Source organism: Pelomonas dachongensis, assembly GCF_043555865.1.
Classification (GTDB): domain Bacteria; phylum Pseudomonadota; class Gammaproteobacteria; order Burkholderiales; family Burkholderiaceae_C; genus Pelomonas; species Pelomonas dachongensis.
Map to the genome: position 1 here is coordinate 1 of NZ_JBIGHY010000020.1, position 40,755 is coordinate 40,755.

Genomic DNA, 40,755 nt, shown 5'->3' on the forward strand with positions numbered 1-40,755 from the left:
ATCCCATGATGGTCTCCCATCGAGTTGAGGGTCCATCAGCATGCGCCGTTGCGACGCCGACCGTGCAGGCTCCCGCTCCCACGAAGGTCAGCTTTCTGGCGCCTTGATGCTCGTACGCTCTCGGCCAGGAGCCGTCATCCATGAACGGCGGCTATGCGGCAACCAGCATGGCCGCTTGACAGAGCCTCCGATGCCAGGCCTCTGGCCGGGAATTTGCACCGTTGCGCGAGGGCCGAGCGGCGGGCATCTCATGTTGACATCGACCAGTCCGAGTCACACACGACCGCGCTGAGCCTTACAGTCGAAATGCGAGCGGCACTTGTGGGGACGGTGAACGACCGGAAGCAGTCCGTGCCGTGACGTGGGCTACAACGCAACGCGAAAGTGGACTTCTGGCACAAATACGATGAGCTGTTGCAGAGGCGGTAGGCCTAAACGCCTGAACACACCAAACTCTCTGAGGAGAGAACTACTGACTATGCGACTTCGCCCATTACTTTGCGCTCGTCTTGCGGGAATTGCGGGCTCCTTGCTCCTGAGTTGCAGCGCGGCAAGGGCCGGAGGAAATCCCACTTTCGAAATCGGTGGGTTAATCCAAATTGTGCTGGTGCTTGCTGTGGCGATAGTGCTGGGTGCAGCATATGCCGTAATGAGATGGAAGGGTGTCCTGGCTGCGATCGTCATCGGTGGCGCAGCGGTGAGCATATTGGCGTACTCGGTCAACTCGAGGATGGCTTTGCGCGAAGGGGTCAAGCAGTCATGCGTAGCAGAGTTCAAAACGCTTCCAGCGTTTATCGAGACTGCAAGTGTTGTCGACCAAACCGCAGGACTCGGATATCCAGAACTCATCCAACTGCTATCGGAACGTTCACTGGACTTCGTCGAAGTCAAGATCGCCGAGGAACCAGTTAAGGCGAAAGCAGTTTTGTATGCGCAAAGCGGTTGGGTCAAGGCTGACTGGGCTAAAAAGCCCTATCTAAGGTTGACCCTTGGCAAAGCCTCTGCTGCCTCATGCCGCCCTGAACTTAAGCCAAGCAGCGGCTGGCCGGCACCGTTGAAACCCGACACATGTCTTCTCGCCGTAGAAGTGGACACTCCCTCAGCCCAAGTCCGCATTGAACAGTTAGCTGCCAAGCGCACCTGGCCTCGATCCCTGGGTTGGCGACAGGTCGTCGATGTGAACAGCGGCAGGGTTTTGGCACGACTGACTTCTGACGAGGAGCAGGGGATCGCCTGGCGAGGTTCTGCAGCACGCTTAAGACGCTTAAACGATGTGCCCAAAACTATCGACTGCCACGCACCACATCTTCAACTTGCTGACTTGTTGTACGGCCCCCGAAACGCTAAGCCGACTACACGGGCGGGTGGCGGTATCGAATCGGGAATAGCGACGGAGCCCTTCCGGTCGTTCGAGTCAATGTCGGGTTCGGGTTCTGAACTCTAGCGAGGTGCTGCTGAACTGCAGAGTCACGCATTGAAGGCGACCGACTGTGACCTCCCCCATTGCCAGGACCGCTGGCCCGTGGTGGAGCAGCGCGGGGCGGACGGCCGGCGCAGTCTGCCGCCTGGCGCGAGCCCAGTTTTCTGGGGCGCCACAACGGGCGCCGTGACGACACCGAAGGCCACGGATCGGGGCGGGGCGTCACACCGCCGTCGCCTTACCCCGAACGTTGAACGGCTGCTTTCCGGAGGCTCGGTACGCCCGTGCGAACTTCCGCTCTGGGTCGAGAGCGCCATTCCGACGCTTCGAGCAGCAGACATTCCTGCGCGAGTTGATGGCGACAGCCGGGACAGCCAGGCTGGACGACCGCAGCACTCTCGACACCGGTCGTTCAAGCCGTCAAACGGCCAGATGCGCTGGCGACCGCTTCATGCCGGACATCGTCAACTCGGCGGCTGACCCCCGGTGACGGCAACCGCTGCGGAATTGATCTTCACCCCTTGTCGCGGACTTCGGCTTTGGGCACATTGCTGCCTCACGACGGAACCAAACCGAGCGGCAGCAGCCAGCCTAAAACGGTCGTTGACGCATGTTTCGCATCAGAAGCGCTTCCTCCTTGCCCTGGCATTCGCCCAGCCTGCCGCGCCGGGGAACCGTCCTCGTTCCACCTTCAATGAGACAGACTCGGGAAAGTTCAATGTTCAGTGAGACGGCGGTTCAAGTTGCAATGAGGTGCTCGCGGCTAAGGCCCTGATCCGCTTGGCGGGTCGGTTTCCGGATGAGCGAGGACCGACAATCGAGTAGTTTGGTCAACCGCGAAGCAACCAACAGCTCAATACAGGTCCCGCGCCGCCAACCGCACCTCGTGCAACAGTTGCCGAGCGCCTGGGGACATCAGATGGCCCTCCCGCGTGATGATCCCGAACGCATCCATGTGACAAGGCAGCTCGATCGGCAAGATCGCCAGGACATTCAGCGAAGCGTAGTAACGCGCCACTTCGACAGGCATCACGTGCAGTGAGTCCGTCTGGTGCAGCAACGCCGTGATCAGCAGCAGTGCCGTCGTATCCACACAATTGGACGGCGGCTCCAGCGCCGCACGCCGGAACATCAGCTCCCACCGGTGCCGCAGCACGCTCCCCGGCGGCGGCAGGATCCATGGCTGGTCGGCCAGGTCCGCCAGCTTCAGGTTGTCAGCCCTCAGCAACGGGTGCCCCACGCGCGCCACCGCACAGGCGGGCTCCACGGTCAGCTCCTCGTAGTGCAGGCCGGCGGCGGCATCCTCTTCCAGGATGCGGCCGATCATGAAGTCCAGCGTGCCGCGCTTGAGCATGTCAAGCAGCACCTTGCTGCTTTCCATCTGCACGCCGATGCGCAACTTGGGCGCCTGCAGCTTGATGCGCGAGATGGCGCGCGGCAGCAGGCCCATGGCGGGGGTCATGATGACGCCCACCTCCACCTGGCCCGACAGGCCGTGCTTCAGCGCGACGATGTCGTCGTGAGCGGCGGACAGGCTGGTCAGCGCCATGCGCGCGTGGCGGATCATGGTCTCGCCGTACAGCGTCGGCTCCATGCCGCGCGGGTGCCGCTCGAACAGCTTCACGTCCAGCATGTCCTCCAGGTCCTTCAGCTGCTTGGAGGCGGCCGGCTGGGTCATGCACAACACATCGGCGGCACGGTGGATGTTGCGCTCGTCATCCAGCGCGATCAGCAGCAGCAGCTGGCGCGTCTTCAGCCGCGCGCGCAGGAACCAGTTCGGGTTGGGGCTGGCGTCGGTCAGCGCGCCGTTGTCGTCATCGTCGTCTTCACGGGCCATGTTGTTCTTCTTGATCAGGCGAGGTTCACGCGGCCATCGGCGGCCAGCACGGTGTCGATGTCGTCGCCGGTCTCTTCCAGCTGCACCAGCGTGGCCTGGCGGGCGCCCAGCGCGTCGCGGGCCTGCAGCGCGGTCAGGATGGCCTTGTGGCGCGGCAGCGAAAGCTCGTGCGTGTTGGGAAGCTGGCTGCTCAGGATGATGGATTCGCGCAGCGCCAGCGACAGCATGTTGCCGATGTAGGCCAGCAGGTCGTTGCCGGTCGCCTCGGCGATGCGGCGGTGGAAGGCCAGGTCGGGCTCCAGCAGCTCGGCCGTGGTCGTGGCGGCGGCCATGCCCTCGTAGGCGGTGGCAATGCCCACCAGCTGCTCATCGGTCGCAGCGCGCGCAGCCAGCGCCGCCGCGGCGGGTTCGAAGATGCGGCGGACTTCCAGCAGCGTGCCCACGAAATCGCGCTGCGGCTGGGCCTGGATGAGCCAGTACAGCACGTCGGGGTCCAGCATGTGCCACTCGTTGCGCGGCCGCACGCTCGCGCCGGCGCGCTGGCGCGACACCACCAGGCCCTTGGCGACGAGCACCCGCACCGCCTCGCGCAGCACCGGGCGGCTGATCTCGTAGCGCTCCAGCAGCTGCGCCTCGGGCGGCAGCTTGTCGCCGGGTTTCAGCTCCCCGCCGACGATGGCCAGGCCCAGGTCGCGCACGATGCGTGCGTGCTGGCTCTTGCCTTCGGGCTCGGCGGAGTAGGTGGAGTGGTCGGCGCGCGTTCTCATCGGCGGCAGGCTACCAAATACCTTGAGTCGGCTCGCATCGAGCTCCATCAGCGAAAGCGCGCAACGAAGCCGCCACGGCGCGCCAGCGTCAGCTTCGGCGCCGTGGCGGACAGCTTGCCTTCGCTGAACTCGCGCTCGCCGCTGCCGTCGGTGATGAGCTGGCCTTCCTTCGTGCCCAGCCAGCCCAGGTCCAGCGTGATCTCGCGCGGCGCGTCGTCGGCGTTCATGCCGGCGACGAACCACTGCTGGCCGGCGCGGCGTGCCAGCACGACGAACTTGCCCGGCTCGCCGTCGAGGAAGCGCACCTCGTCCCACGCGCGGGGCAGCTCGCGCAGGAAGCCCTTCACGTAGGCCGGCACCGTGGCCATGCCGTCGGGCGTTTCGGCGTAGTGCTGGATGCCGGACAGGAACAGCACGCTTTGCGCCAGCTCGAAGCCATTGCGCGTTACGCGCTTGATCTTGGGAATGTCGCCGAACACCACGGGCGTGAAGTCCATGGGGTCGAACAGGTTGCGCGTGAACGGGATCATGGCCGCCTGGTGGGCGACCTTGTCCTGGTCGCCCTGCGTGAAGGTCGCGAACTCGAAGCCCTTCACAGCCTCCACCGTCATCAGGTTCGGGTAAGTGCGGCTCCAGCCGCGCGGCAGCGTGGCGCCGTGGAAGTTCATCAGCAGGCCGGCCGCGGCGGATTCCTTCAGCAGGTCCACGTAGTAAGCCATCATCGACGCGCCGTCGCCGCCGAAGAAGTCCACCTTCAGCCCCTTCACGCCAATGGCCTTCATGCGGGCGAACTCCTTGGCGCGGTCGGCCGGGCTCAGCAGCGCGCTCTTCGGGCTCATGTCGGTGTCGTTCCAGGCGCCCGAGGAGTTGTACCAGGCCAGGATGCCGACGTTCTTGGTCTTCGCGTAGTCGGCCAGCTCCTTCATCTTGGCGTCGCCGATCTTCTTGTCCCAGTAGGCGTCCACCAGCGTGTAGTTCCAGTGCATGTCGGCGGCGTAGTCGACAAAGCGCTTCTGCACGTCGAAGACGGTCGCGTCGTCCTTCAGGATGGCCCAGCTCCAAGACGCGTGGCCGGGCTTGAGCTTGGCCTTGTCGAAGGCCACGGCGGGCGCGGCGAGGTCGGTGCCCAGCGTGGACTCCATGACCGTCTTCAGCGGGCCGATGGCGAGCACGCGCCAGGGCGTCGTCAGCGGACCGTTCACGTCGGCGAGCAGATGGCCGCCGGTGAAGACCTCGCTGGGTTCGGGCAGGCCGATGCGGTAGGTGCCGCCGGTCGAGTCGCTGGCCAGCCGCGACGCGTGGAAGCGGCCGTCCATGCCAGCCTCGGTCAAGGCGACCCAGCTGGCCCCTGCTCGGAACAGTGCGGGGAAGACCCATCCAGCCTGCGAGGGTGCCTTCGTGCCGACCGGGACGTCGGCTTGGTAGTGCTCTTCATACGACGGGTTGGTGCGTGCATAGCCCGTTTTGGCGATGGACATGGGTTGCAGCCAGGCGCGCGCCTCGGGTGCGAAGGCGAAGCTGGTCAGCTCATCCTTGAACTGCTTGCGACCCGTGCCGTCCACCGTGTAGCGCAGCGCCAGGCCGTCGTTGGACGCGCGCAGCGTGACGGCCATCTTCTGGCCGGCCGCATTGGCAACGGTGAACGTCTGTTCATTGGCGCGGTAGTCGACGCGGCTCTTCTTGCCGGCGGCCAGCGTGTACTGCTCGCGGTGGGCCTTGACGGGTGATGTCGCCACGAGCTTCAGCCCATTGGCGAAGTCGCCCTGTTCCAGCACGAGGCCCAGACGCGAGGACAGCAGCACCGGCTGGCCGGCGCGCTGCACGGTGTAGACCAGTTGCTGCTGGTCATTGACCGACACGTCGACCTGAATCTGGCCGTCGGGGCTGCCCAGCGCTTGGGCCAGGGCGGGCAGGGCGAGCAGAAGCGAAGCGATGAGGCGCATGGTTGTCTCAGGTGGAGTAGGGACCGTCGGCCACGGGTGTGCCGAAGTCGGGGAAGCCGTCGCCGCGCCAGCCGAAGGCCTGCACGCGCGCGTGGCGGTTGGGGTCGTTCAACGGGTCGCCGACGATGTCGCGGTAGTTGCGGGCGTGATAGACCAGCAGGTCGGTCTTGCCGTCGGGCGTCGTCGTGAAGCTGTTGTGGCCGGGGCCGAACTGGCTCACCGACTCATCGGTCATGAACACCGGCGTGGGCGACTTGTGCCAGCTCTTAGGGTCGAGCAGGTCGGCGTTCTCGTCGGCCCACAGCAAGCCCATGCAGTAGTTCGCGTCGGTGGCCGCCGCGGAGTAGGCGATGAAGACCTTGCCGTTGCGCTTGAGCAGGGCGGGGCCTTCGTTGACGCAAAAGCCAATGCGCTCCCAGGCCAGGTCCGGGCGGGTGATGACGACCGGCTCGGTCTTCAGCGTCCACGGGTTGGCCAGTTCGGCGATGTAGAGGTTGCTTTCCGTTGGCGGGCTCTTCTGCGCCCAGCAGAGGAAGCGTTTGCCGTTGTGTTCGAAGGGGGTCGCGTCCAGCGAGAAGCCTTCCTCAGGCGTGGCGATCTGGCCGCGCTCGATCCAGTTGTCGGTCAGCGGATCGGCACCCTCGCATTCGAGGACGTACATGCGCAGCTTCCAGATGTCGTCGCGCTCAGCAGCGGCGAAGTAGACGAACCAGCGGCCATCGATGCGGTGCAGCTCGGGCGCCCACACATGCCAGCTCATCGGGCCGCTGTCGTGCTTGCGCCAGATCACTGTCGGCGGCGCGATCGCGAGGCCGGCAATGCTGTCGGCGGCGCGGATCTCGATGGCGTCGTAGCTGGGCACCGAGGCGGTGAACCAGTAGCGGCCATCGACCCGGCTCAGGTGCGGGTCGGCGCGTTGCTCGACGATGGGGTTGGTCCAGCTCGTGTTCATGCGCGCTGCGCTTTCGTGACGATGACGTTCCAGGAAGCGGGCTTGAGCGACACGCGCAACTGCTCGCCGTCTATGGCCACGCCGTTCAAGGTTTCAGGTGCGACGCGATCGGGCGCATCGACGGTGTTGGTGGCGTTCAGATCGGCACTGTGCAGCTGTTCGGCCAGCACCAGCTCGCGGTCCAGCCCCAAGCCGCGCAGCGTGATGGAGAGGTCCATCTCGTCGGTCAGGTGGCGGTTGAGCAGGAAGACGGCTGTCTGTCCGGTCGCCGCGTCATGGACGACGCTGGCGCACAGGTACGGCAGCTCGCCATGCCTGGCGTTGGCGTAGCCGGGCGACTTGAGCACGGGCCGCAGCACCGCGCCATGCGCCCACTTCGCGGCCTGCGCGAAGGGATGGAAGATCGTCTGCCGCCACGCCGCGCCGCCGGGCTCGGTCATGATCGGCGCGATGACGTTGCACAGCTGCGCCATGCAGGCCACCTTGAGCCGGTCCGCATGGTTCATGAACATCGTCAGCATGCCGCCGATGAGCAGCGCGTCCTCCGCCGTGTAGACCTCTTCCAGCAGGCGCGGGGCCTCGGGCCAGCCGGCCTGCTTGAGATGCTCGCCATGACGGGCGCGGTACCAGACGTTCCACTCGTCGAAGCTCAGCTTGAGCCGCTTGGGGGAGCGCTTGCGCGTGGCCACCGAATCGGCAATGGCCACCGTGTCCTCGATGTAGCGCGCATTCGTCTCGATCTGCGCGAAGAAGCTTTCGGTGCTGGTGTCGGCCGGGGGCTTCACGAAGTAGCTGTGCAGCGACAGGTAGTCGACGTGTTCGAAGCAATGCTCCAGCACGCGGTCCTCCCACACGCCGTAGGTCGGCATGTCGTAGGCCGAGGAGCCGCAGGCGGCCAGCTCGATGCTCGGGTCCACCCAGCGCATCAGCTTGGCCGTCTCCTTGGCGATGCGGCCGTACTCGTCCGGCGTCTTCTGGCAGATCTGCCAGGGACCGTCCATCTCGTTGCCCAGGCACCAGAACTTGATGCCCAGCGGCTCCTCGGCACCGTGCGAGCGGCGCAGGTCCGACAGCGCCGTGCCACCCGGGTGGTTGCAGTATTCGAGGTAGTGCCGTGCCTCGTCCGGACCGCGGGTGCCGAGGTTGACGCCGAACATGGGTTCGATGCCCACCTTCTTGCACCAGGCCATGAACTCGTGCGTGCCGACCTGGTTGGTCTCGGTGGAGAACCAGGCGAGGTCGAGCCTGCGCGGGCGCTGGTCCTTCGGGCCGACGCCGTCTTCCCAGTTGTAGCCCGACATGAAGTTGCCGCCGGGGTAGCGAACGATGGTGGCGCCCAGTTCCTTCGTCAGCTCGGCCACGTCGCCGCGAAAGCCGTGTTCGTCGGCGGTCGGGTGGCCCGGCTCGTACAGCCCCCAGTAGACGCAGCGGCCGAGGTGCTCGACGAACACGCCGAACAGGCGGCGGTCCAGCGGCGCGATGTCGAAATCGCGGTCGACGGTGAGGGAGGCCTGGAAGGTCATCAGCGGCGTGCCTTTTGAAGTGCCTTGTTGACGCGCTTCTCGACGCTCGCCTGCACCTCGGCCACGGGCTTGCCCGACAGCAGCAGGTTGGCCACGTCCTCGCCGATCAGCAGCTCGATGTTGCGTTGCGTGGGTACGTTGCCGGGCATGGAGGCGCCGGTGGTCGTGATCTCGGCCAGCGACTCCCGCTGCGGCAGCGCGCGGAAGGCGGCGCTCTGCGCCACGGTTTTGCTGACCGGCAGGTGGCCGGTTCGCGACCACTCGGCTGTGCGGTCCCAGACGAACTTCAAGAACTTCACGGCCGCTTCGTGGCCCTTGGCGTCGGTCGTGCCTCCCTTGAACAGCGCCCACGAATGGCCGTCGGCGAAGACGGCGGGCTTGGCATACAGCTGCGCGAACGGCCGCACCGCATAGCCGCCTTTCAAGGGGGAGTCGGCCTTTTGCGATTCGCGCAGGAACTGGTCGATGGTCCAGGTGCCGACGACGACGACCCCGGCCTGCCCATTCAGGAAGGCCTGGTTGGCGGCGGCGTAGTCCAGGTTGGGCCGCACATGGCCTTCCCGGTAAAGCGTCTGCATCAGCGTCAGCGCGTTGACGACCGCCGGGTGCTGCATGTTGATGCGCTTGCCGTCCTCGGAGAACAGCTGGGCGTCCTGCTGCGCAATCAACGACTGGAAGGTGCGGTTGTTGGCCGCCGTCTCGTTGGCCACCGCCCAGGCGAAGAAGGGTTTGCCCGTCCGTTCCTTGAACTGCCGCGCCTGCGCCAGCAGCTCCTCGGGCGAGCGGGGCATCACCGGCTGGCCATCCGCGCCCAGCAGGCCGGCCTGCTTCATCAGCGTGGTGTTGATGTGCCACAGCCAGGCCCAGGTGTCGAAGGGCAGCGCATAGGTCTGGCCGTTGAACGTGGTGCCCTTGCGCGCATGCTCGGTGAAGTCGTCCACCGGCACGCCGATGCGCTTGAAGTCCTCGTCCAGCGGCAGCACCAGCTTGCGGCGCACGTAGTCGCCGAGCGCCGACTCGTGCATGACGGCCACGGTCGGGATGTCCTTGGACACCAGGCGGGCGGTGAGCTGGTCGTAGTACGGCCCCCACTCGCCGATCTGCGTGCGCACGACGATGCCGTCGGTGTTGGTGGCGTTGAACTCGTTGACCAGCGCGGTGACGATGCCGCACTCGCCGACGCCGTCCGAGGTCTTCACGACCTGGCCGAACTGCGACTCGCAGCTGCCGAAGAAGCGCATCAGCGTGATCTCGGTCTTGCCGGGCTCAGGGGTGCGCGCGCCGCAGGCCGCGAGCAGCGCGGCGCAAATGCAGATGAGCAGCCGCCTCATCACTTGCCCGTCCCTGCAACTGCGGTGACGAGATGGCGTTGGAAGAACAGATACAGCATCAGCGCGGGCACGCCGGCGAACACGGCCTGGGCCATCAGGAAGCCCAGCCCTTCCGACTGTGCGAAGTTGGTCTGCGTGGAGGCCAGGCCGCGGGTCAGCGTGTACATGTCGGGCTGCGTCGCGATGACGAGCGGCCACAGATAGTCGTTCCAGCAGGCCAGGAAGGTGAAGATGCCGAGCGTGGCCTGTGCAGGCAGCGTCAGCGGCAGGATGATGGTCAGGAAAGTCTTGAAGCGCGACGCGTTGTCCAGCATCGCGGCCTCCTCCAGTTCAGCCGGGATGGCCTTGAAGTACTGCGTCATCAGGTAAACGCCGAACGGTGCGGCCAGGCCCGGCAACGCCAGGCCGGCCAGCGTGTTCTGCAGGTTCCACTCCGAGAACAGCCGGTGCAGCGGGATGAAGACCGACTGCGCCGGGATGGCCAGGCCGAACAGCACCAGCGCGAACAGCCACTTGCGGCCCGGGAACTCGCAGCGCGCGAAGCCGTAGCCGGCGAGGGACGACAGCACCAGCACGCCCGCCGTCTGTATCAGCGCGACGGCAACGCTGTTGCCCAGCCAGCGGAACACCTGCGAGGTCTGCAGGATGTCGACGTAGTTCTGCAGCGTGTACGGCGGCGACAGGAACACATCGGTGTGCCGCAGCAGGAACTCGTTGGGCTTGAAGGACAGGGCCAGTACCCACAGCAGCGGGGCCATCCAGGCCAGCGCCAGCAGGGTGAGCGCGGCCATCACGAAGCGGTCGAACCAACCGCGTCTGAGCAAGGGGTTCATCGCTTGTCTCCCTTGCGGTCACGCTCCAGCCAGAGCTGCGCGGACACGCCGATGAGCATGATCGCCAACAGGATCTGCGAAGCCGCCGTCGCGAAGCCCAGCGAGAGCTGCATGAAGGCCTGCTCGTAGGTGAACTGCACGATGGAGCGGGTCGTGTTGTTCGGTCCGCCGTTGGTCATCAGCATGATCTGCGGAAAGACCTGGAACTGGCGGATCACCTCGATCAGTGCGACCAGCACGATGGCGCGCTTGAGGCTGGGGAGCGTGATGTGCGTCAGCACGCGCCAGCGCGGCGTGTTGTCGAGCGCGGCGGCCTCGTAGATGTCCGACGGGATCTGCTGCAGCGCCGACAGGAACAGGATCATCGGCAGGCCGATGATCCACCAGACGGTGACGAGGGCGATGGTGGTCAGCGCGAGGTTGTCGCTGGTCAGTAGCGGCATCTCGGGGATGCCCAATCCCGCGAACATCTGCGCGATGAGTCCGCGTTCGGGCATGAGGGCCAACTTCCACACCAGCGTGATCAGCGTGACCGAGAACACCGACGCGCAGAAGAAGGTGGCGCGCAGGAAGGTGGCCAGTTTGCCGGGGCGGTTCAGCGCCAGCGCCAGCATCAGCGACAGGATGACGAAGATGGGTGTGCTGATGCCGACGAAGCGGATGGTGTTCCACACGACTTGATGGAACACCTCGTCGCTGAACAGCTCCTTGTAGTTGGCCAGGCCGACCCAGAAGCTGTCGTCAGACAGCAGGTCGTGGTCGTGGAAGCTGATCCAGATGCCTTTGGCGAGGGGCCACAGGAGCAGCAGGACGTAGAGCGCGACGAAGGGCAGCACGAAGAGGGCGTAGGCCGGGCGCGAGGCGCGCAGCCCCACGGTGGGGGCTCTCATGACATCCCCTCGTCATGCGAGTACGCAAGCAGCTGCCCCGAGGGGATGCGGGCCGGCGTGGCCCGGCGCCCGGTCCGCCTGCTGCGCGAAGACAGCGGGCTCACGCGAGCGACTCCTGCGCATGATGAGCGCGACCGCTCTCATCGAACAGATGCGCGTCCGCCAGATCCACTGTGACATGCACATGCGAGCCCAGCTTCGGCGAGGCCACCCCACCCGGCACGGTCACGATCAGCGGCGTCTCGCCATCGAGCTTCAGGTGCGCCAGCGTGCGTTCACCCAGGAACTCGACCAGCTCGACACGACCGCGCAGCGGGCCGGAGTCGGCCACGCGCAGACTCTCCGGTCGCACACCCAGCACCAGGCCTTGCGATGGCAGGCCGTCAACCGCAACGCGTGTCGTCACTGGCGCACCACCCGCCACCGTCACGACGGCGCGTGAACCATCGTCCGCGGCGCGCTGCACAGGAATGAAGCCCATCCCCGGCGTGCCGATGAAGCTCGCGACGAACTGGGTGGCGGGCCGGCGGTACAGCTCGGCCGGCGTCGCCACCTGCTCGATCGCGCCGCCCTTCATGACGACGATGCGCGTGGCCAGCGTCATCGCCTCGATCTGGTCGTGCGTGACGAACACCATCGTCGCGCCCAGCCGCTGGTGCAGCTGCGCCAGCTCCAGCCGCGTGCGGCCGCGCAAGGCCGCATCCAGATTCGACAACGGTTCGTCGAACAGGAAGATGGCAGGTTCCTTCACCACTGCGCGGCCGATGGCCACGCGCTGGCGCTGCCCACCCGACAGCTGCCCCGGCTTGCGGTCCAGCAGCGTGTCCAGCTCCAGCATGCGGGCGGACTCGGTGATGCGCCTGGCGATCTCGTCCGCCGGGATGCCGATGTTCTTCAACCCGAACGCGAGGTTGTCGCGCACCGTCATGTGCGGGTACAGCGCGTAGTGCTGGAACACCATGGCCAGGTTGCGCAGGCCCGGTGCGGCATGCGTCACGTCGCGGTCGCCGATCAGGATGCGGCCGCCGCTCACTTCCTCCAGCCCCGCGATCATGCGCAGCAGACTCGTTTTGCCGCAGCCCGACGGCCCGAGGAAGACGACGAACTCGCCCGGCTCGACGTGCAGCGACAGGTTCTCTATGACCTGCACCGCGCCGTAGCGCTTGCAGATGTTCTCCAGCTTGAGGCCAGCCACGGTGTTTGTCTCCGGTTCATTCTTCTTGGATGACAGGCCAGCCGTCTTCGGACCAGCTCAGTCGCGCGATGCGCAGGTGCGGCCTGCCGCCGCGTTCGGTGTCGTAGGCGTGGTGGACGATCCAGTCGCCGACTACGTCCTGGTGACCTGGGCCCTTCCAGCGTGTGCCGGTGGCGGCGAGCAGCGGGGTGCCGCCCGCATCCATCAGGTCCCGGCCGTCTCGGTCCAGGTAAGGGCCCGTCACGTTGCGGGCGCGGCCCACGCGGACGTTGTAGGTGCTGTCGGCGCCCTTGCAGCACAGGTCATAGGAGGCGAACAGGTAGACCCAGTCGCCGCGCCGCACGATCGTCGGGGCCTCGATGCCGCCCTTGCGCCGCGCGATGAAGGTGGACTCGCCCACGGGCTTCAGCGTCTTGGCATCCAGTTCCGTCAGCCGCAGGCCGCCCCAGAACGAGCCGTAGCTCATCCACAGCTTGCCGTCGCGGTCGACGAACAGGTCGGGGTCGATGGCGTTGAAGTTGTCCGCCGCCGTGCTGGCCACCACCAGGCCGTCGTCGCGCCAGTCGCTGCTGTCGGGCGTGTCGCTGCTCGCCAGGCCGATGGCCGAGCGGTTCTTGCCGAAGGTGGAGATGGAATACAGCACCCAGGTGCGGCCGGCGTGCTGGAAGACCTTGGGCGCCCAGATGTCCAGCGGCTTCTGCCCTGGCACGGCATCAAGCCACCAGGCGGGCGCCTGCGTGAACACCGGCGCCAGACGCCGCCAGGTCTTGCCCTGGTCGGTGGACGCCAGCCGCTGCAGGCCCTTGCCGGTCGTGAAGACGAACCAGCGGTCGGCCTGGATCAGCAACGTCGGGTCGTGCGCGCCCGTCTCGCCCTGGGGTTCCAGCGCGGCGACGGGGGCGGCCAGGCACAGCGCGAGCAGCGCCGCGAGCGCCGCACGCATCACCTGCCCCAGCGCAGGACCAGGGGATCGAGTCGTTTGGCGGCGTCCAGCAGCCCGGCGCGCACTTCAGGCGACATCTCGGGGAACGGGTGGCGCGGCGCGTCGCTCTTGATGACGCCGCCTTCCTTCATCAGCGCCTTGGCGGTGAGGATGCCGCCCTGGCGGTTCTCGTAGTTGATCAGCGGCAGCCAGCGGCCGTACTCCACCACCGCCGTCTCGCGGTCACCGGCGTGGAAGGCGTCGAAGATCTTGCGGATGCCGTCGGGGAAGGCGCCGCCCGTCATCGCGCCGGTGGCGCCGGCGTCCAGGTCGGCCAGCAGCGTGATGGCTTCCTCGCCGTCCCACGGGCCTTCGATGGCGGCACCGCCGACGCGGATCAGCTCGCGCATCTTGCTGGCGGCCTGGGGCATCTCCAGCTTGAAGTACTTCACGTTGGCGATGTTCGTCGCCATGCGCGCCAGCAGCGGCACCGACAGCGGCGTGCCGGCCACCGGGGCGTCCTGGATCATGATGGGGATGTTGATGCCGTCGGACAGGCGCTGGTAGAAGCTCTCGATCTGGCCTTCGGAGACGCGGAACGTGGCGCCGTGGTACGGCGGCATGACCATGACCATGGCCGCGCCGAGCGATTGCGCGAGCTGGCTGCGCTCGATGCAGATCTGCGTGCTGTAGTGCGTCGTCGTGACGATTACCGGCACGCGGCCGGCGACGTGTTCGAGGATGGCGCGGGTCAGCGTCTCACGCTCGGCGTCTGACAGCACGAACTGCTCGGAGAAGTTCGCCAGGATGCACAGGCCGTTGGAGCCGGCGTCGATCATGAAGTCGACGCAGCGCAGCTGGCCGGGCAGGTCCAGCGAACCGTCGGCGTTGAAGATGGTCGGAACGACCGGGAAGACGCCGCGGTACGGTCGTGCGTGGCGGGTGGCGGAGGCGCTCATGGTGCGGTCCCTTGTCTCTGGGGAAGTTGGATCCAGCGCCGACGTGCCGGCGCACGGCCAGCTGTTGGCGCCGGCATGTCGTCATTAAAGTATGACTATTTATGCAAGTTGATTGGGGTTAACCCGAAAATTAGCAACTTTGCAAACAAAAAAGTATGACTAATAATCGTGGCATCGCCCGGCCGCAGAAGTCGGGAGGCAGCATCCAGGAGACAGTTGCATGAGTGCCTACGCGCGCTATCCCAGCCTGCAGGACCGGGGCGTCCTGATCACCGGCGGGGCCACCGGCATCGGCCAGACGCTGGTCGAGGCCTTCGCTGAACAGGGTGCCCGGGTGGCCTTCATCGACCTGGCTGCTGCCGAAGGCCAGGCGCTGGCCGCCCGCCTGGCCGGCACGTCGCGCCATGCGCCGCAGTTCATGGCGGCGGACCTGAGCAACGTGGAGGCGATGCGCGCAGCGATAGCCACGCTGCGCGAGCGCGCCGGCCCGTTCTCGGCGCTGTTGAACAACGCTGCCAACGACAAGCGCCACGCCGTCGAGGACACGACGCCCGAGTTCTGGGATGCGAGCGTGGCCGTCAACATCAAGCATCAGTTCTTCGCGGCCCAGGCCGTGCTGCCTGACATGAAGGCGCTCGGAGGCGGCAGCATCGTCAACTTCGGCTCCATCAGCTGGATGCTCAAGCAGGGTGGCATGCCGGCGTACACGGCCAGCAAGGCGGCCGTGCAGGGCCTGACGCGCTGCCTGGCGCGCGACTTCGGGCCGCACAAGATCCGCGTCAACACGCTGGTGCCGGGCTGGGTCATGACCGAAAAGCAGCTCAAGCTCTGGGTCACCGAAGAGACCAAGCAGGAGATCGCCAAGGGCCAGTGCATCAACGAGCCCCTGATGCCGCAGCACATCGCGGCGATGGCGCTGTTCCTGGCCGCCGATGATTCGGCGATGTGCACCGCGCAAGACTTTGTTGTTGATGGAGGCTGGGCATGAGCATGCAGCGACGCGACTACGGCCAGCTGCCCGACGGCCGCACGGTCCACGAATACACGCTGAGCAACGGTCTCGGGCTCAAGCTCTCCGCCATCACGCTGGGCGGCATCGTCACCGGCCTGTGGGTGCCCGATGCGCAAGGCACCGCAGGCAACGTCGTGCTGGGCTTCGACAACCTGGACGACTACGTCCACCGCAACCCGTCGTTCGGCATCATCGTGGGCCGCTATGGCAACCGCATTGCCGGCGCGAGCTTCACGCTGGATGGCGAGAACCACACGCTGGCCCGCAACGACGGCCTCAACTGCCTGCACGGCGGCATCGAGGGCTTCGGCCACCGGCTGTGGGCGGCCGAACCCGACACGCCCCGGCCCGGCGAGGCCCAGGCACTGCGTTTCAGCCTGAGCAGCCCGCACGGCGACCAGGGCTTCCCCGGCGAGCTGACCGTCCGTGTGCGCTATTCGATCAGCGCCACCGACAACAGCTGGCGCGTGGACTACGAGGCCACGACCGACCGCGCCACCGTCGTCAACCTCACCCACCACGATTACTTCAACCTCGCCGGCGCAGGCAGCGTGCTGGACCACCACCTCACCCTGCCGGCCTCGCGCTACAGCGAGGTGGATGCGCACCTGATCCCGTTGCGGCACGCCGCTGTCGATGGCACGCCTTTTGACTTCCGCCGGCCCACGCCCATCGCGGCCCGCATCCGCCAGGCCCACCCGCAGCTGCTGCTGGCCAAGGGCTACGACCACAACTGGCTGCTGGACGGCGAGTTGAACGCCGACGGCCTGCGCCCCGCCGCCACGCTGGAGGACCCGAACTCGGGCCGCCGCATGGATGTGCTGACCAGCGAACCGGCCATCCAGTTCTACTCCGGCAACTTCCTCGACGGCAGCCTGGCGGCCAGCCAGGCACCGGGAGGCCGCATCTACCGCCAGGGCGACGGCCTGTGCCTGGAGACCCAGCACAACCCCGACTCGCCACACCACGAAGCCAGCGCGGACTGGCCCTCCACGGTGCTGCGCCCCGGCGAGACGTTGCGCAGCACGACAATCCACCGCTTCTACTGAACGCCGAAGCCGTCGCCATGGACCTGCCCGCCCACCAACTGACGATGACGGTGCTGATGACACCGGACACCGCCAACTTCTCCGGCAACGTCCACGGCGGCAACATCCTCAAGCTGCTGGACCAGGTGGCCTACGCCTGCGCCAGCCGCTATGCGGGCCGCTACGTGGTCACGCTGTCGGTGGACCGCGTCATCTTCCGCCAGCCCATCCACGTCGGCGAGCTGGTGACCTTCCTGGCCAGCGTCAACCACACCGGCACCTCGTCGATGGAGGTCGGCATCAAGGTCGTGGCCGAGAACATCCGCACGCAGGAATCGCGGCACGTCAACAGCTGCTACTTCACGATGGTGGCCGTGGGCGACGACAACAAGCCCGTCCCGGTGCCGCCGCTGCGCCCTTTCACGCCGGAGGAGCGCCAACGCCATGCCAGCGCCATCCGGCGCAAGCAGGCCCGCGCCGCCCTGGAAGCCCTTCCCGAAGCCCGTCCCGATGAGCAAAGCTGAACACCCTTTCACCCTCGCGCTCGCCCAGGCCAACCGCCTCGGCGAAGGCTTGCAATGGCATGCACCGTCGGGCCGCTGGTGGTGGACCGACATCGTCAACTCCTGCATCCATGCCTGGACGCCCGGCGCGAGCGCCACGCTGCAGGTGCGCCTGCCCGAGCGCGTCGGCTGCTTCGTGCACACCCGTTCCGGCCGGCTGCTGCTGGCCATGGCCAAGCGCCTGGCCTGGTTGACGCTGCCCGACCTGCAGGCCACCGGCGTCATCGACGCCCAGCCGCAAGAGATCACGCCGATCGAGGCCCACCTGCCCAGCACCCGTTCCAACGATGGCCGCTGCGACCGCAGCGGCGCCTTCGTGTTCGGGACGCTGGACGAGGCCGAGCCGCGCCGCACCATCGGCGGCTTCTACCAGTACTCGGCGGTGCGCGGCCTGCGCCGCCTGCCGCTGGACGGCGTGGCCATCGCCAACAGCATCTGCTTCAGCCCCAACGGCCGGCGCATGTATTACTGCGACTCGCCCACGCGCCGCATCATGGTGTGCGACTACGACTCGGCCAGCGCCCGCGTCAGCGAGCCGCGGCTGTTCGTGAAGAAGGACGTCGAGGCCGCCGAGCCCGACGGTTCCACCATCGACGCCCAGGGCTGCCTGTGGAACGCCGAATGGGGCAACGGTGCCGTGGCGCGCTACGGCGCCGACGGCCGGCTGCTGGCCCGCTACCGCGTGCCGGTGCGCGACATCACCTGCCCCGCCTTCGGCGGCCACAACGGCGACCAGATCACCGTGACGACCGCCCGCGTGGGCCTGAGCAGCGCCGAGCTGATGGCCATGCCCCAGTCCGGCAGCCTGTTCGGCATGACCGTAGCTGCCGGCCTCTACCTGGCCGAGTCGCTGTTCAACGACGATTGAATTGCTTGTCGTCCCCGGCCCTGCGCGCCCGGGACGACTCGCCGTGTGCCGGCCGCCGTGCCGGACGAGGGCAAGGAATGCGCCGCTGGCTTTTCGAATGTGTGGCTGTGGTCTTGGCCGTGCTGGCGCTGCCCTGGCCGGCGCAGGCCCAGCTCATCGCCGGCCCGCAGCAGGACCGAATCAATCGCCAGGGCCAGACCGCGCAGCCGCTGCGCTACACGCCGGATGGCGAGGACTTCGTCATTCACAACGGCGCCGAGTTCTTCAACCGCCCGCTTTACGGGGGCCGCACGGGGTTTCGGGTTGACGGTGGCGACAAGCCGGAGTTCATCCTCTACCTGCCCGGTCGTGGCGGCAACTTGCGGCTGGCACTGCGAACGCCTGCCGGCAGTCGCTGGCTGCACGAGGCCGAGTCCGTCACGACGCGCTACCGCCCGGGCGAGTTGCACTACGACATCCGTGACGCGCTGCTCGGTGAGGGCCGCCTGGCCGTCGTCGCGCTCGCCACGACGACGACCGAAGGCCTGCTGATCCGCGCGGAAGGCCGCGGCCTGCCGTCCGGTACCGAACTGGTGTGGGCCTATGGCGGCGTCACCGGCCAGCGCGGCCGGCGCGACGGCGACATCGGCACCGAGAACGTGCCCATCAGCCGCTACTTCCAGTTCCAGCCGCAGTTCGCCAACGGCAACCGCTTGGTGATCGGCGATGACGGCTTCGTGCTGGCAGCGCCCGCCGCCGTCATCGCCGGCACCGTGCCCGCTGGTGCGCTACAGCACCTGGCCTCGGCGAGCGACTGGGACTCCCTGCCCGCCCTGATAGCGCCACCCAGCGCAACGCCTGACACCGCCATCGTCGTCGGCCGCGTGCCTCTGCGCAACAGCCAGCCCGCCTGGCTCGCGCTGCAACGCCTGGCCGATGCCGCCCGCTCGCAGGCCAGCGCAGCCGCGCAGACCTACGCGGAGGTGGGCGCCCCCCGCCCCGCCACGCGCGGCACGCCGCTGGCGCCACGCTTTGCATACGCCGGCCTGCCCGCGCTGTTCGCCAACGAGCAGGCCCACTTCAAGGCGCTGCGCCACCAGATCCGTATCACGACGCCCGATGCGTACTTGAATGCCGCCGTCGGCGCGATCAACGTCGTCAGCGATGCGCTGTGGGACGACGACGCCCAAGCCATCCTGCATGGCGCCGTTGCCTGGCGGGTGCCGCTGCTGGGTTGGCGCGGCGCCTATGCGCTCGATGCCCTCGGCTGGCACGACCGCGCGAAGCAGAACATCGAGACCTGGCTGGCGCGGCAGAACACGTCGCCCATTCCCGCGCAGCTGCCGCCGCCCGACGCCGACACGCATTTGGCGCGCAGCGAGAAGGCGCTGCATTCGAATGGCGACCTGTCGAAGTCGCACTACGACATGAACATGGTGTTCTTCGACGCCCTGTTCCGCCACCTGCTGTGGACGGGCGACCTGGACCTGGCCCGCCGCGCCTGGCCGGCCATCCAGCGCCACCTGGCCTGGGAGCAGCGCCTGTTCCGCCGCGACTTTGGCGGCCTGCCGCTGTACGAGGGCTACGCCAACTTCTGGGCCAGTGACGACGTGTTCTACGGCGGCGGCGGCGTCACGCATGCGTCGGCGTACAACTTCTACGCCTTCCGCAGTGCGGCGCGCCTGGCGAAGCGGATCGGCGAAGACGGCGGTGCCTACCAGCGCGAGGCTGACCTCATCGCGCAAGGCATGCGCAAGCACTTGTGGATGCCCGAGCGCGGCGCGTTCGGTGAATACCGCGACAGCCTGGGTCTGAGGCGGCTGCATGAGAGCTACGGCCTTTGGACCTTCTATCACGCCATCGACTCGGAAGTGCCCACGCCGGCCGAGGCTGCACAGATGGCGGACGACCTTCGCCACCACCGCAAGCCCATCCCGGTGCACGGCCTCGGAGTGCCGGCGGATGCACCCTACGCGGTGCTGCCCAGCACCGACTGGATGCCCTATGCCTGGTCAGTCAACAACGTCGTCATGGGCGAGAACCTGCACACCGCGCTGGCGCTGTGGCAGGCCGACCGGCCCCAGGACGCCTACGTGCTGGCCAAGAGCGCGCTGATGGCCAGCATGACCATGGGCATCACGCCGGGCAACGTGGGCTCCATGAACTACCTGGACCACTACCGCCGGGAGTCGCAGCGGGACTTTGCCGACGGCACCGGCGTGACGTCGCGGGCGCTGGTGGAAGGCTTGTTCGGTGTGAAGCCCGATGCGCTGGCGGGTGTGCTGACGGTGAGGCCCGGTTTCCCGGCCAAGTGGTCCATGGCTGAACTGCAGCACCCGGGCTTGGGCCTGACCTTCGAACGGCAAGACCAACGCGAGACCTGGACGCTGACGCAGCCCGGCCAACGCTTCAAGCACCTACATCTGCAGCTGTCCACGCAAGACCGCGAACTGGTGCAGGTCGAGGTCAACGGCATGCGCGGTATGTGGCGTACCGATGCGGGCGGCCGCGTGCAGGTCGAGCTGCCGTTCGGCGCTCGAGCGGTGGTGACTGTGCAATGGCGCGTGATGGCGCGGTCCCTGATGCCTCCGTTGCCGGGCGACCTGGTTCCGGCGGCCCGCAAGCCCGATTGGAGGAGGGCCCTACAGGACGCCAGCTACGAGCCTATCGACCTGCACGCCCACTTCAACGACCGCGTCACCGACCTCTTCAAGCCCGGCAAGTACCTGACGCCGCGTCCGATCGGCGTCTCGCTGGCGTTGCCGTCCCAAGGCGCCGGCGCCTGGGCCGGGCACGTCAATGAACTGCCCGCCCTCGACGACAGCGGCCTGCGCCGCGTGGCGGCCGAGCAGGGCGGCCAGCTCAAGTTGCGCAACGGCCTGCCGTTCTCCACACCCAGCACGCCCGACACCCGCAACATCGTCTTCACGTCCCGCTGGGACAACTACCCGCACGAGATCAGCGTCCCCTTGCAAGGACAGGCTCGTCACGCCTACCTGCTGATGGCCGGCACCACCAACTTCATGCAAAGCCGCATCGACAACGGTGAGGTCATCGTGGAGTACGCCGATGGCAGCCGCGCCCGGCTGGCCCTGCACAATCCCACCACCTGGTGGCCCATCGAGCAGGACTACTTCATCGATGACTACCAGTTCCAGCGCGCCGGCCCCACGCCGCCGCGCGTGGACCTGAAGACCGGCCTGGTGCGCCTGCAGCCCACCGGCCGCGCGGTACCCGGCGGCGCTGCCACCGTGCTGGACCTGCCGCTGGACCCTGCCAAGCCCCTCGCGCGCCTGACGCTGCGCACCTTGAGCAACGACGTGGTGATCGGCCTGATGAGCCTGACGCTCGACCGTGCCGCACCGTAGTGGCGGAAACATGGGGGGAGGGGTGGAAGATACTCGCGCCATATCCCAAGCGGGGCACCTCCATGAGCATCACCTCCGTGTTCACCAACAATCGATCTCAAGCTGTGCGCCTGCCGGCGGATGTCCGCTTGCCCGAGAGCGTCAAGAAAGTGCAGGTGCGGGCGCGCGGTGTCGACCGCATCATTTCGCCGGTGGGCCAGACCTGGGACGAGTTCTTCCTGCGCGGCACCCAGGCGTCGGAAGACTTCATCGCCGAGCGCGCCACGCAGCAACAGGCCGACCGCGAAGCCTTCTGACCCAACAACGTCAGCGAGGTCGAGCGCGTGCCGAGACTCTTGCTGGAGAACTGGGTCGCGGCCTAACCGCGAGCCAACGCGCATGCTGCAAGTGATCGCTAGTCTTGGCTTGGTGCTAGGAGCATCAGCGGCCATCCTGTGGCTTGTAGAGGCCGTGGCAAGACGTGTCGGAGGCAGAGTGACCTGGCTTCTGTCCTTGGTCGCTGTTCCCTTTTTCATCAGCCTCGCCGTCACCGTGCTCAACTGGGAAGAGCTGGCCTGGTGGGAGCGGATGGCCTACCCCTTGTCGGGGCCTGTCGCGGCAGCGGCGTTGCTGTTCGTGGGCTTTGCGGCTATCAATCCGGCAGATGCGGCGCTGCTGCTGAGTACGGCCGTCCGGGCGGGCTGGTGTTTGTTGAGGCCGCGCAGCGGCAGCCGCCCGAGTTGACGGCAGCGGCTGCGTGTCACAAGCGGGCACGCCGTTGCGCGTCGCGCACAGAAGTTTTCAGCGACAGTGCGACATGACTTTCCACCGCCTCCTGCTGCCCGTGTTGCTGGCTCTGGCCCCTGCCCTGCAGGCCCAGCCCCATGCGCCGATCGACCGCGCCGCCGTCGTCGCCCGCCATGCGGTGCGCAACACCGGCCTCAACCCCGAGTCCGCGCTGACCGTCGGCAACGGCGACTTTGCAGTGACCGTGGACGTGACCGGCCTGCAGAGCCTGGAGCGCATCTACTACGACGGTGGCCTGCCGCTGGAGACGCGCAACACCTGGAGCTGGCACAGCTTCCCCAACCCCAAGGGCCTGCGCTTCGAGGACACGCTGGCACCCGTGCCCTTCCACGGTCGGCAGATCCTCTACCCCATCCAGCAGAACACGCCCGCGGGCCGTTACTACCGCGAGAACCCCCAGCCCATGCCGCTGGGCCAGTTCCAGTTCACGCTGTACGGCGAGGTGCTGCGTAGCGAAGACATCGCGGGCGTGAACCAGACGCTGGACCTGTGGACCGGCATCGTCACCAGCAAACTGCTGGTGCGCGGCCAGCCGCTGGAGGTGACCACCGCCGCCCACGGCAGTGCCGCCGTGCTGGCCGTGCAGGCGCGTTCGCCGCTGATCGCCAGCGGCGAACTGCAGGTGCGCGTGCGCTTCCCCTATGCGTACCGCACATCCATTGCCCACAAGCCGCCCTTCATCTGGGAGCAGCCCGAGCGGCACCGCAGCACGCTGACCCAGGTGGCCGCCGGCCACGCCCGCATCGCCCGCGAGGCCGACGGCACGCGCTACGACACCGAGCTGCGCTGGAGCACGCCGGCCGAGCTGGTCAGCGCCTCCACGCCGCAGCTGGCTGCGCCGCACGACTACCGGCTGCGCGCGACCCGCGGTGACACCCTCGCCTTCACGGCCGCGTTTGCTGATGCCGAGCACCCGGCGATTGACGAGACCGTTGACAGCACGCTGGCGTCATCGAAGCAGGCCTGGCGAGACTACTGGACCAAGGGCGGCATGGTGGACCTCAGCGCCGCCACCGACCCGCGCGCCAAGGAGGTCGAGCGCCGCACCATCCAGTCGCTGTACCTGATGCGCGTGAACTACGGCGGCAGCTTCCCGCCTGCCGAGACGGGTCTGCAGCACCTCTCCTGGTTCGGCAAGCACAACTCCGAGGTCTACGTCTTCCACGCCGCGCAGTTCTACCAATGGGGCCATGTGGATCTGCTGGAGAAGGGCCTGGCCTGGTACCTGGGTCAGTTGCCCAAGGGCATCGCGCAGGCGAAGTCGGAGGGCTTCGATGGCGTGCGCTGGCCCAAGATGTCGGGCTTGGACGGCCGCCCCACGCCCGGCGCCATCAACCCCTACATCATCTGGAACCAGCCGAATCCCATCTACCTGGCCGAGTTGGTCTACCGCGCCAAGCCTACGAAGGAGACGCTGCAGCGCTACGGCGAGCTGGTGGCCGAGTCGGCCAAGTTCCTCGCGTCGTTCGCGCACCGCGATCCCGCCACCGGCGTCTACCACCTGGGCCCGCCGCTGAAGAACGTCAGCGAGAGCACGTCCGTCGAGCTGGTGCGCAACCCGACCTTCGAAGTGGCTTTCTGGTACTACGGGCTGCAGGTCGCGCAGCAATGGCGAGAGCGGCAAGGTCTGGCACCCGACGCGAAGTGGGCCGACGTCATCAAGAACCTCGCGCCGCTGCCGCAGCAGGACGGCCGCTACCTGGAGATCGAGGGCATCCGCAACCTGTTCGGCCCGGGCAAGCGCGGTGCGCCGTCGTCCATGCTGCTGGCGCTGGGCTACCTGCCGGCCACGGACAAGATCGACATCGAGACTGCGCGCCGCACCTTCCACGCCGTGCATGAGCAGCGCGGCGTGGACGGCGGCTGGGTCAGCTGGCAGATGGGGCAAGGCGCGCTGACGGCCGCGCGGCTGGGCGAGCCGGATCGCGCCGTGGCCATCCTCGGCAACACGCGTGCTGCGGCCCACTTCATGCCCAGTGGCTACAGCCGCCGCCCGCGCGACCCCGAGGGCGCGGTGGCCTACCTGCCCACCAACGCCGCCTACCTGATGGCCATGGGCCTGATGGCCGGCGGCTGGGACGCGGCGCCCCAGGGAGTTGCCGCGCCGGGCTTCCCCAAGGACGGCGCCTGGAACGTCCGCGCCGAAGGCCTGCTGCCGCTGCCATGAAGCACTTTTTCGCCCTGCTCGCCTTCACGCCCGCGGCCGTGCTCGCTGGCGTCATCGGCCTCAACACGCCCGCGCCCGAGATGAGCGCCGTGCGTATTGCCGAACTGCCTGCCGCACAGCGCCCGGCCTGGCAGGCTTATCTGGACCGCTCCGACCGCCAGATGGCCTTCGACCGCGCCACGCTGGCCCGCGAGCTGAAGCCCGGCGACCCCGTACCGCCGCCGCCCGTGGCCGGCAAGACGAATGCGCCGCTGGACCGCGAGCCCGGCTGGTACGGGTCGGACGAAGCGGCCCGCATCGCCGCCACCATCCTCAGCTTCCAGACCCCCAGCGGTGGCTGGAGCAAGAACCAGAACCGCAGCGGCCCGCCCCGCCTGCCCGGCCAGCGCTACGCGAACAACGCCGAGACCATGACCGTGGGCACCGGCAGCTTCGACGAGCCACGCGACCGCTTCTGGACCTTTGTCGGCACGCTGGACAACGACGCCACGCACACCGAGATCCGCTTCCTGGCTCGCGTCAACAGGCAGCGCCCCCACGACGACTACCGCGCCGCCATCGTCAAGGGTGTTCTCTACCTGCTGACGGCGCAGTACCCCAATGGCGGCTGGCCGCAGAACTACCCGCTGGAGGGCGGCTTCCACGACGGCATCACCTTCAACGACGAGGCCGTCACCGAGGCCGCCGCACTGCTGCAAGACGTTGCCGAAGCCCGGCCCGACTTCGCCTTCGTGCCCGAGCCACTGCGCTACCGGGCCCGCGCGGGCGCGGCGCGTGCCGTGGACCTCATCCTTGCCGCGCAGGTGAAGGTGAACGGCCGCCTGACCGGCTGGCCCCAGCAGATCGACGCGCTCACGCTGGCGCCCATCTCGGCGCGCAACTACGAGCCACGCGGCCTGGCCAGTGCCGAGAGTGCCGGCGTGCTGTTGTTCCTGATGCACCAGCCCCGCCCCACGCCGGCCATGAAGGCGGCCATCCATGCCGGCATCGCCTGGCTGCAGGCCCAGGCGCTGCGCGACCATGCCTTCACGATGACGTCTGAAGGCCGCAAGCTCGTCCCAAAGCCTGGCGCCGGCCCGTTGTGGTCCCGGCTCTACGACGTGTCCACTGGCCGCCCCATCTTCGGCGACTGGGGCAAGACCATCCACGACGACGTCAACGAGATCTCCAAAGGCCGCCGCAACGGCTACACGTGGTGGGGCACCTGGCCGCAGAAGGCGCTGGACGCGTATCCGCGATGGCAGGGGGACCACCGTTGAGCGATAAGTTCCGTCTGGGAGTTGGCCTCCACAGCGCTGGCTCATGGAGCGTCGAGAATCCCGCCTGGCGCGCTCTGCTCATAGAGGCTCATAGACGCTCATACAGGCTCATAGAAATTCGCAGTGATCTGCCGCGCGCGCAGCGCGCCGGGTGACGGTACTAGCTGCCGGCCCCCTCTGCGAGCGTGTAGCTCGTCCAGCGACGCTCCCCCTGTTGCTGAAGCAGCCCGCGGTCCTTGAGCTTCTTGAGCAGCATGGCGGCTTGATCCGTCGTCAGGTGGCACAGCTCCACGACGTCGGCACGGGCAACGCGTCCGCGCTTGCGCGCGAAGCTCAGTACCGTCTGTTCGTGCTGAATGGCCGAAAACCCCGCCTGCCCCGTATAGGCGACCTGGCCGCCCGCTCGGCGATAGACCAGGGCCGACAGCGTGTAGCTGCGTCCGCGTGTGGCGCCGTGTGCTTCAGCCAACCCGGCTTCGGTCAAAGCCTCCAGCGTGCGCTTGGCCTGCGCCGGATCACGCTGAATTAGGCTCGCCAGCTCGTCCACGCTCAAGCGCCGCTGCTCTCGCAGAGCCGCCAGCGCGATCAGGCTGTCGATGGGCAACTCGGCGCCACCGCGCTCTGCCCCGACGACCAGCCGCCGAAAATCCAGGTCAGCCTCGACGGTGGGCAGGCGCAGCACCACGTCCTGTTGGGTGGTACGGCTGTAGTCGGGCGCCGGGCGGCCGAACTTGAGCATGCCACGGTAGATCTTGTCCACGCCGCGGCCTGAACGTTCCACCACGCCGATGCGCTTCATTGCATCGGCGAGTTGAGGGTTGCGCGGATGGCGCTCGATCGTCAGCAGATTACGAAGCGTGACACCTTCAACCAGCCCGCCGGGGTTGCTGACGACGAGCGCGCCATCTTCCAGCCGTACATGTACTGCCCCCAGGCGGTGGTAGTCGCGGTGGATCAGCGCATTGGCCACCGCCTCACGGAAGGCGCCTCCATCGACCAGCGGCACCGCCACGCGGAACAACCCCACCTGCAATTCCTGCTCGGGGTTGTAGGGATTGAAGTTGGTGTCCAGCCAATCCAGCGCTTTCAACAGCGGGAAACGTCTGAACTCGTTGAATCTGACCGCCTCGCGTGCGAGCACCTGGAAGGCGAACTCGTGCGTGGGCACCAGCTCGCGCAGTGCTGTCTCGCGGCCAATCAGTAGCAAGCCCGTCAGCGTGGGCGCGCGCCGGCCTGAGCCATCCGACATGCGTGCAGCAAGACCTAGCGCGCCATCCAGCGCCTCATCGTCCAGCTCCAGCAGCACGCGGTCTCCACCGTACTGCTGCACGCTCTGTCTCAGCCGCTCGCGCTCCAGCGGGTCCAGATCTGCCAGCGTCGCTCCGGCCACGATCTGTGCCGAAGCGTCCATGAGTCCGAAGCTGCTGACCCGGCTGGCACGCTCGTGCGGCAGCATGGCTACACATTCCGGCGTGCCATCGGCCTTCAGCCGGCGACGCAGATAGACGCCGGCGGTGGTGGCCACTTCGCCCTTTGCCATGGGAACCACGATGCGCGCGACCAGAACGCCACCCACCGTAACCGGCGTGACGCTGACTGCCAGAGACGGCGAAGTGCGTGCCGCCACGAGGCCGGTCAGCCCTGCGAGTTGCTGACGTTCGACGTGCAGTCCTGTTGGCTGGCCGTTGTCCTCAACACCTAGCCACAACTCCCCGCCCTGTGCATTGGCGAGGCAGACGACAGCCTCCACCAAGTCCTTGTCGGACAGGCGACTCCTGTCGCTCTTGAACTCGACATTCAACGATTCGCGCGACGGCAGTGGTGATGGAGTCATGCGTCGCCAACCCTACTTGCCGATGCAAAAACTGCTGAAGATGACCCCCAGCAGTTCGTCCGCCGAGAACGCGCCGGTGATCTCGCCCAGGGCATCGTGCGCCAGGCGCAGTTCCTCGGCCAGCAGGTCCAGCGCTGCGTCGCGCTGTTCGGCAATCGCACGAGCCAGCGCCAGGTGTTCCGCCGTGCGCGCCAGCGCCTGTACATGGCGTTCGCGGGCAATGAACAGGCCCTCCGGCACCGCCTGCCAGCCGGCCGTCTTCAGCAGTCGCTGGCGCAGCGCTTCCAACCCGTCTCCTGTCTTCAGGCTCAGCGCGATCTCGCCTTCGGGTGCGGCACCCAGGTCGGCCTTGTTGAAGACCTGCACGATGCGGCTGGATTCGACAGCCGCCAACCGCGCGCGGATGCGCTCGTCCTCGGCCTCGTAGTCGGCCTGGCCCAGGCGACCCAGGTCGTGCAGGAACAGCACGACGTCGGCGTCGGCGATCGCATCCCACGACCGCGACACGCCGATGCGCTCCACCTCGTCGGCCGTGTCGTCGCGCAGCCCGGCCGTGTCGGTGATGTGCAGCGGCACGCCCTCGATCTGGATGGTCTGGCTGACCTTGTCGCGGGTGGTGCCCGGGATGGGCGTGACGATGGCCAGCTCGGCGCCCGCCAGCGCGTTCAGCAGCGAGCTTTTCCCGACGTTGGGCTGGCCCGCGAGCACGACCTTCAACCCGTCGCGCAGCAGCGCACCCTGGCGCGTGCGGGCCTGGACGGCGCTCAGTTGCGCCGTCAGGCGATCCAGCCGCCCGAACGCGTCGGCCTTCTCCAGGAAGTCGATCTCTTCCTCGGGGAAGTCCAGCGTCGCCTCTACCAGCATGCGCAGCTGGATGAGCTGGTCGCGCAACACGCCGACCTCGTGGGACAGCGCACCGCCCAGGGCCCGGCTGGCGCTGCGCGCGGCAGTCTCGGTGCTGGCGTCGATCAGGTCGGCGACGGCCTCGGCCTGCGCCAGGTCCAGCTTGCCGTTCAGGAAGGCGCGCTGCGTGAACTCGCCGGGCTCGGCCAGGCGCACGCGCGCGCCGGCTTGTTCGGTGCGCTCGCCGATGGCCTCGCCCGCCTCGATGACGCGCGCCAGCAGCAGCTGCATGACGACGGCGCCGCCGTGGGCCTGGAGTTCCAGCACATGCTCGCCGGTGTAGGAATGCGGTGCGGGGAAGTACAGCGCCAGGCCTTGGTCGATGGGCGCACCGTCCGCGTCGCGGAAGGGCAGGTAGGTCGCCTCACGCGCTTTCAGCGCGCGGCCGCAGACGGCTTCGATGAGCGGGGCCAGGTCTTGTGGCGACGACACGCGCACGATGCCCACGGCGCCCCGGCCCGGTGCGGTGGCAATGGCGGCGATGGGGTCGGCGTGACGGGCGAGCATGGCGCGATTGTCGATGCGCCAAAAGAAACAGCCGCTCGGCGAGCGGCTGTTCAGGTGTTGGCGCGGGGGAGGCTCGGTTCGGATGCTCTCGTGAGCCCCGTCCGGGCCGGTGTTCTCTGCCCCGCGTCGCCATTGAACTGCAGCACGCGGGCACAAAAAAGCCCCCGGGCGCGGGGGCTGTGCAGATTCACGTGACTCAGTTCACGCCCATCTGCTTGTTGATCATCCACTGCTGCGCGATGGACAGGATGTTGTTCGTCAGCCAGTACAGCACGAGGCCGGCCGGGAAGACGAAGAACATGACGCCGAACGCGACGGGCATGATCCACATCATCTTCTGCTGCATCGGGTCGGCGGCCGGCGGGTTCAGCCAGACCTGGAACAGGCTGGTCGCCATCATCAGCAGCGGCAGGATGAAGTAGGGGTCGCGCACCGACAGGTCCGTGATCCACAGCATCCACGGCGCCTGGCGCATTTCCACGGTGGACAGCAGCACCCAGTACAGCGCCATGAAGATGGGCATCTGCAGGAAGATGGGCAGGCAGCCGCCGATGGGGTTGACCTTCTCCTCGCGGTAGATCTGCATCATGGCCTGCTGCATTTCCTGCGGCTTGTCCTTGAGGCGCTCCTTCATCTCGTTGATGCGGGGCGCCACGGCCTTCATCTTGGCCATGGACTTGTAGGCGCGAGCGTTCAGGCCGTACAGCGCGACCTTCAGCAGCAGCACCAGCGCAACGATGGTCCAGCCCCAGTTGCCGATCAGCTTGTGCAGCTGGTCCAGCAGCCAGAACAGCGGCTCGGCCAGGATGGTCAGCAGGCCGTAGTCCTTCACGCGCTCCAGGCCGGGGGCCAGCGCGGAGAGCTTGTTCTCTTCCTGCGGGCCGGCAAACAGCGTGGCGGTCTGCGTGGTGCTGGCGCCGGGCGCCAATGTGGGCAGCGTGAACACCATGCTGGCGGCATAGGTGTCGCCGCGCAGTCCGGCCTGACCCGGCAGCTTGCGGATGTTGAATTCGCGGTTGCCCGGCTCCGTCACCAGCCAGGCGCTGGCGAAGTAGTGCTGGATCATGGCGACCCAGCCGTCATTGGCATGCTTCTCGATGTCGACCTTGCCCTTGTCGATGTCTTCGAACTTCAGCGTGTGGAACTTGGTCTTGTCGTTGTAGACGGCGGGGCCCGTGAAGCTCGGCGTGAACGCCGCGCCGCCGGTGACGGTGCTGCCGTCGCGTACGAGCTGCAGGTAGACCTGCGGCGTGACGGGCGCGGCACCGACGTTGATGACTTCATGGGCGACGTCCACCGTGTAGGCGCCGCGCTTGAAGGTCAGCGTCTTGACCAGCTTGACGCCGCCGCTTTCAGGTGACTCCAGACGCAGCTTGACCTCGTTCTGGCCGTCCTTCAGCTCACGCTCGCCGGCAACTGCCGTCATCTGCGTGAAGTGCGAGGGCAGGTCCTTGGCGCCGACCAGGCCGGTCTGCGCGCGGTACTGCTGGCCTTCGTTGAACAGCACGACAGGCTGCGGCGTGAACGGCGGCTTCTTCTGCAGGCCCACCATCTGCAGCAGCTGGTCGGTCACCGTCGGGTCATACGACGTCAGGTAGTGAGGCAGCTCGGCGCGGATGATGTCGCCGCCCAGCGTGTCGACGGTGACCGTCAGCACGTCGGTGCGGATGGTGACCTTCTCTGACGCCACGGCCGGCGCTGGCGCGGCGGTCGGCGCCAGGGCGCTGCCGCCGGTGCTGGCGGCCGGCACGCCGTTGGCGCCCGGGCCGCTCGCCGCGCTGACGGCGGGCGTGGGGGCCGAGGGGCTGAACATCGAGCGATGCCCGTTGTGCTTCTGCCAGCCGTCCCAGAGCAGGACGAGGGACATGGTGAACACCACCCACAGCACGGTGCGGCGAATATCAGTCATGAGGAGACTCGGACGAGGAAGACGGCGACGCGCTGGCGCGTGCCATACGGGAGGAGGGAATGAGGCGAGAGAACAGCCGCGGCGCATTGTCAGGCACGGGATCGTGCCCGCCGTCGCACCAGGGCTGGCAGCGCAGGATGCGATGCACGGTCAGGTAGCTGCCGACCAACGCGCCGTGCTTCTCGAGCGCACCCAGCGAGTAGCGTGAGCATGTGGGCTCGAAGCGGCAGGCGTTGCCCAGCCAGGGGCTCAGCATCAGGCGGTAGCCGCGCACGACCGCCATCAGCACGCGCGCGGGCCAGCCGGGCGAGGCGGCGGTCATGGCTTGGCCTCCGGCTTGGGGGCCTGCGGTCGCATGGCGCGCTGCAGCAGCTGGGTCAGTTCGGCGCGCGCAGCCGCACGCAGCGCGTCCGACGCGGCGCTGGGAAATTGCTGACGGTCGAACGGAGAGCGCAAACGCACCACCCACAGCCCCGGCGGCATGCCGGTCGCTTGCGCAAATGCGGCGCGGATCTGGCGCTTCAAGAGCTGGCGCGTCACCGAGCGCTTGGCGTGCCGTTTGGGCACGACCATGCCCACCCAGCAGCCCTCAACCGGCGTTGAGGCCTCAGCGGGTGGGTTCGGGTCCACAGCGTTGTGGGTAGCTTGTGCGCCGCCTGTTGATAACTCGGCCTGGGCTGTGCGCAACTGGGCGCTGACCCAGGCACTGGGCGCCGGAGGGGCTGACAGGTGGTGCAGCGCAAAATGAGCGCTGCGGGCGCGACTCGGGCGGGCGAGCACCCGCTCGAAATCCACCGGGCGCTGGATTCGACCGATCATCTAGAGCCCGGCAGAGAGACGGCGCATGGGTGCGCCGCCAGGTGCGACAAGACCTTAGACGGCCAGGCGCTTGCGGCCCTTGGCGCGGCGTGCGGCGATGACAGCACGGCCACCGCGCGTCTTCATGCGCACGAGGAAGCCGTGGGTGCGGGCGCGGCGGGTCTTGGAGGCTTGGTAAGTACGCTTCATGGGGAACCCCTTTTGAGGCTTTTGAGGGTTTGTTCAGGCTGGGCGCAGCGGTTGGCACCCGGCAGGACGACCGGACGCCCCCTGAAGGACCCCGGCGAAAAAAGCGCACAACGATCCAGTCGCCTGTGCGCGAAAACCCGGCATTACAGCAGATGCGGCGTGGACGGTCAATAACTTGGCGTTCTCAAGGCGGGTTTGCCAGGGATTGACCCCCTTCGAAATTCTGTGGATAACCCCGGTTCGACGGGCGCCGACTCCGTACAATCCGGCCGCTCGAAAACAAGTTTTCCACAATGAGCCTAGAAGAATACGACCGGGCGGATGGGGCACAGGTGGCAGCGGGCATGGACACGGCGGAATGGGCCTCGGATCTCTGGCGGCGCGGCTGTGAACGCCTGGCCACCGAGCTGCCCGAGCAGCAGTTCAACACCTGGATTCGCCCCCTGCCGCCGGCCACCGTGGCCGGCGAAGGTGGCGACGCCGCCAGCGTGCTGGTGGCGACGCTGAAGGTGCCCAACCACTTCAAGCGCGACTGGATCCGTCGCCAGTACGCCGCCCGCATCGAAGCCATCCTGACCGAACTGGCCGGCCGCCCGACGCGGCTGGAGCTGGCCTTGGCCGCGCGTGACGGCCAGGTGCTCGGCATGCCCGCAGTCAGCGCGCCGGCGTCGGTGGCCGCAGGGTCGTCGGCGGCCGTGGCTGAACCCAGCGCGGCGCTGCGCCCCGTCGTGGCCGCGCCGGTGGCGTCCACCATCGTGCTGCCGTCGCAGGCGCCCGCGTCGGCCAAGCACCGCATCAACCCGCAGCTGACGTTCGACACGCTGGTGCCCGGCCGTGCCAACCAGATGGCCCGCACCGCGGCACTGCACGTCGCCGGCGCGCCCGGCATCACCTACAACCCGCTGTTCATCTACGGCGGCGTGGGCCTGGGCAAGACCCACCTGATCCACTCGGTTGGCAACGCGCTGCTGAAGGACCGCCCGGACGCCCGCGTGCTGTACCTGCACGCCGAGCAGTTCATCTCCGACGTGGTCAAGAACTACCAGCGCAAGACCTTCGACGAGCTGAAGGCCAAGTACCACTCGCTGGACCTGCTGCTGATCGACGATGTGCAGTTCTTCGCCGGCAAGGACCGCACGCAGGAGGAGTTCTTCAACGCCTTCGAGGCGCTGCTGGCCAAGAAGGCGCACATCATCATGACGTCGGACACCTACCCCAAGGGGCTGGTGGACATCGACGAGCGCCTCACTTCGCGTTTTGACGCCGGCCTGACGGTGGCCATCGAGCCGCCCGAGCTGGAAATGCGTGTCGCCATCCTGATCAAGAAGGCCGAGGCCGAGGGCACGCCCATGCCCGAGGACGTGGCCTTCTTCGTCGCCAAGAACGTGCGCGCCAACGTGCGCGAGCTGGAAGGCGCACTGCGCAAGGTGCTGGCCTATGCCAAGTTCTCGCACAAGGAGATCAGCATCACGCTGGCCCGCGAGGCGCTGAAGGACCTGCTGTCCATCCAGAACCGCCAGATCGGTGTGGAGAACATCCAGAAGACGGTGGCCGACTTCTACAAGATCAAGGTCGCCGACATGTACTCCAAGAAGCGCCCGGCGAGCATCGCCCGGCCGCGCCAGATTGCGATGTACCTGGCCAAGGAGCTCACGCAGAAGAGCCTGCCCGAGATCGGCGAGCTGTTCGGCGGGCGGGACCACACGACCGTGTTGCACGCGGTGCGCAAGATCGGCGGCGAGCGCCAGAAGAACACCGAGCTGAACCAGCAGCTGCACGTGCTGGAGCAGACCTTGAAGGGCTGACGCCCCAACGGGTCGCCCTTCGGGTTGACCCGTAGCTGCAACCAAGTCCTCGCCGGCCGGCCGCACGGCCATTCCGGGCGACAATCGCAGCTTCACGCGCGCGCGCGTTTTTCGGGTGTGTGATCCCGACCGAAATTCCCCCCAAGAGGCCCTCATGATCGTTTTGAAAGCTCCCCAGGACCAGGTGCTCGGCGCGCTGCAAGCGGTGTCCGGCATCGTCGAGCGGCGCCACACGCTGCCCATCCTGGCCAACGTGCTGATCCGCAAGACCGGCAACCAGGTGGAGCTGACGACGAGCGACCTCGAGATCCAGGTGCGCACGACGGTGCAGTTCGACGGCGATGCTGGCAACCTGTCCACCACGGTCGGTGCCCGCAAGCTGATCGACATCCTGCGCGCGCTGCCCAGCGACCAGACTGTCAGCCTGACGAGCAACCAGAACAAGATGACGCTGCAGGGGGGCAAGAGTCGCTTCACGCTGCAGACGCTGCCGGCCGACGACTTCCCGCTGGTGCAGGAAGCCGCGGACTTCGGCCCGGCGTTCAGCGTGCCGCAGAAGGCGCTGAAGGGCCTGATCAACCAGGTGCACTTCGCGATGGCGGTGCACGACATCCGCTACTACCTGAACGGCATCCTGTTCGTCGCCGAAGGCAAGAACCTGACGCTGGTGGCCACCGATGGCCACCGCCTGGCGCTGGCTCAGGCGGAGCTGGAGGTCGACATCCCCAAGCAGGAAGTCATCCTGCCGCGCAAGACCGTGCTGGAGCTGCAGCGCCTGCTGAAGGACGGCAAGGATGACGATGCCATCGAGATGCGCTTCGCCGGCAACCAGGCCAAGTTCAGCTTCTCGGGCATGGAGTTCGTGAGCAAGCTGGTCGAGGGCAAGTTCCCCGACTACAACCGCGTCATCCCCAAGAACCACAAGTTCCGCCTGACGCTGGGCCGCGCGCCGCTGCTCTCCAGCCTGCAGCGCGCCGCCATCCTGACCAGCGAGAAGTTCAAGGCCGTGCGCCTGAGCTTCGAGCCGGGCCTGCTGAGCATTGCGTCCAGCAACGCCGAGCAGGAAGAGGCCAAGGAAGAGATCGAGATCGACTACGGCGGCGACAAGATCGAGACCGGCTTCAACGTCACCTACCTGATGGATGCGCTGGCCAACATGAGCCAGGACATGGTCTGCATCGACCTCAACGACAGCGCCTCCAGCGCGTTGCTGTCCATCCCCGACAACACCGGCTTCAAGTACGTCGTCATGCCGATGCGGATCTGACGATCCGCATCGGCGTTGCATGCCCTGAATGTTTTGCACCCCGAGCCCCCCGCCAAGCGGGGGGCTCTAGTTTGAGTTTGTAGGGCCGCTTCGCGGCCTTGAGAGTGCCCCATGAGTGATGTCAACAGCAGTCCCGAACACCCGGATGGCCTGAACGCCAACCAGCAGGCCGCCGCCGCAGCCGAGGCCAAGTCGGGTGCGGCCTACGACGCCAGCTCCATCCAGATCCTGGAAGGCCTGGAGGCGGTGCGCAAGCGCCCGGGCATGTACATCGGCGACACGTCGGACGGCACCGGCCTGCACCACCTCGTGTTCGAGGTGGTCGACAACTCCATCGACGAGGCGCTGGCCGGGCACTGCGACGACATCGTCGTCACCATCCACACCGACAACTCCATCTCCGTCATCGACAACGGCCGCGGCATCCCCACCGGCGTCAAGATGGACGACAAGCACGAGCCCAAGCGCTCGGCGGCCGAGATCGCGCTGACCGAGCTGCATGCCGGCGGCAAGTTCAACCAGAACTCGTACAAGGTCTCCGGCGGCCTGCACGGCGTGGGTGTCTCCTGCGTGAACGGCCTGTCCAAGTTCCTGCGCCTGACCGTGCGCCAGAACGGCAAGGTCCACTTCCTGGAGTTCGCCAAGGGCATCCCGCAGGACGGCGAAAGCGTCATGGTCGACGGCTTCGAGACCCGTCCGATGAAGATCATCGGCGAGACGGACAAGCGCGGCACCGAGGTCCACTTCCTGCCGGACACGGAAATCTTCCAGCAGAACAACGACTACCACTACGACATCCTCGCCAAGCGCCTGCGCGAGCTCTCGTTCCTGAACAACGGCGTCAAGATCCGCCTCGTCGACGAGCGCAACAACAAGGAAGACAACTTCGCCTACGCGGGCGGCGTGAAGGGCTTCGTCGAGTTCATCAACAAGGGCAAGACGACGCTGCACCCGAACATCTTCCACGCGCAGGGCGACAAGATCAGCGACCAGGGCACCAACGTCGGCGTCGAAGTGGCCATGCAGTGGAACGACGGCTTCAACGAGAACGTCCTGTGCTTCACGAACAACATCCCGCAGCGTGACGGCGGCACCCACCTGACCGGCCTGCGTGCCGCGATGACCCGCGTCATCAACAAGTACATCGACGACAACGAGCTGGCCAAGAAGGCCAAGGTCGAGGTCGCCGGTGACGACATGCGCGAAGGCCTCGCCTGCGTCGTCTCCGTCAAGGTGCCTGAGCCCAAGTTCAGCTCGCAAACCAAGGACAAGCTGGTCTCTTCGGAAGTGCGCGGCCCGGTGGAAGACATCGTCAGCCGCCTGCTGACGGACTACCTGCTGGAGAACCCGCTCGACGCCAAGATGATCTGCAGCAAGATCCTCGACGCCGCCCGCGCCCGCGAAGCCGCCCGCAAGGCTCGCGAGATGACGCGCCGCAAGGGCGTGCTCGACGGCCTGGGCCTGCCGGGGAAGCTGGCCGACTGCCAGGAAAAAGACCCGGCGATGTGCGAGATCTACATCGTCGAGGGCGACTCCGCCGGCGGCTCCGCCAAGCAGGGCCGCGACCGGAAGTTCCAGGCCATCCTGCCGCTGCGCGGCAAGATCTTGAACGTCGAGAAGGCGCGCTACGAGAAGCTGCTGACCAGCAATGAAATCATCACGCTGATCACCGCGTTGGGCACTGGCATCGGACGCGGTGCCGGCAGCGACGACTTCAACCCCGACAAGCTCCGCTACCACCGCATCATCATCATGACCGACGCGGACGTGGACGGCGCCCACATCCGCACGCTGCTGCTGACCTTCTTCTACCGCCAGATGCCCGAGCTGGTCGAGCGTGGCCACATCTACATCGCGCAGCCGCCGCTGTACAAGGTCAAGGTCGGCAAGCACGAGCAGTACCTGAAGGATGGCCACGAGTTCGACGCCTTCCTGCTCAAGGTGGCGCTGCAGGACGCGCACCTGGACACGGCTGGACCTGACAAAGGGGGCAGCACGCTGACCGGGGACACGCTGGACGCGCTGGCCCGCAAGTACGTCGCGGCGCAAAGCGTCATCGAGCGCCTGTCCAACTGGATGGACGGCGAGGCCCTGCACGTGCTGGCCAACGGCCTGGCACTGAAGCTCGACACCCGCGAGGACGCCGACACCAGCGCCGCCGCCCTGAAGGGTCGGCTGCACAACGCCGAGGTCACGGTCGAAACCGACCCGCGCACCGACAAGTTCTTCCTGAAGATTGCCCGCACCCACCACGGCAACGTGCGCGCCAGCGTCATCCACGCCGACTTCGTGCACGGCGCCGACTACGAAGTGCTGGCCGACGCCGGCCTGAGCTTCCAGGGCCTCATCCAGCCCGGCGCCATCGTGCGCAAGGGCGAGGGCGAGAAGGCCAAGGAGCACAAGGTCGACGACTTCCGCGCCGCCATGGCCTGGCTGATGACGCAGGCCGAAGGCAGCGTTGGCCGCCAGCGCTACAAGGGCCTGGGCGAGATGAACCCTGAGCAGTTGTGGGAAACGACGATGGACCCGACGGTCCGCCGCCTGCTGCGCGTGCAGATCGACGATGCGATCGAGGCGGACAAGGTGTTCACGATGCTGATGGGCGACGAGGTGGAGCCGCGGAGGGACTTCATTGAGACCAATGCGTTGAGGGCGGGCAACATCGACGTGTGAAAACCGACAAGCCCGGTTTCACATGTGAAACCGGAAATCGTGCGTTTTCCTTTTTGAATCAGGCACTTGCTATCACCATCGCTGACGCCCGCCAGCTTTAGGTACAACTTGTAAATCCGGCGCGGCGCTTATCACACGCCAATCCGGAAACGTCAAAAAACGGCTTTCAAATCAGCCACTTGCTATCACATGGCAACCAAGCTCTGGGTCAGCGAAGCCCTTCAGATCCTGGCAGAGAGCTTGGCGCCGGTGCCGCATGAACTGAACGAACTGGACTGGAAAGCCCAGTTGTCCGATCAGAAGGACCGCCTAGCCGAACATTTGATGGCTTTCGCCAACCACCCCAACGGTGGTTATCTGGTGTTCGGCGTGAACGATGACGGTCAGGCCACGGGCGTGGACCAAGCACAGGTGGCCAGCATCGTTGGTCAGTTGAGCAACCTGGGCCGCGATGCTATCGAGCCGCCGCTGGCGCTCGATCACGCTGTGGCGGAGACCGCCGCAGGTGTTCCGCTACTGTTGATCCGCGTCCCTGAACTGCCGGTCAAGCCCGCTCATCGGCGCGGCAAGTCAATTGAAGAGGCCTGGGTACGCTCCGGCGGCAGTACCCGCAAGGCCTCCCGCCAGGAGATTGGCGCTCTGCTGATGAACAGCAGCACGCCGCGCTGGGAAGACCTGCGCGCCTCCCCCTTGCTGAGCCTGCCCGATGTGCAACAGCTGCTGGACCTGGAAGCCATCGCCCAGTTGCTCCAGCGCCCTTTGCCCGAAGACACGGATGACCTCGCCCGCTGGCTGGTGCAGGAAGGCATCACCGCGGTGGATGGCCGAGGCCACTACATCACCAACTTTGGTGCCATTGCAGCGGCACGCAAGCTGGATGACTTTCCTTCGCTGGAGCGAAAGCGCATTCGCGTCGTGCGCTATCGCGGCACCAACAAGGTCGACACCATCGACGAGCAGCCCGGCCAGCGTGGCTATGCCGTGGCCTTTGAAGGGCTGATCGGCCACCTGCGCCGCGTGTTGCCGCACTCGGAAATCATCAAGCAGTCTCTGCGCACCGAGGCATCCGTCTATCCCGAGATCGCCTTGCGCGAGCTGATCGCCAATGCGCTGATTCATCAGGACTTTGGCATCACCGGTGCTGGCCCGATGGTGGATATCTTCGACGACCGCATCACCATCACCAACCCTGGCGCCTTGCTGCCCAGCAAGCGGCCGGATCGGCTGATTGGCACCACGCCCGAGTCCCGCAACGAGCGGCTGGCCTCGTCCTTCCGCCGATTTCGCATCTGCGAGGAGCGCGGCACCGGGTTCCAGAAGGTAGTTCAGTCCATCGAACTCTTCGGCCTGCCGCCACTGCAGATCACGCCGCACGAGAACGCCTTCAGCGTCACCCTCAGTGCGCCGCGCAAGTTTGCCGACATGGGTTCGGCCGAGCGCATCGAGGCCTGCTACCAGCACGCCGTGCTGCAGTACCTCTCCAGCGAGACGCTCACCAACACCACGCTGCGTGAGCGCTTCAAGCTGCACGAGAAGCAGCGCAACTCCATCACCAACCTGATCAGCGATGCGGTCGACGCCGGCCGCATCAAGCGCAAGGACGCGCACAGCGGCAACAAGTTTGCCGAATACATCCCCTACTGGGCCTGAGTTCGCACACTCGCCCGCCGCTCAAATCAAGCAGGTCCTTTGTTGTGTAGCTGCCGGACGCGGTTAACTGTGCAAATTCTGCGACAGCCTGATCAAAAGTCAGCATTTAGATCACCTCGCCCGTTGCTTCGACAATAAGAGTCACCTCACAACTCTTAAAATGATTCAAATCAAAAAGATGACGTCGGCCATATTCGCCAAGAGCCTCTTTGATGCATCGCAGCACGCTAGCGTCTGGCACGGACAGACCATTTCCAGCAAGGAAATACTTCAAGCTGTAAGTGATTGATAGCATGCCAGGAGAAGGGCTAAGCTTCTTCAGCAATTCCGTGCTGAATCGATATTGCCCCCGCACATCCATGAATAGCCAACGATCAAGGTTCGCGTCCTCCAACTCTCGCCCCCCCCCTTCGTGGCGAAGAACCATCTCGCCGTCGCGACTCACGGTCCATACGCTGTAATTGGTGCACTCGGTTTCAATGGTTTTTCTCGCAGTAATTAAAAACGCCGACGCCTCTTGATTGGCACGGCAGACATATTCATTGACAAAATGCATAGATGAACTCCGGCTACGCCCGCGGCGCATTCACGTTAGATTTATCGAACAAAACAAAATAAAGGGGCAGGCGATCAATAGCGTCTCTGGTGCAGATTTCTGCCGCAGGCATCGATTACTCGATTTGCAATCCAAATTTTCGATACAAGCCGCTTCAATCGGCTACTCCCGGTGGACTGAACCATGTACCTCTCGAGTCGCCGATTGCGAGAGGGCTTTCCTTCGGATGGTTAGAAATACCTATCGTCAAGAGTTATGTCGTCGAGCCTCACGTCCAACGGCGGGGCAGGCGGTACATCGCCACACGACCGCCGTACAACTTGGAATCGCCGCTTAGTTGCTGCTGGCCCGCAATAGGCAGTACCGCAGATTTTCTCAATCGCCTGGATTCCTGCTGCTGTGTTGTATTCGAGAGCACGCTGACGCGCGCTCCGGCGAAGTTGCTCCGGCACCTCTCCTTGCATATGAAGTGCTTGAACTGCAGTTCGCGCGACTGCAGTGGGGCTGAACATGCCGACCAGCGATCCATTTACTCCATCTCGAACAACCTCTCTAACGGGTCCCGTGTCTGACCCAATCAAAAGGCAGTTGGTAGCCATGGCTTCCAACATCGACCAACTCAGCACGAATGGGTAAGTGAGATAGATATGGGCTGCGGAGACCTGTAGTACGCGCTTGTAGCCAGCGTAGGGAATTTTGCCGAGAAAGTGCGTCCGCGCTGGATCTAGCTGTGATCCTACTTCCCGCAACATCTTTTCGCGCCAGTTCTTAGCGTCATCCGGCAAACGCCCGTAGCTGACGTCATCTCCACCAACAATCACCGCGTGCGGTTTTATGTTCCTTCTGTATCGCAGGTAGCGCACGCAAGAACTGGTGGAACCCACGATACGGCTCTAGATTCCTGGCGACATACGTAGTCAGACCTGCAAAATCCATTTCCAGGCAACTCGCTGTGGGCACGGCTCCGGCGACCAGCGGCGGGTCATGTCTGGTGAAGCACCGGCTGACGCGATAGTTCGGGATTGAAGTTCATGGCGCTGT

33 protein-coding genes are annotated in these 40,755 nt (G+C 66.4%); 14 read left to right on the forward strand and 19 right to left on the reverse strand.

Going from position 1 to position 40,755, the window contains the following annotated elements; translation table 11 throughout:
* Positions 1-649 precede the first annotated feature (649 nt).
* Positions 650-1,444 (forward strand): hypothetical protein, encoded by a 795-nt coding sequence (locus tag ACG02S_RS25570; RefSeq protein ID WP_394473329.1) that lies wholly within the window; start codon positions 650-652, stop codon positions 1,442-1,444.
* 829 nt (positions 1,445-2,273) lie between these two features.
* On the opposite strand, the gene ACG02S_RS25575 is transcribed toward ACG02S_RS25570, so the two are convergent.
* The 11 genes from ACG02S_RS25575 to ACG02S_RS25625 all read right to left on the reverse strand — a co-directional run bounded on the left by ACG02S_RS25575 (position 2,274) and on the right by ACG02S_RS25625 (position 14,572).
* Positions 2,274-3,257: a LysR family transcriptional regulator gene (locus tag ACG02S_RS25575; RefSeq protein ID WP_394473330.1), complete on the reverse strand. Its 984-nt coding sequence runs from the start codon at positions 3,255-3,257 to the stop codon at positions 2,274-2,276.
* Between the two features lie 14 nt (positions 3,258-3,271).
* Entirely contained in the window at positions 3,272-4,024 is a 753-nt protein-coding gene (locus ACG02S_RS25580) for a FadR/GntR family transcriptional regulator (RefSeq protein WP_394473331.1), read from the reverse strand.
* 47 nt (positions 4,025-4,071) lie between these two features.
* Positions 4,072-5,967, reverse strand: a complete 1,896-nt coding sequence (locus tag ACG02S_RS25585) for a glycoside hydrolase family 97 protein (protein WP_394473332.1) — start codon at positions 5,965-5,967, stop codon at positions 4,072-4,074.
* Positions 5,968-5,974: 7 nt separating this feature from the next.
* Positions 5,975-6,919: a glycoside hydrolase family 43 protein gene (locus tag ACG02S_RS25590; protein ID WP_394473333.1), complete on the reverse strand. Its 945-nt coding sequence runs from the start codon at positions 6,917-6,919 to the stop codon at positions 5,975-5,977.
* A complete protein-coding gene (gene arfA / locus ACG02S_RS25595) occupies positions 6,916-8,442 on the reverse strand; it encodes an arabinosylfuranosidase ArfA (protein WP_394473334.1) in 1,527 nt (508 codons plus the stop codon). Before arfA ends, ACG02S_RS25590 begins: the two co-directional genes overlap by 4 nt.
* Entirely contained in the window at positions 8,442-9,773 is a 1,332-nt protein-coding gene (locus ACG02S_RS25600) for an extracellular solute-binding protein (protein WP_394473335.1), read from the reverse strand. Before ACG02S_RS25600 ends, arfA begins: the two co-directional genes overlap by 1 nt.
* Complete coding sequence (locus tag ACG02S_RS25605; protein WP_394473336.1) at positions 9,773-10,606, reverse strand: carbohydrate ABC transporter permease; 834 nt, start codon at positions 10,604-10,606, stop codon at positions 9,773-9,775. The genes ACG02S_RS25600 and ACG02S_RS25605 overlap by 1 nt, the downstream gene beginning before the upstream one ends.
* The gene (locus ACG02S_RS25610) at positions 10,603-11,496 is read right to left on the reverse strand and encodes a carbohydrate ABC transporter permease (RefSeq protein ID WP_394473337.1); all 894 of its coding nucleotides are present in this window, start codon (positions 11,494-11,496) and stop codon (positions 10,603-10,605) included. The genes ACG02S_RS25605 and ACG02S_RS25610 overlap by 4 nt, the downstream gene beginning before the upstream one ends.
* Before the next feature lie 100 nt (positions 11,497-11,596).
* Positions 11,597-12,691 carry an ABC transporter ATP-binding protein gene (locus ACG02S_RS25615; protein ID WP_394473338.1) on the reverse strand — a complete coding sequence of 365 codons (1,095 nt, stop codon included), beginning with the start codon at positions 12,689-12,691 and terminating at the stop codon, positions 11,597-11,599.
* A 16-nt stretch (positions 12,692-12,707) separates the two neighbouring features.
* Positions 12,708-13,634 carry an arabinan endo-1,5-alpha-L-arabinosidase gene (locus ACG02S_RS25620; protein ID WP_394473339.1) on the reverse strand — a complete coding sequence of 309 codons (927 nt, stop codon included), beginning with the start codon at positions 13,632-13,634 and terminating at the stop codon, positions 12,708-12,710.
* Positions 13,634-14,572 carry a dihydrodipicolinate synthase family protein gene (locus tag ACG02S_RS25625; RefSeq protein WP_394473340.1) on the reverse strand — a complete coding sequence of 313 codons (939 nt, stop codon included), beginning with the start codon at positions 14,570-14,572 and terminating at the stop codon, positions 13,634-13,636. Before ACG02S_RS25625 ends, ACG02S_RS25620 begins: the two co-directional genes overlap by 1 nt.
* Before the next feature lie 220 nt (positions 14,573-14,792).
* Between ACG02S_RS25625 and ACG02S_RS25630 the strand changes: the two genes are divergently transcribed.
* From ACG02S_RS25630 to pelA, 9 genes are all read left to right on the forward strand, one after another.
* Entirely contained in the window at positions 14,793-15,560 is a 768-nt protein-coding gene (locus tag ACG02S_RS25630) for an SDR family NAD(P)-dependent oxidoreductase (protein ID WP_394473341.1), read from the forward strand.
* Positions 15,557-16,633 (forward strand): aldose epimerase family protein, encoded by a 1,077-nt coding sequence (locus ACG02S_RS25635; protein WP_394473342.1) that lies wholly within the window; start codon positions 15,557-15,559, stop codon positions 16,631-16,633. The genes ACG02S_RS25630 and ACG02S_RS25635 overlap by 4 nt, the downstream gene beginning before the upstream one ends.
* Before the next feature lie 17 nt (positions 16,634-16,650).
* Positions 16,651-17,136, forward strand: a complete 486-nt coding sequence (locus ACG02S_RS25640) for an acyl-CoA thioesterase (protein ID WP_394473343.1) — start codon at positions 16,651-16,653, stop codon at positions 17,134-17,136.
* A complete protein-coding gene (locus tag ACG02S_RS25645; RefSeq protein ID WP_394473344.1) occupies positions 17,123-18,043 on the forward strand; it encodes an SMP-30/gluconolactonase/LRE family protein in 921 nt (306 codons plus the stop codon). Before ACG02S_RS25640 ends, ACG02S_RS25645 begins: the two co-directional genes overlap by 14 nt.
* A gap of 77 nt (positions 18,044-18,120) precedes the next feature.
* The gene (locus tag ACG02S_RS25650) at positions 18,121-21,390 is read left to right on the forward strand and encodes a DUF4450 domain-containing protein (protein WP_394473345.1); all 3,270 of its coding nucleotides are present in this window, start codon (positions 18,121-18,123) and stop codon (positions 21,388-21,390) included.
* 62 nt (positions 21,391-21,452) lie between these two features.
* Positions 21,453-21,686, forward strand: coding sequence for a type II toxin-antitoxin system VapB family antitoxin (gene vapB / locus ACG02S_RS25655; protein WP_394473346.1), 234 nt, complete (start codon positions 21,453-21,455; stop codon positions 21,684-21,686).
* Between the two features lie 178 nt (positions 21,687-21,864).
* The gene (locus tag ACG02S_RS25660; protein ID WP_394473347.1) at positions 21,865-22,113 is read left to right on the forward strand and encodes a hypothetical protein; all 249 of its coding nucleotides are present in this window, start codon (positions 21,865-21,867) and stop codon (positions 22,111-22,113) included.
* 73 nt (positions 22,114-22,186) lie between these two features.
* Positions 22,187-24,343 (forward strand): hypothetical protein, encoded by a 2,157-nt coding sequence (locus ACG02S_RS25665; protein WP_394473348.1) that lies wholly within the window; start codon positions 22,187-22,189, stop codon positions 24,341-24,343.
* Positions 24,340-25,602 (forward strand): pectate lyase, encoded by a 1,263-nt coding sequence (pelA, locus tag ACG02S_RS25670; protein WP_394473349.1) that lies wholly within the window; start codon positions 24,340-24,342, stop codon positions 25,600-25,602. The genes ACG02S_RS25665 and pelA overlap by 4 nt, the downstream gene beginning before the upstream one ends.
* A gap of 160 nt (positions 25,603-25,762) precedes the next feature.
* Here the strand turns inward: pelA and ACG02S_RS25675 are convergent, their stop codons facing one another.
* The 6 genes from ACG02S_RS25675 to rpmH all read right to left on the reverse strand — a co-directional run bounded on the left by ACG02S_RS25675 (position 25,763) and on the right by rpmH (position 31,763).
* Complete coding sequence (locus ACG02S_RS25675) at positions 25,763-27,403, reverse strand: ATP-binding protein (protein WP_394473350.1); 1,641 nt, start codon at positions 27,401-27,403, stop codon at positions 25,763-25,765.
* 45 nt (positions 27,404-27,448) lie between these two features.
* Positions 27,449-28,846, reverse strand: a complete 1,398-nt coding sequence (mnmE, locus tag ACG02S_RS25680; protein WP_394473351.1) for a tRNA uridine-5-carboxymethylaminomethyl(34) synthesis GTPase MnmE — start codon at positions 28,844-28,846, stop codon at positions 27,449-27,451.
* 196 nt (positions 28,847-29,042) lie between these two features.
* Positions 29,043-30,755 carry a membrane protein insertase YidC gene (yidC, locus tag ACG02S_RS25685; protein WP_394473352.1) on the reverse strand — a complete coding sequence of 571 codons (1,713 nt, stop codon included), beginning with the start codon at positions 30,753-30,755 and terminating at the stop codon, positions 29,043-29,045.
* On the reverse strand, positions 30,748-31,077 hold the full coding sequence (yidD, locus tag ACG02S_RS25690) for a membrane protein insertion efficiency factor YidD (protein ID WP_394473353.1): 330 nt from the start codon (positions 31,075-31,077) through the stop codon (positions 30,748-30,750). The genes yidC and yidD overlap by 8 nt, the downstream gene beginning before the upstream one ends.
* On the reverse strand, positions 31,074-31,574 hold the full coding sequence (locus ACG02S_RS25695; RefSeq protein WP_394473354.1) for a ribonuclease P protein component: 501 nt from the start codon (positions 31,572-31,574) through the stop codon (positions 31,074-31,076). Before ACG02S_RS25695 ends, yidD begins: the two co-directional genes overlap by 4 nt.
* A 54-nt stretch (positions 31,575-31,628) precedes the next feature.
* A complete protein-coding gene (gene rpmH, locus ACG02S_RS25700; protein WP_054021782.1) occupies positions 31,629-31,763 on the reverse strand; it encodes a 50S ribosomal protein L34 in 135 nt (44 codons plus the stop codon).
* Between the two features lie 344 nt (positions 31,764-32,107).
* Between rpmH and dnaA the strand changes: the two genes are divergently transcribed.
* The 4 genes from dnaA (at position 32,108) to ACG02S_RS25720 (ending at position 39,158) form a co-directional block, all read left to right on the forward strand.
* Positions 32,108-33,568 (forward strand): chromosomal replication initiator protein DnaA, encoded by a 1,461-nt coding sequence (gene dnaA, locus ACG02S_RS25705; protein WP_394473360.1) that lies wholly within the window; start codon positions 32,108-32,110, stop codon positions 33,566-33,568.
* A 154-nt stretch (positions 33,569-33,722) separates the two neighbouring features.
* Positions 33,723-34,835 carry a DNA polymerase III subunit beta gene (gene dnaN / locus ACG02S_RS25710; RefSeq protein ID WP_394473355.1) on the forward strand — a complete coding sequence of 371 codons (1,113 nt, stop codon included), beginning with the start codon at positions 33,723-33,725 and terminating at the stop codon, positions 34,833-34,835.
* A 111-nt stretch (positions 34,836-34,946) separates the two neighbouring features.
* Positions 34,947-37,508 (forward strand): DNA topoisomerase (ATP-hydrolyzing) subunit B, encoded by a 2,562-nt coding sequence (gene gyrB / locus ACG02S_RS25715; protein WP_394473356.1) that lies wholly within the window; start codon positions 34,947-34,949, stop codon positions 37,506-37,508.
* 189 nt (positions 37,509-37,697) lie between these two features.
* On the forward strand, positions 37,698-39,158 hold the full coding sequence (locus ACG02S_RS25720; protein WP_394473357.1) for an ATP-binding protein: 1,461 nt from the start codon (positions 37,698-37,700) through the stop codon (positions 39,156-39,158).
* Positions 39,159-39,264: 106 nt separating this feature from the next.
* Here ACG02S_RS25720 and ACG02S_RS25725 read toward each other — a convergent pair whose 3' ends face one another.
* Positions 39,265-39,714: a hypothetical protein gene (locus ACG02S_RS25725; RefSeq protein ID WP_394473358.1), complete on the reverse strand. Its 450-nt coding sequence runs from the start codon at positions 39,712-39,714 to the stop codon at positions 39,265-39,267.
* Between the two features lie 230 nt (positions 39,715-39,944).
* Positions 39,945-40,598, reverse strand: coding sequence for a glycosyltransferase (locus ACG02S_RS25730; protein WP_394473359.1), 654 nt, complete (start codon positions 40,596-40,598; stop codon positions 39,945-39,947).
* Between the last annotated feature and the right edge of the window lie 157 nt (positions 40,599-40,755).

Coding starts and splice junctions, on each gene's coding strand:
- ACG02S_RS25575 (WP_394473330.1), bottom strand. CDS start 3,257: ATGGCCCGTGAAGACGACGATGACGACAACGGCGCGCTGACCGACGCC.
- ACG02S_RS25665 (WP_394473348.1), top strand. CDS start 22,187: ATGACTTTCCACCGCCTCCTGCTGCCCGTGTTGCTGGCTCTGGCCCCT.
- ACG02S_RS25610 (WP_394473337.1), bottom strand. CDS start 11,496: ATGAGAGCCCCCACCGTGGGGCTGCGCGCCTCGCGCCCGGCCTACGCC.
- ACG02S_RS25590 (WP_394473333.1), bottom strand. CDS start 6,919: ATGAACACGAGCTGGACCAACCCCATCGTCGAGCAACGCGCCGACCCG.
- yidD (WP_394473353.1), bottom strand. CDS start 31,077: ATGACCGCCGCCTCGCCCGGCTGGCCCGCGCGCGTGCTGATGGCGGTC.
- pelA (WP_394473349.1), top strand. CDS start 24,340: ATGAAGCACTTTTTCGCCCTGCTCGCCTTCACGCCCGCGGCCGTGCTC.
- ACG02S_RS25585 (WP_394473332.1), bottom strand. CDS start 5,967: ATGCGCCTCATCGCTTCGCTTCTGCTCGCCCTGCCCGCCCTGGCCCAA.
- ACG02S_RS25625 (WP_394473340.1), bottom strand. CDS start 14,572: ATGAGCGCCTCCGCCACCCGCCACGCACGACCGTACCGCGGCGTCTTC.
- dnaA (WP_394473360.1), top strand. CDS start 32,108: ATGGACACGGCGGAATGGGCCTCGGATCTCTGGCGGCGCGGCTGTGAA.
- dnaN (WP_394473355.1), top strand. CDS start 33,723: ATGATCGTTTTGAAAGCTCCCCAGGACCAGGTGCTCGGCGCGCTGCAA.
- ACG02S_RS25635 (WP_394473342.1), top strand. CDS start 15,557: ATGAGCATGCAGCGACGCGACTACGGCCAGCTGCCCGACGGCCGCACG.
- ACG02S_RS25620 (WP_394473339.1), bottom strand. CDS start 13,634: ATGCGTGCGGCGCTCGCGGCGCTGCTCGCGCTGTGCCTGGCCGCCCCC.
- ACG02S_RS25600 (WP_394473335.1), bottom strand. CDS start 9,773: ATGAGGCGGCTGCTCATCTGCATTTGCGCCGCGCTGCTCGCGGCCTGC.
- ACG02S_RS25630 (WP_394473341.1), top strand. CDS start 14,793: ATGAGTGCCTACGCGCGCTATCCCAGCCTGCAGGACCGGGGCGTCCTG.
- ACG02S_RS25645 (WP_394473344.1), top strand. CDS start 17,123: ATGAGCAAAGCTGAACACCCTTTCACCCTCGCGCTCGCCCAGGCCAAC.
- ACG02S_RS25695 (WP_394473354.1), bottom strand. CDS start 31,574: ATGATCGGTCGAATCCAGCGCCCGGTGGATTTCGAGCGGGTGCTCGCC.
- ACG02S_RS25570 (WP_394473329.1), top strand. CDS start 650: ATGAGATGGAAGGGTGTCCTGGCTGCGATCGTCATCGGTGGCGCAGCG.
- ACG02S_RS25605 (WP_394473336.1), bottom strand. CDS start 10,606: ATGAACCCCTTGCTCAGACGCGGTTGGTTCGACCGCTTCGTGATGGCC.
- vapB (WP_394473346.1), top strand. CDS start 21,453: ATGAGCATCACCTCCGTGTTCACCAACAATCGATCTCAAGCTGTGCGC.
- ACG02S_RS25580 (WP_394473331.1), bottom strand. CDS start 4,024: ATGAGAACGCGCGCCGACCACTCCACCTACTCCGCCGAGCCCGAAGGC.
- mnmE (WP_394473351.1), bottom strand. CDS start 28,846: ATGCTCGCCCGTCACGCCGACCCCATCGCCGCCATTGCCACCGCACCG.
- ACG02S_RS25650 (WP_394473345.1), top strand. CDS start 18,121: ATGCGCCGCTGGCTTTTCGAATGTGTGGCTGTGGTCTTGGCCGTGCTG.
- ACG02S_RS25720 (WP_394473357.1), top strand. CDS start 37,698: ATGGCAACCAAGCTCTGGGTCAGCGAAGCCCTTCAGATCCTGGCAGAG.
- ACG02S_RS25725 (WP_394473358.1), bottom strand. CDS start 39,714: ATGCATTTTGTCAATGAATATGTCTGCCGTGCCAATCAAGAGGCGTCG.
- gyrB (WP_394473356.1), top strand. CDS start 34,947: ATGAGTGATGTCAACAGCAGTCCCGAACACCCGGATGGCCTGAACGCC.
- ACG02S_RS25640 (WP_394473343.1), top strand. CDS start 16,651: ATGGACCTGCCCGCCCACCAACTGACGATGACGGTGCTGATGACACCG.
- arfA (WP_394473334.1), bottom strand. CDS start 8,442: ATGACCTTCCAGGCCTCCCTCACCGTCGACCGCGATTTCGACATCGCG.
- rpmH (WP_054021782.1), bottom strand. CDS start 31,763: ATGAAGCGTACTTACCAAGCCTCCAAGACCCGCCGCGCCCGCACCCAC.
- yidC (WP_394473352.1), bottom strand. CDS start 30,755: ATGACTGATATTCGCCGCACCGTGCTGTGGGTGGTGTTCACCATGTCC.